Raw genomic sequence first — 55,925 nt, 5'->3', positions numbered from 1 at the left:
CCACACCACCGGGTGGCCCAGCCGTGCCACCGTCTCCACAAGCGGCGGCAGTACGGACCGCACCGCGTCCGCGCCCATCCGGGAGATGAGGACGAGGCGCCCGGGCTGCCGGTCCGGATCGAGCCGGGCGCACAGCTCGGCCAGCCGCTCCGGGCCGGTGGCCGGACCGACCTTCAGACCGACCGGGTTCGCCACGCCGGACAGGAACCGCACATGCGCGCCGTCCGGTTCACAGGTCCGGGCACCGATCCAGGGCAGATGGGTCGAGGTCAGGTACCAGTCGCCGCTCTCGGGATCACGGCGGACCTGCGGCTCCTCGTAGTCGAGCAGCAGGGCCTCGTGGCTGGTCCAGACGGCGGGGGCGCCGGCGGCCGGTGCGCCGGGCATGGCCATCCCCGATCCGGCGAGTTCGCGCAGCAGGCCGAGGACCTTGCGGGCGTGGTCGTGGCCCTGGAGGAGACGCGTCGCGTCGGCCACGCGGGCGGCGGGGTCGGGAGCCGGGTCGTTCACCAAGTGGCCGCGGAAGGAGGGGATCTCGCGGTCGCCGACCCGCTCGGTGTGGGACGAGCGCGGTTTGGCGTACTGCCCGGCGATGCGGCCGATCGGTATCGCGGGCCGCCCCAGCGCGCTCCCCACGGTACGGGCCGTGGTGTGCAGCAGGTCCACGCGCGCCGCGGTGGTGGCGAAGGAGGGCTCGTCGAACGTCTCGGCGCAGTCGCCGATCTGGATGACGAACGCCTCCCCGTGCGCGGCTGTGGCCAGCGTCCGCCGCAGCGCGTGGATCTCCCGGGGCGGCAGGAGCGGCGCGGTGCCCGCCAGGCGGGCGCGGACCCGGCGCAGCAGCTCCGGGTCCGGCCAGTCGGGCTGTTGCGCGGCCGGGTACCGGCGCCAGTCCGACGGCGTCCAGTCCGCCACCCGTGCGGGGGTGAGCAAGGGGCGTGCGTGCATGGCGACATGGCCTCCGTGAAAGTGTGTACGTAAGTGGGCGCGGGCGTCCGGCACGGGCGTGGGCGGCGGGGGTCAGCCCCGCGGAACGGCCCAGCTCAGGACGCCCTGTGGCAGACGGCGCACGGTCACTCGGACGCAGAGCGCGGGCCGTGGTGCGGCGTGGGCGAGGTAGCCGTCGGCGTGCGGTTCGAGCCGGATGTCGCGCAGCGCGCGCAGCTCGGCGCCGAGAAGCGGGCTGAGCGCCTTGAAGGCGGCCTCCTTGGCGGAGTACATGGCAAGCAGCCGTTGCTCCGCCGCCGCGCCGGTCCGTTCGAGCAGCGCCGATTCGGGGCCGCGCAGCACCAGGTGGGCCGCCTGGAGGGGCAGGCCGGTCAGCTCCAGGTCGACCCCGAGCGTGCGGAACCGGTCGGACGGCCCGGCCACGGCGACCGCGACGCCCTCGGAGTGGCTGATCGACGCCGAGATCCCGTCGGGCAGCCGGGGGCGCGGACCTTCGTGGAGCACCGCGCCCGCGGTGAGTCCGGCCGCCCGCAGCGCACGGTGCAGTGCGCTGCGGCCGGTCAGGAAGTCGGCCCTGCGGCGCGGTGACATGGTGCGGGACATCAACCGCTCCGCGGCCCGGACCGCCACGGGCGGCCCCTCGTGGACCGAAGCGGTTCCGAAGCCGAGGCCCGGTATCTGTGGCTGGAAGTGTGTGAGTGCGCGCGGCAGCGTCAACAGAGGCCCCACGGAATGCCGAACCGGATGCCGAACCGAATGCCCGACCGCGTCCCCGGGCGAATGCCCGACCGCGTCCCCGGCCGACTTCCGAGCGGAATACCCGGTCGAATGTCCCGCCGAGGGCGTGGTGTGCTGAATAGGTGACTGCACGGTCTTTCTCTTCCCCGTTCCCTGATGTTCCGCTTCGGTGAGGACGGCGAGCGGGCTTCCGGCCCCGTCTGCCGACCTGCTCCCACAGGGGAAAAGAGGCGGCGTGGTGTCGATGCACTCCCCGCCCCTGCGGGTTTTTCCGGAGCTTGACCGTTCAGGGGGATGGTGCGAATCTCGTCCGCACACGACACAGAGGGAGCGTTGCCTGATGACGTACGGAGCGCGGGGCGACTGGCCCACGGCCGGCCTCGACCCGCTGCGCCGGCTGCGGGTCATCGCTTCCGCCGCGAAGCACCCGACCTATGCCGAGCGGCACTTCGACGTGCCGGTCGAGCACCTGTGGAGCGTCGCGTCCGACCTGGAGGGTGAACTCCCGCACATCGTTTCCGGACTCCGGTCCTTCACGATCCTGGAGCGCGAGGGCGACCGGCTGTCCGGGCGGGCGGTCAGCTCCATCGGGCACCGTGAGCACTTCGACGTGGTGCTGCGTCCCGGCTGGTGCCTGATGCAGAGCAAGGTCCTGGCGAGCGGCATGGCCGCCGTCCCCGAGGGGGACGGATGCAGGTTCGCCTTCTTCAGTACGCTGCGGTTCCCCGGAGGCCAGGTCGTGGGCCGGGTGCGCGCGCTGCGGGCGGCGAGCCGGACCGGCGCCCTCTTCGACCGCCTGCGGGAGCGGGTCGAGGCCCGGTCATTCCCACACACTGCGGAATGACCGGCGGGCGCGGAACAGGCGGGACCTGACCGTCCCGACGGGCACGGCCAGCAGCTCGGCCACCTCCCGCTCGTCCAGTCCGTCGACATGGCGCAGCGTCAGCACGGCGCGGTGTTCGGGCGCGAGTCTTCGCATGACGTCGGCGATGTCCGACGCGAGGTGCAGATCCTCGTCCGAGGGCAGGTCCTCCCACTCTCCGGGGACGAACTTCTGCCGTTGCTTGGCGAACTTCACCGCTTCCCGGACGGCGATCGCCCGTACCCACCCGAAGAGGGCCGCGGGCGACTTGAGGTGACGGATGTTACGGAAAACGGAGATGAGCGTCTCCTGCGCCGCGTCGGCGACGTCCTGGAGGGCCACCGGTCCACAGATGCGCCCCACGTAGGGCGTGAGGATGCCGAGCAGTTCGTCCATCGCCAGCGCGTCCCCGCGCTGCGCCCTCGCCACCAGGCCGGCGAGTACGTCCGGATCCCACCCGGTTCCGCCTTCCGTTGCCACTGCGCCCCCCATCGTCAGCCCCTTCTGTGCGCCGGACGAGGGCGGCGGCAAGTACTGCTCAAGGCATCGCGAATGATTCCGCATATGACATGACGCCAACTCCGCTTGATGCCCGCGCTCCACATTGAACTCCTCAGTAATTGCGAGAGGAATGCGGATTGCGGGCGACCGCCCCCGTCGAGCTGGAATTAACGCCTCTGCGTGACTCTTCCGTCACCATAGCATCACGCGGCGATACCTGGCCGGGCTCGTCGGCTCCATTCCGCGAGGCGAGACGGTTACCCAGCCGTAGGCTACTTGCCGGTCATTTCAGTCCTTCGTTGAATCGGCAACGATGAGTGTTCCGTCCTGATAGGAATTCCTTCGCCGGAATCACCGGCAAGGGAACGGAATGAATAGGCGGGCCGACTTCCGCCCCGCCCCGGCGCCGCCGCCTCCCTGTCACGCCACCTCCCACGCGGTCCAGACCAATGCCCGGCGCACGTCGCCGGACATCAAGGAAGAGGGGACGCGGGGCCCGGGCATTCCCTCCGGCTCCGAAAATTTCCGGGCAGCCGGCACCGCGGAGCGGCCGTACCGGCCCTGGGCAGGGTCCTTTCAGGCCAGATGCGCGGCCCGGGGAGTGTCGTGCCCGGTCACGGCCTCTGTCCCTATGAACCCGCACGCGCACCTGGACCACGGCACGGAGCAGGTGGAGCGCGCCATGCGAGGGACATGAGGAGAACGCGGTATGAACACAGCCGAAGCCGGCGCACTCCGGCACAAGCCGGCCGTCCGGCGACCACCCGACACCGATACGGCCCCGTGGCCCGCCGCGGCCGTGCTCGTCAAGGCCGCCCAGTCCGGGGACGCCATGGCGCTCAACGACCTCCTGAACCTGCTGACGCCCTATGTCAGCCGCCTGTGTCGGCCCATCGCGCTGACCGAAAGCCCGGACGCGGTACAGGAGTCCCTCATCGCCGTCTTCCGGGGCCTGCCCAAACTCAAGGACCCCACGGCACTGTACGCGTGGGTGCGCGCCATCACGGTGCGCGAGGCCGTCCGGGTGTCCCGGCACGCCCAGCGGGAGACGCCGGTGAGCAGATCCGGCGAGTTCGACGACGTGCCGGGGGCACGGAACACGGAGCTGGCCTCCGATGTGCACGACGTGCTGCGCCGGCTGTCCTCCGAACACCGCGCGGTTCTCGTGCTGCGCGAGCTCGAAGGGCTGGACGAGCGGTCGGCGAGCGAAGTTCTGAACATTTCGTGCGGCACGGTGAAGTCACGGCTCCACCGGGCCCGTAACAGCTTCCGGAAGGCGTGGACACGATGACCAGCGACTGGCCGACGGCCGATCTCGACCCCGTACGCCGGCTGCGGGTGATGGCCGCGGGGCTCAACGCCGTGATGTACGCGGACGAGTACATCGACGCCCCCTTCGACGAGGTGTGGGCGGTGGCGAGCGACCTTGAGGGTGAGCTCCCGCACCTGGTGCCGACGTTCCGGTCGTTCCGGATGCGGGCGAGGTCCCAGGAGCGCACGCAGGCATGGGGCCACGGGGTGCTGGGAAACCGTGCCCGGTTCGACGTGCTGCTCCAGCCGGGGTGGTGCCTGATGCAGAGCCGGTACGTGGTCGGCGCCATGGCCGCCGTCCCGGAGGGCGACGGAACGCGGTTCGCCGTCCTCGGCGGAGTACGCGGGTACCGCTCCGGCGCGGTGCTGCGGATGCTGCGGCCGCTCGGCAGGGTCCGCGGCCGACGGATGATCTCCCGCGCCCGGCTCCGGATCACCGCACGCCGCGCCCACTCCACGGACCGGAGCCGCTGATCACGAAGGGCTGGTGAACCGCGTGCGGCGAGGACGAACGCCGAGGGGTGGGCGGGGTCGGTGACCCTGCCCACCCCTCACGTCGTCCGACGTGACGGACGTACTCCTCAGCGGCCGTCGCGGAAGAACTCGTCCATCAGCTTGCCGACCGGTTCACCGCAGTCCAGGGTCAGGCCGTGCCCGCAGCCGTCGAGCACCTCCACCCGCGCGTCCGGCAGCAGCTCGCCGAACCTCCGGGCCTGCCACACGGGCAGCGTCGCGTCCTGCTTGCCCCAGATCACCAGCACGGGCTGGCGGGTCCTCGGGAGCGCGGCCTCGGTCTCCCGCCAGTCGAGCCCGCGTTCGAGACGGTAGACCGAGCGGCGGTTGACGTCCAGGGTGGCCGGGGCCCACGCCGTGTCCACCAACTCGTCGGTGACCAGCGTCTCGTGGTTGACGAGCGTCCTGCGCAGCGACGCCTCGGCGCTGGAGCGGCCCGAACCGAGGTTGACCAGCAACTCGCCGAGCACCGGCAGCTTGAGCGCCTCCCACAGCGCCGGGTCGCGCTCGTCCAGTCCGGACGAGGCGAGCAGCGCCAGCCGGCCGACGCGCTCGGGGTTGCGCTGCGCGTACGCCAGGGCCCAGCCGCCGCTCCAGGAGTTGCCCGCGAGGTCCACCCGGGACAGCTTCAGCGCGTCCAGGAAGCTGTCGAGCGCGGTGGTCATCCCGTCGAGGTCCCAGCTGAAATCGTCGTCACGCACCTCGGTGAAGCCCTGTCCGGGCATATCCACCACATAGACCGTGTGCGAGCGGGACAGCACGTCGAGCTGCGGCTGCCAGGCGAAGGTCCAGGACGCGCCGGGCGACAGCAGGACCACCGGGGAGCCCTTGCCCCGCTGGTTGTAGTGGAACCGGGCGACGGGAGTCTCGACGTACTTCGACTCGACCCTGTCCTGGTACGGCGCGCGGTAGCCACGCTCCTCGGCCGGCGCGTAGCCGTACGCACCGAACAGCACCAGCCCGGTCAGCACCAGCGGCAGCCCGAGCGCCGTGCGGCGTACCCACACGCGGCGTCCCGGTACGCCCCAGATCCCGGCGAGCCGGCCGGCGGCCACGCCGAACGCCAGGCACACGGGTGTATACAGCAGCAGGTTCAGCCAGTAGAACGCCGAGCCCGCGCCGTCCCCGGCCCCGAACACCCACACCACCCCGACCAGCCCCCGCACCAGCAGGCCGACCGCCACCAGGAAGGTGACGATCCCGAACAAGGGCCGGGTCACCCGGCCCCCGCGCCCCAGCCCCCGGGCGAGCACCGCCGCCGCGGCGGCGAACACCGTGGCCGCGATCGGGAGGACCACCGGCGGCGTGAACGGCACCACACCGCCCAGCACGGCCAGCGACAGCGAGCGCACGTCCGCGCTCGGCCATGTCAGCCCGGTCGCCCAATACAGGTGCAACAAGCCGTCCACGGCGAGCAGCCCGGCCACCGCCTGCCCGGTGCGCCGTCTTGCGAGGTTGTCCACGGTTGTTCCTCTCCAGTGCCAGAACCGACACCCCCAGGAGGAACCCCCCGCATCGGACGTTCCTGTGCTCCGCGTCACATCGCCGCGTCACACCGCCGCGTCACACCGCCGCGTCACACCGCCGCGTCCCTCGCCGTGGGCGGGCCGGGAATCGGCGCGATAAGCACCCCTCATCACCGGCTCGTTGTTCGCCGGGAAACGCCCCCCTAGCTTGGGGACACACGTCAGCAATAACCGGACTGACCGAAGGGGGCGAAATGAAGTTCGGCGTTTATCCGGCCTACATTGGTGGCCAGGACGTCACCGGAGAGAATCCGCGTTTCGTTCATACCATTACCGCCCGTGCCCTTATCGAGGAAACCTTCCCCAGTCTGCGTCTCAAGCGTGATCTCGACCTGGGAATCGTCGATCCGGACACGGCTGGGGAACGCGTCGTCGGGGCCTGTGTGGTCGCCGATGAGGAGATGGCGGGGCGGGCGGTGGAGGCGGCCGCGCGGGCGGCGGTGGAGTGGCGGAGGGTGCCCCTCGCGGAGCGCATCGAGGTGGGACGGCGGATCGGGGAGCGGCTGCTGGAGCACCGGGACCGGATCGTCGAGATCCTGGTCGCCGAGGGGACTCCGAAGTCCGCGGCCGAGGGAATGATCACGGGAATTCCGTTCACCAGTTGGAGCCGGGAAACGCTCGAATGGTGCGCCGGGCAGTTGGAGTTCCGGCGGCAGGACGGCGAGCGGGAGATGGTTCTGCGGCGGATCCCCGACGGGGTCGTCTGCATCAATCCGCCGCAGAACGCCGCGACCGTGAACGCGCTGAACGGGCTCGTCGCGCTGCTGGCGGGCAACACCGTGGTGGTGCGGGCCCCGCGCGGGGTGGCGCTCAGTTGCATGTACGTGATGCGGGAGGTCGTGGCGCCCGTGCTGGAGGAGGCGGGCGCGCCCCCGGGGACGGTCAACGCGTACTGCGGGGCGCCCATGCTCGACGCGTGGCTGGCCAGTGAGCACGTCGACGACATCATCTACTTCGGTGGCAGCAAGAAGGGCCTGGAGTTCGAGGCCGACGCGATAGCGGCCGGCAAGAAGCCCATCCTGGAGCTGGCGGGGAACGACTGCTGCGTGGTGTGGCACGACGCCGACCTGGACGCCGCGGTGGAGACCATCACGCAGTTCTTCCTGAACTCCGGCCAGATCTGCAACGTTCCCAACCAGGTCGTCGCCCACCCCGCGATCGCGGACGAGCTCATCGAGCGGCTCGTCGCGGCCACCAAGGAGATCCGGCCCGGGTATCCGGACGAGCCGGGTGTGGTCCTCACGCCGGTCCTCGGCGTGGACTGGTTCTTCGGCTGCCTCGGTGAGGCGCTCGCCAAGGGCGCCAAGCTCGTCCACGGCGGACGGCGGCTGGAGGTGGACGGAACACCGTCGAACACCGGTTTCTTCGTCGAGCCGAGCATCGTCCGCGTCGAGGGGCTCCAGGGCGCCAGGTCGCTGTCGGTGGTCCGTGACGAGACGTTCTTCCCGCTCCTGCCGGTGATCGTGCCGGAGACCGGCACCCCCGACGACGCCCTCCTGGAGCAGGTGCTGGAGTTCGTGAACTCCAACGCCTACGGCCTGCGCAACTCCTTCTGGACCACCGGCGCCGCCACGATCCGGCGCGTCCTGGACGGGGTCACCAACGCCGGCAACCTGAAGATCAACGACTCGCACAGCGGCTTCCTCCCCTTCCTGCCCAACCAGGGCGGCCCCGGCCTCACCGGCGGCGCCTTCGGAGAGGCGAGCCACCCCATGCTGCGCACCACACGCCTCCAGGGCGTCAGCGTCCTCCGCCCGGCCGCCGACAAGGAGCCCGCGTCATGACGACCCGCGTACTGAAGGCCGTGGTCCCGGCCACGGCCGCCGAAGTGATCGAACGCCTCGGTGACGCGGCGGCCTTCCCCGCGTACGCCGACGACATCGTGTCCGTCTCGCGCACCGATGACGGGCACCAGCGGTGGGTGCTGGCCTTCCGTGGCTCCACCGCGAACTGGGTGCAGCGCAGCGGCCGGCTCGCGGGACAGCCGTACCGCATCGAATTCGCCCAGACCAGCGGGGACTTCCAGCGCTTCGAGGGCGCGTGGACGAGCACCGACGTCGACGGCGGCAGCGAGGTGACCTTCGAGGTGCGCTTCAGCACCAGCGTCCCGCACCTCGCCGGCGCGATCGACTCGGCCGTCGGGCGCGTGCTGCTGCGCAGCGCCCACCAGGTCATCCACGCCGTCGGAGGACCGGCCCGGGTCACCGCGGGCGGGCAGTTCCTGGACGACCTGCCGGCGGACGCCCGGCGGCTGTGAACAACGACCGATCGGCCACGCCCACAGGGAGAACACACACCATGGAGAACGTCTGCATCATCGGAGCCGGCTGGTCGGGGCTCGCCGCCTGCCAGGTCCTGCACGAGCGCGGCATCGCCTACGACTGCTACGAAGCCGGCTCCCAGGTCGGCGGCAACTGGCGGTACCAGAACGACAACGGCATGTCCTCGGGCTACCGCTCGCTGCACATCAACACCTCCAAGAAGCTGTCGGAGTACCGCAGTTACCCGATGCCCGACGACTATCCGCACTACCCCGACCATGAGCTGATCGCGCGTTACCTGGACGACTACGTCGACCACTTCGGCTTCCGCGACCGGATCGCCTTCCGCACGGAGGTGATCCACGTGGAGCCGGCCGGGGACGTCGGCTGGACCGTGACCGTGCGCCACCGTGACACGGGCGTCGAGACCACCCGTCACTACGGATCGGTGATCGTGGCCAACGGCCACCACTGGGACCCGCGCGATCCCGAGCCGGCCTTCCCCGGCGCGGACACCTTCACCGGCGTACAGATCCACTCGCACTACTACCGGGTCCCCGACGAGTACGCCGGCAAGCGGGTGCTCGTGGTCGGCTTCGGCAACTCGGCCTCGGACATCGCGGTGGAGACCTCCGCCGTCTCCGAGCGCACCTTCCTGTCGATCAGGACCGGCGGTTACGTCTTCCCCAAGTTCATGTTCGGCAAGCCCGGCGACGACATGATCAGCCCGTTCATCACCCGGGTGATGCCGCGCGAGACGCAGCGGTGGGTGATGGCCGCGCTGCTGCGGCTGTCGATCGGCAAGGTCACCGACTTCGGCCTGCCGGAACCGGGGCACAAGCTGTTCAACTCCCACCCGACCGTCTCGGAGACGCTGCTCCCCGCGCTCGGCCACGGCGGCATCGCCGTCAAGCCGAACATCTCCCGCTTCGACGGCGACACGGTGCACTTCACCGACGGCAGCAGCGAGGTCGTGGACGCGGTCATCCACTGCACCGGCTACAAGGTGAGCTTCCCGTTCCTGGACGAGTCCGTGATCGCCCCCACGGACAATGACGTCTCCCTCTTCCACCGGGTGGTCGACCCCCACCACGCCGGCCTGTACTTCGTGGGCCTCTTCCAGCCCCTGGGCGCCACCACGGTGCTGGCCGAGGCCCAGTCCCACTGGGTGGCCGACCTGCTGGAGGGCAAGGCCGTGCTGCCTCCGGCGGAGGAGATGCACCGGGAGATCACCCGGTACAAGACCAAGCTCGCCAAGCGTTACGTGACGTCCAAGCGCCACACCATGCAGGTGGACCACTATCCCTACCTGGCGGAGCTGCGCGGTGCGCGGCGCAGGGGCGCGCGGCTCGCCAAGTCGGTGTCCCGGCCCGCCGTCGCCGCCGGGCACGCGCGTCCCGAGGAGGTGTCGATACGGATCGACGCCGCGCCCGAGGCGGTGTGGGACCTCATCAGCGACGTGACGCGGATGGGGCAGTGGAGCCCCGAGTGCCGTCGCTGCTACTGGCGCGGCGACAAGCGCGGGGTCGGTGCGCGCTTCATCGGGATCAACCGCCGCGGCTGGGTCGTGTGGGTCACCTCCAACACGGTCGAGCGGGCCGAGCGGGGCCGGTCCTTCGCCTTCCGCACCACGACGAACGGGGTGCGCTGGGGCTACCGGCTGGAGCCCGACGGCTCGGGCGGGACCCTGGTCACCGAGGTGTGGGACGTCTCCGGGCAGAGCACCGGGCAGCGCAAGCGCACCGCGTCCTTCGCGAACATGATGCTCGGCGGCTACGAGAACCACACCCAGGAGCTGCGCGACGGGATGCGCGCGACGCTGGAGCGCGTCAAGGCGGCCGCGGAGGCGCGGGTCCGGCCGCTGGGCGACGCGGCCCGCGCCCCGGAGCGGGCGAAGACGCGGGGCACGGACGTCGAGCGGGTGGACACGGCGGCGTGAGCGCCCCGTACCGGGAACGGCAGAACGGGAACGGGAGAACGGGAACGGTGGGATGACGACGGACGACAATCTGAGATGTTCCTCGGTCGAGGAGTTCGCCGCCTGGATGGAGGCGCATCACGACACCGCCGGCGAGGTCTGGGTCGCCCTGCCGAAGAAGGGCACGCCCGTCCCCTCGATCACCAGGTCGGAGGCGCTGGACGTCGCCCTGTGCTACGGCTGGATCGACGGCAAGGCGTACTCCGGGAACGTTCCGGACGGCTGGTGGGCCCAGCGCTTCTCGCCGCGCAAGCGCCGCAGCCCGTGGTCGAGGATCAACTGCGCCAAGGTGGAGCAACTGATCGCCGAGGGCAGGATGCGGCCGGCCGGGTTCGCGCAGATCGAGCTGGCGAAGGCCGACGGCCGCTGGGCCGCCGCGTACGCTCCGCAGAGCACGGCGGAGGTCCCGGACGACCTGCGGGCGGCGCTCGACGCGTCGCGGGCCGCGTCGGCCGCGTTCGACGCCCTCAGCAGGAGCAATCGGTACCAGATCCTGCTCGACGTCGAGAAGGCCGTGAAGGCGGAGACGCGGGCGCGCAGGATCGCCCGTCACGTCGAACGCCTGGAGACGGCCGCCCCACCGCGCCGGCCGCGGAAGACTCCGTGACCCCCGCTGCTCCCCTGGCACCCGTGGCCGCCGGGACCGCCGTGGCACCCATGACACCCGTAACCCCCGTCCTGCCAGGGCCGCGTGCGTCGGGGACGGCGCTGTGGCTCGCCGAGGTGGAGGCCTTGGCGGGCTGGGCGGAGCGGCTGGCTCCCCGGGTGCTCGGGGCCGGGGAGGTGCCGGGGGCGGGCTCTCGGGGGCGGGCGGCGGACCGGCGGGGCCGGCTGGTCGCCCATGTGGCGCTGCGGGTGCTGCTCGGCGAGAGGCTGGGCCTGGCCCCGGAGGCGGTACGACTCGGCCGGGCGGCCTGTCCGTGCTGCGGCGCCCCGCACGGACGCCCGGTGGTCGAGGGGGGCGGGGCGCACTTCTCCCTGTCGTACAGCGGCTCACTGGTGCTGCTGGGGCTCGGGCCGGCCCCGCTCGGCGTGGACGTGGAGCGGGTGCCCTCCCCCGGCCTCGTCGCGGACACCACCCCCGCCCTGCACCCGGCCGAGCGCGCCGAACTCGCCGCGCTGGACGAGGAGTCGCGGCCGGCGGCCTTCACCCGGGCGTGGGCGCGCAAGGAGGCGTACCTGAAGGGCATCGGAACCGGTCTGGGCCGCTCCGCCGCACGGGACTACGTGGGTACGCGGCCCGTCCCCGCGCCCGGGCCCGACGGCTGGACGATCCGGGACGTGGCGGCCCCGGCCGGCTTCGTCGCGGCGGTCGCGGTGGCACCGGATTCCCGGCCCGGTCGCTGAACCGCGCCGGTCCCGGCACCGGCCAATTCGCGCTACTCCCAGTACCATTCGCGTCAGGACGGGCACCAACGGGGGTGCACGCGTGGGGGGGGCCACAGTGATCAGAGTGCTGCTCGCGGACGACATGCTGATGCTCCGGCGTGCCCTGGTGTCGCTGCTGGAGCTGGAGGACGGCATCGCGGTGGTGGGCGAGGCCGACAACGGCGACCGGGTCCTTCCGGTGGCGCTGGAGACGCGGCCGGACGTCGCGGTCCTGGACATCGACATGCCCGGGATCGACGGCATCAGGGCCGCGGAGCTGCTCAGCCGGGAACTGCCGGAGTGCCGGACGATCATCCTGACGAGCCTGGGCCGGCCGGGGAACCTGCGCAGGGCGCTGGCGGCGAAGGTCTCCGGATTCCTGCTCAAGGACGCCGATCCCACCCGGCTCGCGGCGGCGATCCGCCAGGTCGTGGAGGGCAAGCAGGTGGTGGACCCGAACCTCGCGCTGGCCACGCTCCAGACCGAGGCCTCTCCGCTGAGCGCCCGGGAGAGCGAGGTGCTCCAACTGGCCGCCCAGGGCCTCGACGCGCCCGAGATCGCCCGCAAGCTGTTCCTGTCCCCGGGGACCGTGCGCAATTACCTGACCACGGTGGTCACCAAGCTCGACGCCCGCAACCGCATGGACGCCCTGCGGATCGCCCGGGAATCCGGCTGGCTCTGAGCCGGGGCGCGGCTACGACCCGGTGCTCCCGGAGGACTTCACCTCGGACGCCTCGGGCACGGTCCGCGGGTCGGGCTCGCCCGACGGCCGCGGCGGGATGTCGACGGCGAGTTCGAACCAGCCGTCCGCCCGTACGCGGTGGGACAGCCGTCCGCCCAGCGCCTCGGCGCGCGCCGTCAGGCTGCGCAGCCCCACGCCTCCGGTGACCGCTCCCCCGTCGGAGGAGACGAAGGAGTCCCGGTCGCGCAGGCCGTCGTTGGCGATGCGGAGCCGGACGGTGTCCTCCTCCGCCCACGCCTCGACCACGCAGTGCTGGGCCTTGCTGTGCCGCAGCATGTTGGTGACGCCCTCGCGCAGGACGGTGGCGAACACCGTTTCCACGGAGGGGTGAAGCGGCTCCTTCGTGACCCTGATCTCGGTGTGGATGCCCATCGCGCGCAGCAGCGAGACGGCGGACCTCACCTCGTGGTCCAGGTTCATCTGTACGTAGCTGCTGGCGACGGAGCGGACGTCGGCGAGCGCCTGGCGGGCGGTCTGGACGATCTCGGTGATCTCCATTTCGGCGCGTTCGGGCTGGACGCGCACCAGGCGGTGGGCGAGTTCGCACTTGAGCTTGATGGTGGAGAGGCTGAAGCCGAGCAGGTCATGCAGGTCGCGGGCGAAGCGGAGGCGCTCCTGGGTCAGCGCCATGCGGATCAGCTCCTCGCGGGCCGCCTGCACCTCGCGTATCAGGCCGGACAGCCGGCTCAGGCCGTAGACGACCAGGCCGGTGAGGACGGTGGCCACGCAGTTGTAGGCGAGCTGGCCCACGCCGTAGCCCACGGCGAACTGCACGATCCCGGTCATCACGGTGACCGTCGCGAAGGCCGCCCAGCCCAGCGCCGACTTCAGCACGAGCAGGGCGGAGCCCGCGAGGAAGCCCGGCATGCCGAGCCAGGCGGCACCGAAGAGGGTGAACGGGGCGAAGGTGAGCCCCGCCTGGAGTGCCAGGGTCGCCAGACGGAAGCGGGCGACCCGGGGCGTCCACTCCGGGAAGGAGTGACTGAGCTGGAGGAAGAGCAGCGTCAGCATCAGCACGCCACACAGGGCGAGCTCCCCGGCTCCGAACCCCGCGTCGACGGCGTAGGTCAGTCCCACGGCGAAGAAGCAGAGGATGACGACGACGGTGATGGTGCGGGCGACCCGGGGCGCCAAGTCACCTCCCTCGGGAGCCCGGTGGCTGAAGAAGGCGTCTGAACCGGTGGCGCGAGACCATCGCACAGGAGCTCCCCATTCGGCTGCGATTTCGCATCGAAGTGCAGCATAGGTGGAGCAGATTACGTACCGAGCGGCATTTCCGCTATGCGCTGTCGGGCGATTCAGGCCCGGTCGGCGGCCACCACCGACCCGGTGGGCAGGCCCGCGACGACGAACTCGCCGACGCCCGACTCGGCCCGCCAGTCCAGGCCGAAGGCGCGGGCCGAGGTGGCGGTGTCACCGAACGCCAGCGCGCACGGGCCGATCCCCATGGCCGTGGAGACCAGGTACAGCGTCTGTTGCAGGGCGCCCACCTCCTTGAGGAGCACGCTGTAGCCGGCCCCCGGGTAGACGGCGCCCATCCGCCGGAAGCGTGCCGTCATGCTGATCAGCACCGGCGGCTCCTCGCTCATCCCGGCGTTGGCGCCCGCCTCGTCCAGCAGGGCGTCCACCAGGTCCGGTTCGGTGCCGAGCGCGAGCAGGGTGTGCGCGGCCGGGTCGTAGTAGTAGGTGCCGCGCGGCAGTTCGCCGGAACCGGCGACCGTGACGTACAGCTCCAGCGGGTAGACGGACAGGGCGCTCGGGTAGGGGCGCCCGGCAGCCGGGCGGGCGCGGGCGGAGCGGTAGAGCAGCTCGCCCAACTGCGCGAGCGACAGCGGCCGTCCGTCGTCCACGCGGACCGAGCGGCGCGCCTCCAGCACGGTGGTCAGGCGCGGGTCGGCGGCGACGACGCGGTCGAGGTCGGGCACCGGCAGCATGATGGGTACGCCGCCGGAGGCCGGGGCCTCCTCGGCCGGTGCCCCGGCCGTACCGGGCGTACCGGGCGTACCGGCCGTACCGGCGGCGATCCCGACGGGGCCGACCGGCTCGTCGTGCAGGCCGGGCCTGCTCCGGTTGTGCAGCATCAGCTCGCGCGGCGACCAGTGCTCCAGAACCGGGTCCCGGTCCTCGGCGAAGGTGACCGGCTCAGGCTCCGGACCCGTCGCGCCCGGCACCAGCATGCCGGAGGCCTCCAGGTAGCCGACGGCGGTGCGCACCTCGTCCACCGGCAGGCCGAGGAGCCGGGCCGTCTCGCGGACCGACACGGGGCGTATGTAGCAGCTCACCAGCCACATGGCCTGCGGGGTGTGCAGCAGCACCCGGTGGGCGCTCAGGGGCGATTCGAGGAGGCTGCCCCGGGGGCCGACGCGCAGCGTGGCGAACCGGGACATCCGGTGCACGGTGTCCGCGGCGGGCCTGCGGGGGGTGAAGCGGGCCTCGCGCACGATGGGCACGACCGCCAACTGCTCGGTGCCGTCGGCCAGGGCGAGCGTGCGGACGACGGCGTGCCGCACCGCCTCCAGGGTGGAGTCCAGTGCGGCACGGCGCGGGTCGCCGGGGACGGGGGCCGGGTCGCTGAAGCCGGGCAGGACGTTGTCCAGCGACACCGGGCCGTACGTCATGCGCTCCAGGGCGCGGAAGACCAGGGGGTCGGACGCCGGCAGCCGGATCTCGTCCCAGCGGGTGCTGACGAGAGCGGTCCCAGGTTCGTCCGCCGCGGTCTCGAACGTGGTGTCCTCGCGGAGGGACCAGAGTTCGATCAGTCGGGTTTCCCGCGGGGCGGGCGGGGCGGAAGACTTCATGGCCGGGACCTCACGGTGGCGCGACGGTGTTGACGGTGATGTCGGTGTTGTCGGTGTTACAGGAAGAGCGGGACCGGATTGAGGTCCTCGTACGGGGTGGGCGCGGCGAGGCGGCCCAGGCGTACCGGGACGTCGTAGAGGCGACCGGGGGCGAAGCGGGCCCAGAAGGGGCGCAGGCCGGGCACGATCACCTTCACGACGGGCAGGCCGATGTCCGCCCTGGTCTGGTCGAGCACCAGCAGCTCGCTGCCGATGCTCCGGGCGAGCGCCTCGGCCGCGGCCACGTCGTCGGCCAGGTCGGCGCGCGGCGTGTACGGGAAGTCGGCGGGGGTACGGCCGGGGCAGGACGCGGCGGGCAGCAGGTAGGGCCGGCCGGCGGTGGTGGCGGTCCGCCACCAGTGCAGCGGGACCGGGTCGTCGCAGGTGTAGCCCGTGCCGTCGGCCGTGACGGCGACGACCGGCGGCAGCATCTGGTTGACCTCCGCCACGGCCCGTCTTATCGCCACCCGTGGGTCGAAGTGGGCGCCGAACCCGAGGGTGATGTCCTCGGCGGGCTTGTCGGTGCGCCGGGAGAGGGCGGCGAAGACGGGGACGCCGAGGTCGCTGGTGAGGTCGAGGACCCACAGCTCCCGGGCGAGGGCGGTGTGCGCTCCCCGTACCTCCTCGATCCAGGGGTCGCCGAAGGAGTCGAGGTCCACGCCGGGCTGGCGGGTGCGGTTGTACCACCACAGGGCGACGGCGTCCCGCTCGACGAGTTCCAGGAAGCCCTGGACGATGGCGTCCTCGCGGGAGCTCCCGGCCGCGGTGCCGTTGGAGTGGGCCGAGAAGAAGCCGGAGGGGCAGGGCGCGTCGTAGTAGAGCATCGAGGTGGGCAGCAGTCTGTGGCGCTCGGCGGTCAGCGACCAGACGGGCGTCCAGTCGACCGGGGTGTCCTCGTCGAACGGCTCGCACACCCGGTGCGCCGGGGCGTGCTCCGCGTTCCAGGCCGCCCGGTCGGGGAACTGGCGGGGGTGGAAGAGCTGCACGGTGTCGGGGTGGACGGCGCGGTCGGCGACCTCGCGGTACGTCGCCCGCAGTGCCGGCTCGTCGCCCTGGCGGTAGCCGCAGTGCCGTTCGACGGCCTCGCACAGGGCGCTGACCCGGGCCTGTAACGGGGTGGTGCCCTTGCCGGAGCTGTGGCTGCGCAGCCCGGACCGCACGGCGGCGAGTCCGGTGGGCGAGGTGGCCGGGTTGTGCCCGGAGTGGAAGCAGTTGAGGAAGCCGGGGTCGCGCCGGTCGCGGCGCACCTCCTTGACCACGCCGGTCAGTTCGTCCACCAGGTACCCGTACCGCTCCAGCATCTCCTCGGGGGTCAGTGACCGCTCCCCGGTGCCGGTGGCGGACTTGGGGCGGCTGACCGGCCGGACCGGGGCCCAGATGCGGCGGGCCGTCGCCCCGGGGTCGCCGCAGGACGGGCACTGGGGGCGTCGGCGTACCGGATGGTGGCGGCCGGCCAGGGTGAGGGTGTCCATGGTCCACAGCGCGTTCTGGCCGGAGTGGCGGTGCCCGGCCATCCACTTGACGGCTTCGAGGCAGGCCAGGTGGAGCCCGACGGCCCGCCCGGCGGCGAGGCCGGAGGGGGGCACGCTGACAGGGCGTCCGAGCGCCCGGACCAGGTAGGTCTCGGCGGGCCGGTTGCGGCGCAGCGGTTCGGCCAGGCAGTGCCAGCACGGCCCCTCGTCCGGCTGGAACACGGGCCCGATCCAGGGGCGTTCGCCCGTCAGGCGGACGGGCAGCCAGGGGGTGCCGCCGGCCCGGTACGCGGCGTCCAGCTCCGCCAGCGCGGGGTCGAGGTAGGTGTCGCACAGGACCACGGCCAGGCCGGGGGCGTCCTCGTCCGGCCCGGGGCGGTGGATGCGCAGGCCCGCGGCGGCCAGCGCGGTGAGCAGCTCCTCGGCGCCCGCGCCCGCCTCCGTGCCCCGGGCGACGCCGGCGACGGTGCCGCTGCCGGTGCGGCGGGCGGCGGCGTCGCCGTCCAGTCCGGCCAGCTCCCAGAACGCCTCGCCCGAGGTGGCGGCGGCCGAGTCGGGCGTCCGGTGGGCGAGCAGGCCGGAGCGGAGGAGGCGGGTGACGACCTGGCGCACCTGGTCGGCGGGGAGGGTACCGGCGGCGTCGGCGACCAGCCGGTCGAGGGAGCGGGTGCCGTCCAGCAGGGGCGCCAGTGCGGTGACGCAGGATCCCCGCAGTGCGGTGACACCGCGTTCGGAGATGAGGAACACGCCTTCACCGGGGACGACTTCGGGCTTCAGGTGGGGCTTGAACCCCAGTCCGGTCGTGGTGCCCTGGCGGTGTGCCACCTTGTTTCCCCCTGTTCTGGTGCGCGGACTGCGGACGGTTGAGGTGCGTTGCCTCGCTCTTGGTGCGCGGGGTGCGGTGCGCGGGTGCGGTGCGGGGCTACTCGGCGTGCGTCTCGGGCGTCCAGCAGATGCAGGTGCCGGGCTGGTAGTACTCGGCGGCCGGCGCGCTGAAGTCCTCTATGACCAGGTCTTCGACGACCGGGGTGACGGTGACGGCGGTGACGGCGGCGAGGTTCATGTCGGCCCTTCCTTCGGGGGGTTGACCTGCTGACGGGGAAGAGTCTGCTGCGCGGGAGGAAGGGCCGACAGTGCCTGTGTCACCGGGCGGATGTGAACTTCTCATGGTCGTTCCGCGACGGCCTCACACCCCTTCCGCGGCGGCCGGGGCGTCCGCCATCGCGGCGGTCAGGGTGCTGCCGTCCACGGGGTCGATGAGCAGGAACGACCCGGTGCGGCGGTAGTCCGCGTAACCGTCCAGGGCGAGCGGTTCGGCGGTGCGCAGCACGATGCGGCCGATGTCGTTGACGCCCAGCGCGCCGGTGCCCGGCCGCTCGGAGAGGTCCTCCAGGTCGAGCCGCGAGGAGACCTCGGCGACCACCGCCCGCACCGTACGGGTGGTGTGGCGCAGCAGCACCTGGCGGCCGGCGTGCAGGGGCTGCTCGCTCAGGTGGCAGACCGTGGCGGTCAGCCGCCGGACCGTGCGGGGCGCGGCGGCGGCCGGCGCGAGCAGGTCGCCCCGGGCGATGTCGAGTTCGTCGGTGAGCCGCACGGTCACCGACTGGGGTGCCCAGGCGGTGTCGGTGCCGGTGCCGTCCAGGGTGTCGATGGCCGCGATGGTGCTGGTACGGCCGGACGGCAGGGCGGCGATCCGGTCGCCGACCCGTAGCACCCCGGAGGTGATCTGTCCGGCGTAGCCGCGGTAGTCGCGGTGCGCGGCGGTGCCGGGCCTGATGACGTACTGGACGGGCAGGCGGGCCTCCTGGGTGCGCGGGTCGGTGCCCACCGGGACGGACTCCAGGTGTTCGAGCACCGTGGGCCCGGCGTACCAGTCCATGCGCTCGGAGGGGCGCACCACGTTGTCGCCGGCCAGCGCCGAGATGGGGATGGCGGTCACCCGCTGGACGCCGAGCGCGGCGGCGCACTCGGAGAACGCGGCGACGGTACGGGCGAACACCTCCTCGGAGCAGCCCACCAGGTCCATCTTGTTGACCACGAGGGTCACCCGGGGGATGCGCAGCAGGGCGGCGACGGCGAGGTGGCGGCGGGTCTGCTCCACGACGCCGTTGCGGGCGTCGACCAGGACGAGGGCGAGGTCGGCGGTGGAGGCGCCGGTGACCATGTTCCGGGTGTACTGCACGTGGCCGGGGGTGTCGGCCAGGATGAACCGGCGGCGGGACGTGGCGAAGTAGCGGTAGGCCACGTCGATGGTGATGCCCTGCTCGCGCTCGGCGCGCAGCCCGTCGGTCAGCAGCGCCAGGTCGGGTGTGTCCTGGCCACGCCGCCGGGAGGCGTGCTCCACGGCCTCCAACTGGTCGGCGAGGACCGACTTGGAGTCGTGCAGCAGCCGGCCCACGAGGGTGGACTTGCCGTCGTCGACGGAGCCGGCGGTGGCGAACCGCAGGGTGTCGGCGGCCGCGGGCGGTGCGGCGCGGAACGGCGCCGTGCCGGGCGCCGGGTACGGGGCCGTGGCAGATGCGGTGCCCGTGGCCGTGGCCGGTGCGGTGCCCATGGGCGTGCCCGTGGCCGGTGCTTCGGTGACGTTCATGGCTAGAAGTACCCTTCGCGTTTGCGGTCTTCCATGGCCGCCTCGGACAGTTGGTCGTCGGCGCGGGTCGCTCCGCGTTCGGTGAGCCGGGACGCGGTGATCTCGGCGATCACCGACTCCACGGTCCGGGCGGTGGATTCCACGGCTCCGGTGCAGGACATGTCGCCGACCGTGCGGTAGCGGACCAGCCGGGTCTCCAGCCGTTCGCCGGCGCGCGGGCCGCCCCACTCGCCGGGCGCCAGCCACATGCCGCCACGGGCGAAGACCTCGCGGTGGTGGGCGTAGTAGATGGCGGGCAGGTCGATGCGCTCGCGCTGGATGTACTGCCAGACGTCGAGTTCGGTCCAGTTGGACAGCGGGAAGACCCGGACGTGTTCGCCGGGGGCGTGCCTGCCGTTGTAGAGCGACCACAGTTCGGGGCGCTGGCGGCGCGGGTCCCAGGCGCCGAACTCGTCGCGCAGCGAGAACACCCGCTCCTTGGCGCGGGCCTTCTCCTCGTCGCGCCGGCCGCCGCCGAACACCGCGTCGTACCGGCCGGTGGAGATGGCGTCGAGCAGCGGCACGGTCTGGAGCGGGTTGCGGGTGCCGTCGGCGCGTTCGCGCAGCCGGCCGTCGTCGATGAAGTCCTGCACCCGGGCGACGTGCAGCCTGAGGCCGTGCTCGGCGACCACGCGGTCGCGGTAGGCGAGGACCTCGGGGAAGTTGTGCCCGGTGTCCACGTGGAGCAGGGAGAAGGGCAGTGGCGCGGGCGCGAACGCCTTGAGCGCCAGGTGCAGCATGACGATGGAGTCCTTGCCGCCGGAGAAGAGGATCACCGGCCGTTCGAACTCGCCCGCCACCTCGCGGAAGATGTGGACCGCCTCGGACTCGGCGGCGTCGAGGTGGGACAGCCCGAAGGCGTCGCCGGTACGGATGTCGGGCAGGGACGGAGCGGCGGGCGCGGCGGGGACGGCGGGCGCGGCGGCCCGGGTGACGGTCGGGGCGGTCACAGCAGACCCCTCTCGGTGAGCAGGGCGAGCAGCGCGCCCGCGGACTCGGACACGGTCTGGGTGTGCGAGGCGATCCTGAGGTCGGGCGCGGCCGGCTCCTCGTAGGGGTCGTCCACGCCGGTCAGGCCGCTGATCTCGCCGGCCGCCCGGCGGGCGTACAGGCCCTTGACGTCGCGCCGGGAGCAGACGGACAGCGGGGCGGCGACATGGACCTCCAGGAAGTCGGTGCCGCTGTCCCGGTGCCAGGAGCGCACCAGCTCGCGGGCCTCGGCGTACGGGGCGATGACGGGTACGAGGACGGTGATGCCGTTGCGGGCCAGGACCTGCGCGACCCGGCCGATGCGGGCGACGTTGTCGTTACGGTCGGCGCGGGAGAAACCGAGGCCGGCCGAGAAGGTGCGCCGCAGCTCGTCGCCGTCGAGCACCTCGACCCGGCGGCCGCGCGAGCGCAGCAGTTCGGCGGTGGCGTACGCGAGGGTGGTCTTGCCCGAGCTGGGCAGTCCGGTCAGCCAGACGGTCGAGCCGGGGTAGCAGGTGCAGTGGACGGCGGGGGCCGCGAGGTCGTTGCCGGGGGCGGCCGTCAGGACGGTCACATCGAGCTCCATTCTCGGACCGCGGCGGTCAGCAGGCGCTGGGCCCGCCGGAACTCATCCGCGTGCAGGTGTTCGTCGGGGGTGTGGTCGAGCCGGGCGTCACCGGGGCCGTAGGCGACCATGGGGATGCCCTGCCAGGTGGTGGCGAGGGTGTTCATGTCGCTGCTGCCCTTCTTCATCAGGTACCGGGGCGTCACGCCCTCGGTTCTGAACGCCCGCTGGAACGCCTTGACCAGCGGGCTGGTGCGCCCGGTGGCCACGCCGGGGGTGGCCCGCAGGACGTCGATCCGTACCGGCTCGGCGGCGAGCGCCCGCAGCGCGGCCACCGTCTCGTCCACGTCGAGGCCGGGCGGTACGCGGACGTCCACCACGGCCTCGCCCGCCTGGGTGTCGCCCTGGTTGAGCGCGGTGACGCCGAGGACGGCGGTGAGCGCGTCCGGGTGGAGCCGGGCCACCGCCCCGGGGACCCGGGCGAGCAGCTCGACCATCCGGTCGCCCGCGGTGCGGACGCCCTCCCCTGCGGTGTGCCCGGTGGCCTCCCGGACGCTGTAGCGGACCTTGACCAGCCCGTAGTAGCCGAGCGTGAGCGCCTCGGCGCCGCTGGGTTCGCCGACGATCACGGCGTCGGCCCGGTAGGCGTCCCGGACGTGGAAGGCGCCCGCTCCGGTGATCTCCTCCTCCACCGCGCCGACCACCCGCAGCTCGACGCCCTCGGGCGGGTCGAGGGCGGCCAGCGTCTGGAGGTACGTCACCAGGCTGCCCTTGGCGTCCACCGAGCCGCGCCCGGAGAGCACCTCGCCGTCCCAGCGGACCGGCCAGCGGTGCGGCACGGTGTCCAGGTGACCCAGCATCAGCAGCCGCCGCTCACCGGCCCCCTTGGTGGCCACCAGGTTGGAGGCGGCGTCGATCTCCGCCTTGATGCCGTGGTCGGTGCACCACTCGGCGAGGAAGGCGGCGATCTCGCGTTCGTCGCGGGAGACGGAGGACAGCTCCACCGCCCGGGAGAGCAGGGCGAGGTCGGGGGCGGGCGCGGGGGCCCGCCAGAACCACGTGGCGCCCGCCGCCGACACGGTGTGCGGGCCGGTGATGGCGGTGTCGGAGGTGCCCTTCAGGGCGATCTCGGCCGCCCTGACCTTCTGGCGCATCCGGCCCTTGGCGTACCGGCCGCCTTCCCCCTCGGTGAGGTGGCGCAGGGTACTGGCGGGATCGTCCGGGTCGGTGAGCAGCCCGGCGGTGCCGGTGACCAGGCGGAGGTGGTCGGCGTCGAGGGCCAGGGCGGCCTCGGCGGCGAGCACGTCGGCGTCCACGTTGAGGGCCGTGCCGCCTTCGGCGTCGGCGACCGGCGGGGAGAGGCAGACGACGTCGAAGGTGGCGAGCAGGCCGGTGAGCCGGGGCACGTCCACGGAGCTGACGGTGCCGGCGCGGTGGTCGCGCACCAGCCGGGTCCTGCCGTCCTCCCGGACGCGCAGCGGGCCGTTGGCGGTGGCCTTGACGAGGGCGCCGGTGCGGGCGACGGAGGCGTAGACGGACAGCCCGCGCCGGGTCAGCTCCTCCTCCACCAGGGGCAGGGTGACCTCCTCGTAGGCGGCGACGATGTGCCGCATCTCCTCCGGGGGGCAGTAGCGGATCTCGTCGCCGGTGCGGGAGACCAGGGTGCGGACCTCTCGGCCGGTGCGCCGGTAGTACTCGCGGATGCCGGCCGCTCCGCCGGCGATGACGAGCAACCGGGCGCCGCGCGAGCTGAGTTCGAGCAGTTCGTCGAAGACCTGACTGTGGAGCAGGGTGGCGCTGCCAAGTTTGACCACGTAGAGCGCGGCCTCACGTGAGCTGGCGACTTCCCCGAGGGCTGACATGTACGGGACTCCTTCGGCTGGTGGTGGGTGGCGGGGGCCGAACGGGGATCAGCCGATGCCGCGGGTGTTGCCGCCGTCCGCGACCAGGACGGCGCCGGTGACGAAGCCGGCCTGTTCACTGGCGAGGAAGGCGACCAGGGCGCCCAGGTCCTCGGCGCGTCCGATCCGGCCCAGCGGGATTCCGGCGGCGACCTCGGCGAGCCGCTCCTCGACCTCGTCCCCGTACTGCACGTCGAGGATCGGGGTGCGGTGGAAGCCGGGCGCCAGGACGTTCACGGTCACCCCGGCCGGTCCGAAGGCGTGGACCAGGCCCTTGGCGAACCCGAGGACGCCGAGCCTGGCCACCGAGGACAGGCCGCTGCCCGGGTGCGGCTGGCGCACCGACTCGGAGGTGATCATGACGATCCGGCCCCAGCCCGCCTCCCGCAGATGGGGCGCGGCGGCGAGCGACAGCGACACGTGCGGCAGCAGGTTGCCGTTGACCGCCTCGCGGTACTGGGCGACCTCGAAGTCCTCCACGGGCCCGAAGGGCACCCCGCCCGAGTTGGTGACCACCACGTGGAGCCCGCCGAACCCGTCGGCGGTGCGGCGTACCCACCCGGCGGCGGCGTCCTCGTCGCACAGGTCCACGACGGTGCTCAGCACCCGGCCCGGGCCGCAGGCGTCGACCTCCTTGTGCGCGCGGGCGAGGCGCTCGGGGTCACGGCCGCAGATCGACACGTCCGCGCCCTCGGACGCCAGGACGCGGGCGACCGCGAGGCCGATTCCGCTGCTGGACGCCGCGACCAGGGCGGCCCGCCCGGCGAGACCGAGGTTCACCGGGACTCACCCCGCGAGGCCGGTACGGGTGGGGCGGGCGTACCGGCCGGCCGGCGGGCAGCGCCGGCCGGGCGGGTGCCCGTGGCCCGGACGGGGCGGGCGGGGCGGACGGGGGCCAGCGGGTAGCCGTAGCGGGCCAGCAGGGGCGCGGCCGGTGCCGTGGCCGCCGCGATGTCCGTGGCGGGCAGCGCGGTGCGCCACCGCTCGTCGGGGCGGATGTGGGTGACGCCCCGGCGCAGCCGGTCGGGGTTGCCGGTGACGGTGTGGTTCGCGCCGAGCGTGATGCGGCCGGAGCCGTCCACCGGGGAGTCGTCGTCGAGGCCCGCGAAGCGCAGCACCCGGGCCGTCACCTCGCGGGGGCTGCGGGACAGGTCCTCGTGACGGATTCTCAGGTAGCGGTCGCCGGCCGTGCGCCCGACCAGTTCGGAGGCGAGGTTGAAGGCGGTCCAGTACCCGCTGCTGCGGGCCGGGGACATGGGGTCGATGTAGTCCTTCGCGCTGCGGTACGACAGGGCGGTGGCGCGCGGGTCCCGCACGATGTGCAGCACCCGTACGTCCAGGTCGGTGCGGCCGAGCAGGGCGGCGGCCTCGGCCGGGTACTTCGAGCCGTCCACGACCAGGCGCCCGCCGCCGAGTGCGGCCACCCGCCGGTAGACGGAGGCGGAGTGGTCGAGGAGTTCGTCCACGCCGGCGGCGGTGGGCCTCTCACCGCGCGCCTCGGCGAGGCGGGCGGGGGTGTGGCGGGTGCGCAGCAGGGTCTGCTGGAGGGCGGCCATCCGCCGGGCGGTGGTCTCGGCGGAACCCTCCGGCAGCGCCGCGAGGACCTCCGACCACAGCGGGCATGCGCGCAGCGGCCGGCCGCAGCCGCAGGAGGAGTTGGTGCCGGTGGCGAGGACGCCGTTGCGCCACAGGTAGTACAGCTCCCCCACGTGCCGGACGCCGGGGATCTCGTTGAGGACGTTGCCGAGCAGGGTGCTGCCGCTGCGCATCCATCCGGTGATGTAGAGGACGCGGGGCCTGGAGCCGGGCGTACCGGGGCCGGGCGTGCTGGGGCCGGTCATGGCGGTGGGAGTCCCTTCGGCCGGTCAGTCGCGGGCCAGCAGCAGGAAGTGCTGCGGCAGGTGGACGGCGAGGCCGACGCGGCTGCTCGCCTCGATGGCGTCGGAGCCGTCCGGACCGGCGCCCCGGCGCAGCGCCAGCGAGGCCACGCCCGGGACGAGCAGGGTGACGGCGGCGCGGAAGTCGCCGAGCAGGACGCGGCCGCGGGGGATCATGCGGGTGCGCGAGACGGTGATGCCCGCCGCGCCGAGCTGTCCGAGCACTCCGGCCCGGACCAGCTCCCAGTAGGTGAAGGGGTGGACGACGATCCCGTCGCAGGAGCCGCCCGTCTCCTCGACCTCGGCGGCGGCCTCGGTGATGGAGGCGTACACGTCCTCGCCGAGCCGGCCCCGGCGCATCCCGGGGAGGTTGAGCAGGCCGCTGATCACCTTGTCGGCGCTGCCGTGCAGCAGCGTCTCGTTCTCCACCACGGACAGCCGGACGAGCACCCGGTAGTCGACGAAGGAGGCGAGCAGCGCCGGCTGGTCCAGCAGTCCGGTGGGCAGTGGCACGCGGACGGTGAGGTCGGTGAGCCCGGCCCGCTCCAGGCGGGGCGCGAACGCGCCTTCGGGCGTGGCGCGGTACGAGGTGCCGGCGGCGGCGAGAGGGGCGGCCGGGGGTTCGTGCACGAACGGCACCGGCGCGTCGGCGACCGACGCCGTCTTCAGCAGGTGGCGGACGGCGTACCGGGGCCGGGTCGCGAACAGCGGGAAGACGGCCGGGAGATGGGCCTGGAAGGGCACCACGTGGTCCTGGTCCGGCGCCGCCGCGCGCACCGACCAGGCGAACTCCTCGCCCGGGCTGCGGCTGGCCAGGGCGGGGTCGGCAAGCTGTATCCGTACTCCCTGCTGCACGGCGGAATCGGCGGTGGCTGCCAGCATGACGTCTCCTGAAGTTTTCGGTGAAATGTTCGGCGGGTCATTAACATTAGGCACCTCCAGCCCTATGGGGAGAGAAATTCGATGGCTCGCGTTTATGGCCCGAATAAGACCTGATGATTCCCCCTTCTTGAGCGGTGCACAGCGGCCGTATGAAGATCTCACATCGGTTCCGTGACCCTGTCCATGGCGGCTGCGGAACGGCCGGTCCTAGGCTGAGCCGCAGACTTCACGGAACGTCCTTCGACGATGTGGGTGGGAGAATGCATCACGACTTGCAAATAAACAGGCTGAGGACGCTGGTGGCCGTGGTCGAACTCGGCGGCTTCCGGAGGGCGGCCGAGTCCCTGCACATCACCCAGCCCGCGGTCAGCCAGCAGATACGCCAGCTCAGCGGGTTCATCAGAAGCCCGGTGTTCGCCTCCACCGGGCGCAACCTGCGGCTGAGCCCCCGGGGCGAGGAGCTCCTCAGATACGCCCGCCGCATGGTGGCGCTCAACGACGAGGCAGTCGACCGTTTCATCCCGCGGGCCGGCCACGTCATGCTCTCGATCGGGGTGGCCGGCCAGCTCGCCGAGGCGCTGCCGGAGTTCCTCCGGCTGGTGAACCGGGGCATGCCCCAGGCCCAGCTCGGCGTCAGGACCGGGGCGAGCGAGGAGCTGGCGGCCCAGCTCACCAGCGGCCAGCTCGACGCGGCCCTGCTGCTCCAGGCCGAGCCGCCCGGGGCCGGCGCGGACTGCCGGGAGCTGGGGCGGATGCGGATGGCCTGGTTCGGACGGCCGGCCCACGGCGAGCGGGACGCCCTGCCGCTGGCGCTCTTCCCCGAACCGTGCACGCTGCGCGGCCGGGTGCGCGAGGTGCTCGACGCCTCGGGCATCGAGTGGCGGGTCGCGTACGAGAGCAGCGAGCTGATCGGGCTGCGCTCGGCCGCCAAGGCGGGGCTCGGCATGACCTGCCTGGTGGCCAACGGGGACGAGCTGTGGGGCCTGACCGCGTCGGCACGCCCGGGACTCCCGCCCCCGCCCGGGCCGCTGCCGGTGACCCTGGCCCTGGCGCCCGGGGCCGTACCGGACGGCTTCGCGGGGATCGCGGAGAAGGCCTTCCGCCGGGCCCTGCGCGGCTACCCGCTCACCCCGCCCGCCGCCTCCCCCGACGACGCCGGCGCCCCCGTGCTGGCCACGGCCGCCGCCTGACGTTCCCCCACACCCCCGGCCACCCCCCACCCCCTCCGTCGCCCGGGCCCCATAAGGAATCGCCGCCCTTCCGATCCAGATCATTCATTGGCGGCGGCCGGAACGCAGGAAAATGCAGGGCTACAGTAATTTCCGATTCACCACCTCGCCGGAATACCGTCGGAAGAATTGAGGAAATCGCCATGCAGGAAACACTGGTCTCCCCCGAGTGCCCCGAGTGCGATGCCGAGGTTTCGCTCGGAACGGATGCCCGGGTCAGCGAAATAGTCGAGTGCCCGGAGTGCCGGCTGGAGCTGGAAATCGAGTCCATCGCGCCACCGCGTCTCCTCCTCGCCCCGGAGATCGAGGAGGACTGGGGCGAGTAGCGCGCGGCCACCGCAGCAGATCCGGCCGCCGCAACAGACAAGGAGATCCCTGATGAGCCCTGCGGCAGCGCGACTCGGTGTCCTCGCCTCCCGGGTCCGGTTCGAGGAGAAGAACATCCTGACCGCGCTGGAGAGGCGCGGCGTCGCATGCGAACAGATCGACCCCCGCGCCCTGTCGGTCCGGGCCGGGACGCCCTGGAACGGCCCGCGGACCGTGCTCAACCGCGAGGTCGCCCACTACCGGGCGCTGTACGCGGCCGGCGCCCTGGAGTCGGCGGGCGTGACGGTGCTCAACACCTGTGCCGCCACGGCCGTCTGCGGGGACAAGTGGCAGACCTCGGCGGCCCTGGTCGCCCGGGGCCTGCCCACCCCGGACACCACGCTCGCCCTGACCCCGGACGCGGCCCTCAAGGCCCTGGACGAGCTGGGCTACCCCGCGGTCGTCAAGCCGCTCGTCGGGTCCTGGGGGCGCCTGGTGACCCGGGTCACCGGCCGGGAGATGGCCGAAGCCGTGCTGGAACACCTCGCCGCCCTGCCCTCGCCGCAGTCGCACATCGTCTACGTACAGCGCGAAGTGGCCAAGGCCGACCGGGACATCAGGGTCCTGGTGGTCGACGGCCGCGCGGTCGGGGCGACGTACCGCCGGAGCGAGGACTGGCGCACCAACGTGGCCCGGGGTGCCGTCAGCGAGCGCTGCCCCCTCACCGCGGACCTCACCGCGCTCGCGGTCGCGGCGGCGGACGCCGTCGGCGCCTGTGTCGCGGGGGTGGACCTCCTGGAGGAGCCGGACGGCCGGCTCACCGTCCTGGAGGTCAACGACCGGGTCGAGTTCCGGGGCCTTCAGTCGACATACGGAACGGACATCGATGTGGCGGACACCATCGCCGCCCTCCTGACAGCGAAGGCAGAGTCATGATCCGCGCGGCAGTGCTGGGAGCGGCCGGCTACATCGGCGGCGAACTGCTCCGGCTGCTCGTCAACCACCCCCAGGTCGACCTGGTGGCCGCCACCTCCCGCACCCTGCGGGGACGCCAGGTCGACGGCGTTCACCCCAATCTGCGCCACCGCACGAAGCTGACGTTCTCCGCGGAGGAGCAACTCCCCCGCTGCGACGTGCTCTTCCTGGCCACCCCGCACCGCGAGACGATGCGCCGGATGCCGGAGTTCCTGGACAAGGCGGGCGTGGTCATCGACCTGTCCGGCGACTTCAGGCTGCGGGACACCGACGTCTACGAGGACTACTACGGCACCCCGCACGAGGCGCCCGAGCTCATCGGCACCTTCGTCCAGGGGCTGCCCGAGCACCACCGTGAGCGGCTGCGCACCGCCGACCGGATCTCGGTGCCCGGGTGCATGGCCACCGCCGGCATCCTCTCCCTGGTCCCGCTGGCCGAGGCCGGGCTGATCCGGGACGAGGTCACCGTGGACGCCAGGACCGGCTCCAGCGGCTCCGGCGCCAAGGCGGGCGCGGAGAACCTGCACGCCGAACGCAGCGGCGCGCTGCGGGTGTTCGCCCCCACCCGGCACCGGCACGAGGCGGAGATCGCCCAGGCCACCGGGCACACCGTGCGGATGTCGGCGACCGGGGTGGAGGCGGTGCGCGGGGTCCAGTTGCTCAGCCGGGCCAACCTCGCCGACGGCGTCGACGAGCGGGCCATCCGGTCCGCCTACCGCACCCGCTACGCCGGCGAGCCGTTCGTCCGGATCGTCGCCGCCCGGCGCGGGCTGCACCGATTCCCCGACGCGAAGATCCTCTCCGGCTCCAACTTCTGCGACATCGGCTTCGCCCTGGACCGGGGCGCCTCCACGGTCACCGTGATCGCGGCGCTGGACAACCTCGTCAAGGGCGGCGCGGGCAACGCGGTCCAGTGCATGAACGTGCGCTTCGGCGAGCCCGAGGAGCGCGGTCTCGAATTCACCGGCCTGCACCCCAACTGACCGTCGTCCACGTACCAGCCGAAAGGACCAGGCATGAGCAGCCCGCCTCTGCTGCGGGGCGCCCCCGCCCGCACCGACATCACCGGCCTCGCCACGCGCGGCCCCGAAGCGACGCACGGCCCCGACACGGCCCAGCCCGCCGGGCTCACCGGGATCACCGGCCGGATCAGGGAGCACATCGTGTCCATGTGCGCCGGCCCCGAGGGCGGCCACCTGGGCGGGTCGATGTCGCTCGTCGAGATCCTGACCGTCCTCTACTTCCGGGTGATGCGCCACGACCCCCGCTTCCCCGGCCTGCCGGAGCGTGACGTACTGCTGCTGAGCAAGGGGCACGGCGGCATCGCCCTGTTCGCGACGCTCTGCGAGGCCGGGTACTTCCCGGCCGGGGCGCTCGACGAGTACGCCCGCCCCGGCAGCCACTTCATGGCCCACCCGCACCCCGAGATCCCCGGTGTGGAGATCGCCTCCGGCTCGCTCGGGCACGGTCTCGCCCTCGGCGTCGGCTACGCGCTGGCCAACCGCCTCGACGGCTCGGACCGCCGCTGCTTCGTGGTGATGGGCGACGGCGAGCTCCAGGAGGGCTCGGTCTGGGAGGCCGCCTCGGTCGCCTCCGCGCACAAGCTGAACGGCATCACCGCGATCGTGGACCGCAACGGCCTCCAGATCACCGGCGGGACCGAGACGGTCAACTCCCTGGAACCGCTGGCCGACCGCTGGAGGGCCTTCGGGTGGCGGGTCCTGGAGGCCGACGGCCACGACACCGAGGCGCTGACCGGCGCGCTGACCCTGCCCGCCGACCCGCAGGCCCCGACCGTGGTCATCGCCCACACCGTCAAGGGCAAGGGCGTGCCGTTCGTCGAGGGCCAGGCCCGCAGCCACTACGCGCGGCTCAGCGGCCGGCAGCACCTGCGGGCGCTCAACGCGGTACGCGCCACGGCCGGGGGTGACCGACGGTGACCACCGCCCTCGCCCCCGCCCCGGCCCGCTCCGCCCGCGAGGTCTACCGCGACACGGTCGCCGAACTGCTCCCCGGCGAGCAGCGCCTCGTCGTCCTGGACAGCGACACCGGACTGTTCGGCGGGGTGGACTTCGGCGCCGCCGCCGACCGTTACCTCAACCTGGGCATCGCCGAGCACACCCTGATGGGCACGGCCGCCGGGCTGGCCCGGGAGGGCCGTATCCCGCTGGTCAACACCATGGCGGCGTTCGCCTCCTCCCGCGCGGTGGAGGCCGTGAAGATCGACATCGCGATGGGCAACCTGCCGGTGCTGATCGCGGCCACCCACTCCGGTGTCTCGGCCGGGCACCTCGGCCCGACCCACCACGCCCTGGAGGACCTCGCGGTGATGCGGGCCCTGCCCCACATGACCGTGGTGGTCCCCGGCGACGGCGCGGGCACCGCCGAACTGCTGCGCCAGGCCCTCGCCCTGGGCGGGCCCGTCTACTTCCGGCTCGGCCGGGGCGCCACGCCCGACCTGCCCGCGGGCCCGCCGCTGCGGCTCGGCAAGGCCCAGCAGCTCCGCCACGGCACGGACATCACGCTGGCCGCGTGCGGACCGTACCCGGTGCTGGCCGCCCTGGAGGCGGCCGATCTCCTGGAGCGCGACGGCATCACGGCGAACGTGCTGCACCTGCACACCGTCAAGCCGCTGGACACCCGCGCGCTGCTGGGCGCGCTGGGGGTGCGCGACACGGTGATCACCGTGGAGGAGCACTGGGCGGCGGGCGGGTTCGGCTCGGCGGTCGCCGAGGCGCTCAGCGCCGTACGCCCGGTGCGGGTGCACCGGATGGCGCTGCCGGACGAGTTCGTGCCGGTCGCCGGAAGCCAGCGCCACCTGCTCGAACGGGGCGGGGTCAGCGCGCGGGCCATCGCCGACCGCGCCAGGGCCTCGCTCGACCCGCACCCCGGGGGCGTCCGGTGAGCGCCGCCGGCACCTACCGCGCCGCCGGCTGGTGGCGGGACGAGACGGTGCTGCACGACCTGCGCCGCTGGGCCCGTGAGCGGCCGGACAAGCCGGCCCTCGTCTGCTACCGGGGCGCCTCCTACGAGACCGTGGGCTACGCCGAGCTGGCCCGCCGGGTCGACCGGCTCGCCGTCGGCCTGCTGCGCCTCGGGGTGCGCCGGGGCGACGTGGTGACCCTGCAACTGCCCAACTGCTGGGAGCTGGTCGCGCTCTGCCTGGCCGCCGCACGGGTCGGCGCGGTCGCCGGGCCGGTGGTCCCGGTGATGCGCCGCCGCGAGGTGGAGTTCATGACCCGGCTCACCGAGAGCCCGGTCTACATCGGCGCCGCCGAGCTGCGCGGCTTCTCGTACGCGGAGATGAGCGCCGAGATCGCCGGGGCCGTCCCCACCCTGCGCCACCGGGTGCTGCTGGGCGCCGGTGACCGCGACGACGGCGCGCTGGACTTCGTACGCGACCTGTACGGGCCGGAGCCCGACCCGGAGCTGCTCGCCTCCCTGGACGCGATCGAGGCCGGGCCGGACGACGCCGCCCAGGTCATGTTCACCTCCGGGACCACCGGTGAGCCCAAGGGCGTGGTGCACAGCCACAACACCCTGTACTCGATGAACCGGGCGCAGGCCGACGTGCTGGGGCTGACCGGCGACGAGGTCACCGCGATGGGCTCGCCCACCACCCACCAGGCCGGGTTCACCTGGAACTTCGTGATGCCGCTGCTGCTCGGCGCCACCGCCGTGCAGGTCGACCGCTGGGACCCCCGGCAGATGCTGCGCACGCTCCAGGAGCAGCGGGTGACCTTCTTCATGGGCGCGCCCACCTTCCTGTCGGACCTGATCGACGCCCAGCGCGAGACGCCCCACGACCTGTCGGCGCTGCGCAGCTTCGCCACCGGCAGCGCGCCGATAGCGCCGCTGCTCGTGGAGGACGCGGACCAGGTGCTCGGCTGCCGGGTGTACGCCCTGTGGGGCATGACGGAGAACGGGTGCGTCACGGTCACCCGGCCCGAGCAGCCGCCGCTGCGGGCCACGGAGTCCGACGGCACGACGGTGCCGGGCATGGAGGTCCGCGTCGTCGGCGAGGACGGCCGGGCGGTGGAGCCGGGCACCACCGGGCTGCTCCAGGTGCGCGGCTCGGCCCAGTGCCTGGGCTACTTCCGGCGGCAGGAGGTGTACGACGCCTCGGTCACCGCCGACGGCTGGTTCGACACCGGTGACCTGGCCCGCGACGACGGCCACGGCGGGATACGGATCACGGGCCGGGTCAAGGACGTGATCATGCGCGGCGCCGAGAACATCCCGGTGGTGGAGGTGGAGGCGGCGCTGCTGCGCCACCGCGCGGTCAAGGACGTCGCGGTGGTCGGCTACCCGGACCGGCGGCTCGGCGAGCGCGCGTGCGCGTTCCTGGTGACCAGCGGCCCGGCCCCCGGCCTGGAGGACGTGCGCGGCCACCTGGCGGCGCTCGGCATGGCGCGGACGTACTGGCCCGAGCGGCTGGAAGTGGTGCCCGCCCTGCCGAGGACACCGTCCGGAAAGATCCAGAAATTCGCCCTGCGGGACCGGCTCCGGGCCCAGGAAGGACCCACAGCGTCATGAACCTCGCCTTCACGGCCCGGCACGACGAACTGGCCAAGCGGATCGAGGAGTTCGCCACGGAGAGGATCGCCCCGCACCGGCAGGACAACGACCGGCGCGGCGCCTACCGGTCGGGGACGGTCGAGGACCTGGCTGCGGCCGGCCTGTTCGCGCTGCGCGTGCCGGAGCGGTACGGCGGCCTCGGCCTGGACGCGGTCAGCGCGGGCCTCGCGCTGGAGAAGCTCGCGGCGGCCGACCTGTCGGTGTGCTTCCCGGTGCTGAACGCCGCGCTCATCGGCGGCGTCCTCGCCTCCAGCGGCACGCCGGAGCAGTTGGAGCGCTGGCTGGGGCCGATCGCCCGGGGCGAGGCGGTGGTGGCGCTCGCGCTGACCGAGCCCGGCCACGGCACGGACGCGGCGGGCATCGGGATGCGCGCCGAGCCGGACGGCGACGGCTGGCTGCTCACCGGCGAGAAGACCTCGATCATGGTGACCGCCTACGCCACCCACGCGCTGGTCTTCGCGCGTACCGGCGGCGAGGGCGCGCACGGCATCAGCGCCTTCTACACGCGGCTCGACGGCGACCGGGTCCGCAAGGAGCGGCTGACCGACCTCGGCTGCCGTGCGGGCGGCCGGGGCCGGCTGGTCTTCGACGGGCTGCGGGTCGGGCCCGAGGACCTGGTCGGCCCCCCCGGCGGCGGCTTCACCGCCGTGATGCGCGGGTTCGGGGTCTCGCGGGCGCTGATCGCGCTGATGGCGATCGCCGTCGGGGACGCCGCCCTGGCGGAGGCGTACTCCCACGCGTCCGGGCGCACCGCCTTCGGGCAGCCCATCAGCCGGTTCCAGTCCGTGGTGTTCCCGCTGGTGGAGCACACCACGTTGCTGCACGCGGCGCGGCTGGTCTGCTACGAGGCGCTCACCAAGGCGGACCGGGGCGAGGACCCCCGTATCCCGTCGAACATGGCCAAGTGGTGGGCGCCGAAGGCGGCGGTGGAGGCAGTGCACCAGGCCCTGCTGACGATGGGTCACCGGGGCTGGAGCGAGGACGGCCCGGTCGCCCAGCGGCTGCGGGACGTGATCGGCCTCCAGCTCGCGGACGGCACCGCGGCGGCCACCAAGCTGACGGTGGCCCGGCTGCTGCTCGGCAAGGAGTACGCGCCGTGACCGCCCCGGTGGCCGAGGGGCCGGCGGGCGCGTTACGGACGGCGGACGCCGTACGGTCCGTGGCCGCCCTGCTGTCAGCGGGCGCCGGCCGGTGCCCGCAGCCCCTGGCGGTAGGTGCGCATCTTGGCGCGCGTCCCGCACACGGCCATGGAGCACCAGCGGCCGCTGCGGTTGCGGGCGCGGTCGTAGAAGGCCCACTCGCAGCGGTGCTCGTGACAGGCCTTCAGGCGCTGCCAGGTGCCGTCGGTGGCCGCCTCGACGACGATCGCCAGGACCTCGCCGATCATGGCCCGGGTCCCGGTGGCGCCGGGGCGGAGGCGGGGCGTGCCGGTCTCGTCGAAGGCCAGGACCAGTGGGCAGTCGGCGGCGACGCGGGCGACGACGGCGCGGGCCGCCGGGTCGGCTCCGGCGCCGTTGTTCTCCCGCAGCAGGGCGCGCAGCGCCTCGCGCACCTCGACCGCTTCCCGCCGGTCGGCCTCGGTGGGGGCCGGGGCCCCCGTGGCGAATCCCTCCCGCTCCATCCAGCGCGTCAGCCCCCCGACGGACGCGAACTCGTCCGGTCCGAACTCGACGTTGACGCTGTTGACGAAGGACTGCACCAGCGCGAGGCGCCCGGGTGCCACCTCCCGGTCGCCCGGCTGCCGTACCGGCTTGGGTTCCGTCATCCCCCAGACCTTACCGGCCAACCGGTTTCGCCGGTATCCCCCGCTCCTGTCCCTCCCCCCGTGAAAGGAACGTCATGACCAGCTCCAACAGCGCGACCGGAACACGGCCGCCGCTCCTCCTGCTGTGCGCCGCGCAGTTCATGCTCGTACTCGACTTCGCCATCGTGAACGTGGCCCTGGTCCACATGCAGCGCGACCTGGGCTTCACCGCCAGCGGGCTCCAGTGGGTCGTGGGCGCCTACGCGCTCTTCTACGGTGGTTTCCTGCTGCTGGGCGGCCGGGCCGGTGACGTCTTCGGACGCAAGCGCATGTTCGTGGGCGGCCTCGCGGTGTTCACCCTCGCCTCCCTCGTGGGCGGGATCGCCACCGAGCCGTGGATCCTCGTGCTGGCCCGCGCGGTCCAGGGCCTGTCGGCGGCCGCCGTCTCCCCGGCGGTCCTGGCGATGATCGGCAGCGGGTTCCCGGAGGGCCCGGAGCGGGTGAAGGCCATGGGCATCTTCGGCGCCGTCTCCTCGGCCGGGTTCACCGGCGGTGTGGTCGCCGGCGGTCTGCTCACCGAGTACCTCACCTGGCGTGCGGTGATGCTGGTCAACGTCCCCGTGGGCATCGTGCTGGTGGCGCTGGCCGCCCGCAGGCTGACCGCCGACCACCACGCCACCGGTTCGGCCCGCCTGGACCTGCCCGGCGCGGTGCTGGTCACCTCGGCGATGTGCGCCCTCACCTACGGCCTGACCATGGCCTCCGACCGCGGCTGGGACTCGGCCGTCGTGACGGTGTCGCTGGCGGCGGGCGCCGCCCTGCTGGTCGCCTTCCTGGTGGTGCAGACCCGGGTCGCCGGGCCGCTGGTGCCGCTGTCCATCTTCCGCAACCGCGCGCTGTCCTCGGGCAACGTGGTCGCGTTCCTGTCCGGTGGCGTGATGTCGGTGTCGACCTTCTTCATCACCATGTACATGCAGCAGGTGCTCGGGTACTCCGCGCTCAAGGCGAGCATGGGCTTCTTCCCGCAGGCCTTCGTGGTCTTCCTGGCCAGCCTCCCGGTCGTCAAGCTCACCCACAAGCTCGGCGCCCGCACCGTGCTGATCATCGGCGGTCTGCTGCTGGCCGTCGGGTCGGCGATGCTGGCCCAGGTGACGGCGGACAGCTCCTACTGGCTCGGGGTGCTGCCCGGCGGCGTGCTGCTGGGCCTGGGCGTGACGGTCATGATGATCGCGACCGCCATCGCCGGCACCAGTGGCGTCAGCGGCCCGCAGATGGGCCTCGCCTCCGGTCTGTTCAACTCCAGCCGCCAGCTCGGTGTCGGGCTCTGCCTCGCGGTGGGCGTGGCCCTGGCCGGTGTGGTGCACGGGACCGTGGCGAAGATCCCGGTCGGCGGCTTCCAGACGGCGTTCTGGTTCACCACCGCCCTGTCCGTGGGCATCACCGCGGTCTCGGTCCTCGGTCTGCGGCGCACCGCCGTGGCCTCGGCCGCGCCCGCCGCCCCCACCGCCTCGGCGGCCGCTCCCGGCACGCCGGCCGGGGCCGCCGCCAAGTAGGCCCCACCGATGACCGACGGCGGCCGGCCCCGTGGCGACGGGGCCGGCCGCCGCGCCGCTTCATGGCCGCGCGGCCGACCGACTTGAGGAGAAGAGGAACAAGCGATGACACACGTACTCGTCGCGGGCGGCGGCATCGGCGGGCTCGCCGCCGCGCTGGGCCAGGCCCGGGGCGGACACCGGGTGACGGTCCTGGAGGGCCGGCCGGAGTTCTCGGAGATCGGCGCGGGCATCCAGCTCGCCGCCAACGCCTTCCACGCGCTGGGCGCCCTGGGGGTCCGCGACCGGGTGACCGGGCGGGCCGACTTCATCGACGAACTGCGCTTCATGGACGGTACATCGGGTCACCGGGTCGCCGCCATGGAGCTGACGGGCGCCTACCGGACCAGATTCGGCGGCCCGTACGCCGTGGTCCACCGCGGCGATCTGCACCGGGCCCTGCTGGACGGCTGCCGCGCGGCGGGTGTGGAGCTGCTGGCCGGTCACCGGGTGACGGGCTACCGGCAGGACGGCGCACGGGTCACGGCCGTCACCGCCGCCGGGGAGCGGTTCTCGGCGGACGTGCTGGTGGGCGCCGACGGGCTGCGCTCGGCGGTGCGGGCCCAACTCGTCGGCGACGGCGGCCCGCGCATCTCCGGGCACACCATCTTCCGCTCCGTGATCCCGATGGACGAGGTCCCGCCGGAGCTGCGGTCCAGGAGCGTCACCCTGTGGGCGGGCCCGGGCTGGCACTTCGTCCACTACCCCATCGGCGGCGGGGCGTTCCTCAATCTCGCGGCCACCCTCGACGACGGTGCGCGCGAGGAGATCACGGGAGCGCCCGCGAGCCGGTCCCACGTCCTGACCCGGTTCCCCGGCCTGTGCGACGAGGCGCGGGAGCTGCTGGAACTCGGCCGGGACTGGCGGATCTGGGTGCTGTGCGACCGCGACCCGGTCGACGGCTGGGTGGACGGCCGGGTGGCACTGCTCGGCGACGCCGCGCACCCGATGCTCCAGTACGCCGCCCAGGGCGCCTGCATGGCGCTGGAGGACGCGGTGGTGCTGGGCCGGCTGCTGCGCTGCGAGCCGTGCGAGATCCCGGGGCGGTTGGCGCGGTACAACGCCCTGCGGCGCGACCGCACCGCTCGGACGACCCTGACGGCGCGCCGGATGGGCGACGAGCTCTACCACGCGGCCGGTGCCGACGCGCCGGTGCGCAACGCGATGCTCGCGGGGCTCTCACCCGAGGAGCTGCGCGAGGCCGTGGCATGGCTGCACGGCTCCACCTCGTTCACCGGGGCCCGTCAGGCCGTTCTCGTACGGGCCGAGGGGGCATGAGCGGTCCCCCGCCCGTACGGTCCGCCGACCGCCGCCCCTCGCCGGCCCATCCCCCCGGCGAGGGGCGGCGGCCGTGCGCGTCACGTCCCGCCACCGCACCGGCCCCGGTAGCGGTCGGCGAGCTCGGCGCCGATGCGGCCCAACTCGGCCCGTACCGTGTCCGGTTCCACCACCTCCACCAGCGCGCCCCAGCCTGCCAGGTTGCGGGCGAGGTCCAGCGGTGTGGGCGCCGCGAGGCGGACCCGGGCCCGCCCGTCGGCGGCCTCGCCGTCGGGGTGGCAGTGCCGTCCGAACCGGTCGCGCAGGACCGGCACGAACCGCGCCTCGATGAGCACGGTCGCCCAGGTGCGCGACCGCCGCTGCTCCACGTCGCCGACGACCTCCTGCCACGCCGCGGCGAGCGTGAAGTCGTCCGGGCGCTCGGCCGGTTCACCGGTCTCGTCGGCCGCGCCGATCCGGTCCACCCGGAAGGTGCGCCGCCCGCGTGCGGTGCCGGCGATCAGGTACCAGGTGTCGTCCTTGTCGACCAGGCCCCAGGGGTCGACGACCCGCTCGGTCCGCTCCCGGGCGCTGTCGGTGTACACCAGCCGGACCTTGCGCCGGCGGATCACGGCACCCTGGAGCAGCTCGACCATCGCGGGCCTGCGCCGGTCCCGCTCGCCCCACGGGGTGGGGTCGACCATGGTGGAGTCGGCGGCGGCCACCGCGTCGGCCCGGAAGGTCTTCGGCAGCGCCCGGATCAGTTTGCGCAGCGCCGCCCTGGCGTCGCCCGAGACGGCCGCGGCCGGGCCGACCAGCAGGAAGAGCGCCTGTGCCTCGGTGGCCGACAGACCGCTGAGGTCGGTGCGGGCGCCACCGACGAGCGACCAGCCCCCGCCCCGGCCGGGCTGCGGGTACACCGGGATGCCCGCGGCGGACATCGCCTCCAGGTCGCGGCGGGCGGTGGCGACGGACACCTCCAGCTCTCCGGCGAGCTCGGCGGCGGTCACCCGGCCACGGGCCTGCATGAGCAGGAGGGCCGCCACCAGACGGTCAGCGCGCATGCCCCCCCACTTTCTCTCGAAAAGTGCTCAGTTGGTGAGCACTTTGGGTCAGAGGATGGTTACGGACACGGAACGAAGGAAGGAACCACCCATGCTGCGAGGACTCGCCACCGTCAACTTCTTCGCCGACGATGTGGAAGCAGCCAAGAAGTGGTACGCCGAACTGCTGGGCGTCGAGCCGTACTTCGAGAGCCCGGGCGACGGCCAGCCGGCCGCCTACTACGAGTTCAGGATCGGTGACCACCAGACCGAACTGGGCATCATCGACCGGCGCTTCGCCCCGCCGGGCCTGCCCGGCGCCCCCGGGGGCGCGATCGGCCACTGGCACGTCGACGACGTGCGGGGCGCCCTCGACCGGCTGCTCGCCATGGGGGCCACGCCGTACACGCCGCTGACCGAGTACGGTCCCGGGTTCGTCACCGCGTCCGTGACCGACCCCTTCGGCAACGTCCTGGGCGTCATGTACAACGAGCACTACCTGGAGATGCTCGGCCGATGAGCCACGGCCGCGGCCCCCACGGGTGCGGTGGGGGACGCGGCGGCTGCGGTGGTGGTCAGGCAGCGGCGGCGGTACGGGCGACCAGTTCGGCCATCTTCGCCACCGTCGGCTCGTCGAAGAGGTCGACCAGCTCCAGGTCCACCCCGTGCAGTTCGCGGACCAGCTCCGTCAGCCGGGCCGCCCGCAGCGAGTCGCCGCCCAGGTCGAAGAAGTTGTCGAGCACCCCGACCCCGTCCAGTTCGAGGACCTTGGTCCACAGCCCGTGCAGCGACTCCTCCAGGGCCCCGGACGGAGCCTGGTAGGGGGTGTCGACCTCCGGGCGGGAGCGCGGCGGCTCGGGCAGCGCGGCCCGGTCGATCTTGCCGTTGGTGCTGGTGGGCAGCCCGCCGACGACGTAGGCCGCGGGCACCATGAAGGACGGCAGCCGCTGGGCGAGGCCGCGCCGGATGTCCCGCACGGAGGGTGCCGCCCCGGCGCCGGGCTCGATGTAGGCGGTGAGCTGTACGTCGCCCTGCCCGTCCTGCCGGGCGAGCACGGCGGCCTGCTGGACGCCGGGCAGCGTGGTCAGCACGACCTCGATCTCCCCGAGGTGGACGCGGTTGCCGCGCACCTTGACCTGGTTGTCGGTGCGTCCGACGATCTCGATGCTGCCGTCCGGCCAGTACCGGGCGAGGTCGCCGGTGCGGTACATGACCGGATGCCGGGCCGGGTCGATCGGGTTGGCGATCCACTTCTCGGCGGTGGCCTCCGGGCGGCCCAGGTAGCCGGCCGACAGGCTGACCCCGGCGATGCACAGCTCGCCGACCAGCCCCGGCGGCAGCGGGCGGAGGTCCTCGTCCAGGACGTAGCTGGTGACGTTGGTGGTGGGCCGGCCGATCGGCGGCAGGCGCCGGGCCCGCCCCTCCTCGCCGAGCTCCTCCCCCAGTTCGGTGATGTCACAGGCGGCGACGACGGTCGCCTCGGCGGAGCCGTACAGGTTGATCAGCTTGAACGGCAGCCCGGCCGGCGGCCAGGACTGGATGCGCTCACCACAGACCCGGATGTTCTCCAGCGGGGTGTCCTCGGGCCACTCCAGCCGCCACAGCCGCTCGGCCATCGGCTTCATCAGCAGGGTGGTGGTGATGCCCTCGCGCAGGAACCACTCCTGGAGGCGGTACTCGGAGGCGACCACGGACACGTCCGGGATGTGCACGGTGCCGCCGACGGCGAGCACCGGGAAGCACTCGACCTCGATCATGCCGTAGCCGGGGGCGGCCAGCCAGGTGCCCTGGGAGGCGCTGGTCATGCCGCACAGCTCGCTCATGCTGTGGATCAGGTTGCGGGCGGCCCCGAAGCGGACCATGACGGCCTTGGGCGCGCCGGTGGAGCCGGACGTGTAGCAGATGTGGATGGTGTCGTCCGCGCCGACGGGCTCGCTGACCTCGGTGACCGGCTCGGAGCGCCAGTCCTCGGTGTCCAGGGCGATGACCTGCGCGGAACCGGCCACCTTCGCCTCGTGGGCGGCCAGGGTCAGGACGGCGGCGGCCGAGGCGTCCTCGATCATGAAGCGGATGCGGTCGGCCGGGAAGTCGCTGTCCAGCAGGATCGCCGCACAGGCCAGCTTGAAGCAGGCGAGCTGGGCGATCAGGCTCTCCGCGCCGCGCGGGAAGCAGACGCCGACCCGGTCTCCGGGCCGCACACCACGGGCGGTCAGCCGGTGGGCGAGCTGGTTGGCCCGCTCATCCAGCTCACGGTAGGTCAGCCGGGCGCCCGGCAGGATCACGGCCAGCGCGTCGGGGGTGCGCCGGGCGTGCTCCGCGACCCGCTCGTGGAAGAACGGCTCGGGGACCGGTCCGGCGGTGTCGTTCCACTCGACCAGGATGCGGTGGGTCTCCTCCTCGGTGAGGAGCGCGATGTCGCGCACGGTGCCCTCGGGCGCGGCGGCCAGCGCGTCGAGCACCCGCTCCAGGTGGCGGGCGTACTGCTGGGCGGCGTGCGCGTCGAACTCGGCGCCGTCCATGGACAGTTCCATCGTCCCGTCGTCCGGCGAGACGGCCAGGGTGAGGGCGGCGAGCGCCTCGCCGGCGGGCCGGCCGGTGGTGGTCACCGCCGCGTGCGCGGGACGCCCGGCGGGCGCCCCGGCGTCGGCGGCCCCGGCCCGCGCGGCGGCGTCGAGGAGCTGCGCGGCGGTGGTGTCGCCGGCCACGCGTATCGCGGCGGACTCGAAGGAGTCGGGGCGTCGTCGCCGCCCGATGAGCAGTTCCGTCTCGCCCGTGTAGCGGTGCACGAGTGCGGCCAGCGCGGCCGTCGCGTACTCCTCGGGGCGGGCGGCGGCGGGCGCGGGGACGGCGAGGGCGTGCCGGTGCGGTGCGGCGGTCCGCGCACCGTCGAGGACGCGGGCCAGGGGCAGGGTCGAACTCGTGTTGACTGCCACGGTCTTGTTTCCTTTCGGGTCGTGCACGAAGTCGTCGGGACGGCGCGGGGCCGGGGGTCAGATCCGGGGCGCCGGGCGGGCGGCCGTACGGCGGGCGGCCACGGCGGAGGCGAGTTCCTCGGCCATCCGGGCCGTCTCGGGCCAGCCGACGCACGCGTCCGTGACGCTCTGCCCGTAGGTGAGCCGGTCGGTGCGGCCGATCTGGAGGTCCTGGCGGCCCGGGGACAGGAAGCTCTCGATCATGACCCCGGCGACTCCCTGCTCCCCGGCGGCGATCCGCCGCGCGATGTCACCGATCACCAGGGGCTGCCGCTCGTGGTCCTTGTTGCTGTTGCCGTGACTGGCGTCGACGATCAGGCGCTGCGGCAGCCCCGCCGCGGCGAGCTGCGCCAGGACCTCCGCGACCGGCTCGGCGCCGTAGTTGGGGCCCGTGCTGCCGCCGCGCAGCACCACGTGGCCGTCGGGGTTGCCCTCGGTGCTGACCACGGCCGCCCGGCCGTCGTCGCCGATGCCGGGGTACACGTGGGGGTGCGAGGCGGCGACGATGGCGTCCAGCGCGTCCTCGACGCTGCCGCCGGTGGCGTTCTTGAAGCCGATCGGCATCGCGAGCCCGCTGGTGAACTGGCGGTGCACCTGGCTCTGTACGGTCCGGGCGCCGATGCAGCCCCAGGAGACCGCGTCGGCGAGGTAGTGCGGGACCAGCGGGTCGAGGAACTCGCAGGCGACCGGCAGCCCGCTGCCCGCGATCTGGGCCATCAGCCCCCGGGCGAGCCGCAGCCCGCTGGGCAGGTCCTGGGAGCCGTCCAGCCGGGGGTCGCTGAGCAGGCCCTTCCAGCCGACCCGGGTACGGGGCTTCTCGACGTACACCCGCATGACCACCAGCAGGCGGTCCTGGAACTCGGCGGCGAGCGCGGAGAGCCGCTCGGCGTAGGTGAGGGCGGCGTCCGGGTCGTGGACGGAGCAGGGGCCCGCGATGACGACCAGGCGGTCGTCCTGGCCGGCGAGCACGCGGGCGATCTCCCGCCGGGCTCTCTGGGTGGTCTTGCGGGCGAGTGGCGGTAGCGGGATCTCCTCGCGCAGCTCGGCGGGGGCGGGCAGCCGGGTGGCGGCCGGGGCGCCGGGGAAGGTGGTGGCGGTGAGGGCGGCCGGGGTGTGGAAGAGGCTCATGTGAATACGTCCCTTTCCGGGCGGGAGTGGGCAGGAGCGGGCAGCAGGGCGGGCGGAGGGATCAGATGCCGTCGGCGGTGAGGACGGCGGCGGAGAAGGTGAAGCCCATGCCGGTGCCGAGCACGAGGACGCGGTCCCCGGGGCTCGGCAGGTCGTTGCGGAGCAGGTGGTCCAGGCCGTAGAGCTGGTCGCAGGGGCCGAGGTGGCCGATGGTCAGGCCCAGCTCGTGCAGGGAGTGGCGCGGTGCGATGTCCAGGTGGCGCACGAAGCTCTCGCGGTGCAGGGTCCGGCCGACGAAGGGGGTCACGAACCAGTCGATGCCGTCCGGGGCCACGTCGGCGTCGGCCAGGGCGCGGCCGACGACGCTGCGGGTGCGCTCGACCGACCTGGTCTGCACGTCCCGGAGCGACACCTCGCCGGTGGCGAGGAACTCGCGGGTCCGGCGCCGCATGTCCGGCTGCTCGCCGGGCGCGGTACGGAAGGGCTCGGCGCCCCGGGACAGGCCCTCCAGGACCGTGTCGGTCTCGCTGACCAGCGAGCGGAGCCGCAGCCGCCCGGTGTCACGGGTGACCACGGCGGCGGCGGCGCCGTCCCCGAAGACCATGCCGGGCGAGGTGTACCAGCGGTCACTGGGCGGGGCGAAGCGGTCGGCGAGGGTGATCAGGGCGGAGGGCACCTCGGGGCGGGCGATCAGGGTGGAGGCGGCGACGTCGAGCGAGGCGAGGGAGCCGTTGGACCAGGCGGCGACGGTCATCGGCATGCTGTTGAGGCGGGGGCCGAGCAGTTCGCGGGCGATCCAGCAGGCGGCGGGCCACATGTCGATGCCCTGGAAGTGGCCGTGGCTGTGCAGCACCAGGGAGTCGGGGTCGACCCGGGCGCCCTTCTCGCCGGCCTCCTTCACGGCCTGCCGGCCGGCGGTGACCGCCATCTCCGGAGGAGCCTCGGCCGAGCGGGAGTAACTGATCATGCCGGTGCTCGCGGCGGCCTCGGCCGAGTACGAGCCGTCGGCCACCGCCTCGGACACCGGCACGGTTTCACCGAGGACGCCTCCGGTGCCGGCGATCCAGATGTTGTCGAAGCGCATCGGACATGTCCTTTCCTGGGGAGCGGGGCGGTGGGAGGGGTGGCGGGTGGGCGGTCCGGACCGAACTGCCGTTACCGGTAACGACGTTATGCAGGTATCCCGGCGGGGACAACGGCCCGCTCATAAGGGCCCCTTACCTCTCCGAGCAGCTCGCCGATGAGGTCCGCGAGCAGCTCCCCGCCGCGCCGGGTGAGCACCGAGGCGGGGTGGAACTGCACCGAGGCGAACCCCGGGCCCCGCAGGGCGTGCACCTCACCGCTCTCCTCGCGGAACACCCGCACCCGCCCGGGGCGGGCCGGGCAGTCGATCAGGTCGTCCGGGCAGTGGGCGGCGAAGGTGTTGTAGAAGCCGACCGGTTCCCTCCTGCCGAAGCAGTCGATGTGGCGCTGGAGACCCTGGGTGGGCATCGGGTGCCGCACGAGCGGGAGCCCGAGCAGGGTGCTGAGCACCTGGTGGCCCAGGCAGACGGAGAGGAACGGCACGCCCCGGTCGAGGAGTTCGCCGGTCAGCCGCCGCAGCCGGGCGATCTTGGGGTCGGCCACGTCCCTCGGGTCGCCGGGCCCGGGGCCGACGATGACCAGGTCGTACGCGGCCGGTTGGACGTCCTCGTCGAATCGCCGCACCACGACCCGCAGCCCCTGGGCCTCCAGCAGGTGGCGGGCCATCGCGGTGAAGGTGTCCTCCGCGTCGATCACCAGCACCCGGCGGCCGGCCAGTTCGGGCACCGGACGGGCCCGGTCCCCGGGCGGCCGGAACCAGAAGTTGGCCAGCGGCCGGTTGCGCGCGGCCAGCGTCCGCAGCACCTCCGGGTGCGTCGCCAGCTCGGCCGCCGACCCGGGTCCCGCCGTGGCCCCCGCCGGGGAACGCAGCGCCTCGATGAGCCCGGCCGCCTTGGCCCGGGTCTCCGCCGCCTCGCCGGCCGGGTCGGAGTCGCGCACCAGGGTCGCGCCCACCGGGATGCGGAGCCGCCCCGCCGCGTCGATCTCCGCCGTACGGATGAGGATCGCCGAGTCCATGCTGCGGGCGCCGTCCTCGTCCCGGCCGATCAGCGCCGCCACTCCGGCGTAGTAGCCACGGCCCTCCGGCTCGTGACGGCTGATCACCTCGCAGGCGCTCTCCAGCGGGCCGCCGGTGACGGTCGGCGCGAACAGGGTCTCCCGGAGGATGTCGCGTACGTCCAGGGAGCTGTGGCCCTCGATGAGGTACTCGGTGTGGGCGAGCCGGGCCATCTGCTTGAGGGCGGGCCCGGTGACCCGGCCGCCCAGGTCGCAGACGCGGCCCATCATCTTGAGCTCCTCGTCGAGCACCATGTACAGCTCGTTGGCCTCCTTGGGGTCGGCGAGGAAGTCGAGCACACCCGCCAGTTCGGGACCGTCCGCCGGGTAGCGGTAGGTGCCGCTGATCGGGTTCATCACCACCTGCCCGGCGTCCAGGCTGATGTGGCGCTCCGGGGACGCCCCGACGAAGGTGCGGTCCCCGGTGTGGATGACGAACGTCCAGTAGCCGCCGGGGTCGCGGCCCGCCAGGCGGCGGAAGAACGACAGCGCGGTGCGGGCCGACCAGTCGTCGATGCGCGCGGTGAAGGAGCGCTTGATGACGAAGTTCGCCCCGGCGCCCCGGCCGATCTCCTCGGTGAGCACCCGGCGCACCCGGTCCGCGTACTCGGCGTCGTCGGCGTCGAAGCGGCCCTCCTCCATGGCGATCGGTACGTCGGGCAGCGCGGCCAGCACCTCGTCGAGCTCCAGCACCGCCTGGTCCTCGACCGCCATCGTCAGCAGCGGCGCCCCGTCGTCGGGGCAGGCGAAGCCCCGCTCGCGGATCTGCCGGTACGGCAGCAGGGCGAGGACCTCGTGCCGGGCGCCACCGCCCACCGGCTGCGGCGCGGGCGCGGACGGCAGCGGGATGTCGGCGATCAGCTCACGCTCGGTGGTCCGGCCGGTGATCAGGTCGATCCGGTCGTGCCCGGTGGCCCCGGGGCGGTGCAGCAGCGCGAACGGTGGCGGATCGGCGCCCAGCACCCGGTCCAGGAGCGGATGGACACGCGTCCCGGCGCTCATCGCGACGCACCTCCGTCCAGCGCGGCGAGGACCGCCCGGGTGGACAGGGTGACCGAGCAGCGGGAGGAGACGTACTCCAGCGTCTCCCGGTGCCGGTCGGCGGAGAAGTCGGCGACCGCGTCGCCCACCACGAAGGTCTGGATGTCGTGCGAGAAGCCCTCGTGGGCGGTCATCAGGATGCCGACGTGGGCGTACACCCCACAGATGACGAGCTGGTCCCGGCCGGTGCGGCGCAGCAGGGCGAGCAGTTCGGTACGGCAGAAGGCGCTGGGCCGCCACTTGGTGAACACCCGGTCGCCGGGGGCCGGAGCGATGCGCTCCGGGATGGCGCGGTGGTCGGGGTCAGCGCTCATGCCGGCGCCCCAGAAGTCCTTGAGCAGCCCGCGCTGTTCGTCCGTCATGCCGCCGGGCTGGGCGGTGTAGACGACCGGCGCCCCGGCGGCGGCGAAGGCGCGGCGCAGCGCCTCGGTGTTGTCCAGCAGGTCGGTCAGCGGCTGGCGGCCGTCGTCCGGGCCGCCGTGTCCGAAAGGGCTCAGGAAGTACTGCTGAAGGTCATGCACGAGCAGTACGGCGCGGTCGGGGTCGACCGCCCAGGGCGCGGTGTTGCGCGGCAGCTCGTGCTCGGCCGGCATGGGATACGAGTCGATCAGCGGGATCGCCATGGTGGCTCCAGGAAAATGAGAACGTGAAGTAAGGGGTTCGGACGAAGGGTTCAGACGCCGAGCGCGGCGCCGCCGTCCACCGTCAGGCCGTGCAGGGTGATGTGGGCGGCCCGGTCGGAGAGCAGGAAGAGCACCGCGTGCGCGATGTCCTCGGGCTGGGCGAGGCGGCGGAGCGGGATCCCGACGCGGTACGTGGCCGGCGAGCCCTCGACGGAGGGCCGGGTGGCGTCGCCGTCCGCGTACATCGAGGTGAGCATCGGCGTCTCGGTGGAGCCGGGGGCGACCACGTTGCAGCGGATGCCGTAGCGGGCGAGTTCGAGCCCGAGGGTCTTGGTGAAGCTGGTGGCCGCCGCCTTCGAGGCCGCGTAGGCCGCCATGTTCCAGCGCGGGATGCCGGCCGCGTTCGAGGCGACCGTGACGATCGCCCCGGACCGGCGCGGCACCATCCGGTTGGCGACCGCCCGGCTGACGTGGAAGACACCGGTGGCGTTGACCGCGAAGGTGGTGTCCCAGTCCTCGTCGCTGAAGTCGGCGACCTCGCCGGTACGCAGCACACCGGCGGCGTTCACCAGGTGGTCCAGCGGCCCCAGTTCGCTCTCCGTGCGGTCGACGGCGGCGTCCACCTCGGCGCTGGAGCGCACGTCCACGCCCAGCGCCAGGACGGCCGCGCCCGCCGTCCGCAGCTCCTTGGTCAGCGGTTCCAGGGCGGCCGGGTCGGCGTCGAGCAGCGCCAAGCGGGCGCCCTCCGCGGCCAGGGCGCGGGCGACCGCCGCGCCGATCCCGCCCGCCGCCCCGGTGACCAGGGCCGTCTTGGTGTTCATCGCCGTTCCTTCCGGTCGTTGGGGAGGGGGGCCAGGCCCGCCCTGGCCAGACGGCGCGCCGCGAGCGTCTCGGTGCGCTGCCGCAGCCGGGCGGCGACCGCGTCGGCGTCCACCCCGAGGCAGCGCACCGTAAAGGAGCCGAGCGCCTCCAGGTAGTCGGCCTCCAGGGCGTCCTCGTCCAGGCCGGTGGACCGGCCGTCCTCGATCAGGACGCGGCCCGCGACGACCACGGTCTCCACGTCCATGGAGCCGCCCAGGGACAGGAAGCCCTCCAGCGGGCGGGGGTTGAGCAGGTAGCGCCAGTCGTCGGTGCTGACCAGCAGCAGGTCGGCCTGCTTGCCGGGTTCGAGGCTGCCGATCCGGTCGCCCAGGCCGAGCCCGCGGGCGGGCAGCCGGGTCGCCATCGCGAGCGCGTCGGAGGGGAGCACCTCGGTGGGGTCGGCGTACATCTCGTTGTAGATCTGCCACGCCGTCCGCATCGCCTCGGCCATCCCGCCCAGCGGCATGGCCGCGCCGTCGGTGGACAGCGAGACGTCCAGCCCGGCCCGCCGGAACTCCGGGAACGCCCGGGTCTCGGTGAGCGACGCCTCCCCGGCCTGGCCGTACTTGGCCGGCGAGTGGCTGATGTGGGCGCCCGCGCCGATCAGCAGCGCGCGCTCGCCCGCGTCGGCGAACGCGCAGTGCACCGCCATGAACCGGTCGGACAGCAGCCCGAGGTCGGCGAACCGGCGCACCGGGGTGGACCCGTGGTAGGCGAGCATCACCTCGGCCTCGTTGCGCAGCGCACCGACGTGGGCGGCGAAGGGCACGTCGAAGCGGGCGACCAGCTCGGCGAAGCCCGCGCCCAGTTCGTCGGTCATGTTGGTGCCGTAGACGGCGGTCGGCCAGGCCCGGACGAGCCCGGAGGGGTCGGTCTCGCAGTCGGTCAGGAGCTTTTCGATGCGCTGGAGCTCGCCGTCGGCGTCGCGGGTGCGGCGGAAGCGGGTGTCCCCGGGGGCGCACACCGCGTCGGACGCCCAGGTGCTCACGGTGATCCGCATCCCGAGGTCGCGGGCGGCGCGGGCGAGCGCCTCCGGCTTGTTGAGCGAGCCGACGTCGCCCAGGGCGGTGACGCCGGAGCGGAGCTGGGTCCACATCGAGTAGCGGGCGATGGCGAGCGCCTCGTCGGGGGTGAGCCGGTCGACCTGGTCGTGGAAGGAGTCGAAGATGACGGAGATCTGCGGGACGTCGCCGCCGAGCGCCATGAACACCGGCTTGTCCTCGCGGTCGGAGGCGTCGCGCAGCGCGCCCTTGAAGGGGAAGCGCATGGCGAACATCTCGTGCCAGTGCGGGTTGACGAAGCCGGGCAGGACCATCCGGCCCCGGGCGTCGATCGTCCGCAGCCCGGCGCGGTGTTCGGGCCGGATGGCGGCCTCCACCTCCGCGACCCTGCCGACGGCGACCACCACGCCGTCCTCGGCGAGGACGGCGCCGTCGGGCAGGACCCGGTCGGTGTGGTCCGCCGGGTAGAGGCAGCCGCCCTTGACCAGCAGGGCGCCCATCACGCCACCTCCGTGGTCCGGGCGCGCCAGGCGGCGGTGAGGTGGCGGTGCCAGTCGTCGAGGGTGGGCGCGGCGGCGAGCTCGGCGAACTCGGCGGGCAGGCCCTGCCTCCGCCAGCGGGTCACCAGGCGCATCATCTCCAGCGAGCCGAGTCCGAGGTGGACGAGGTGGGCGTCCCCGGGTATCGCGCCGGGCGGCGTGCCCAGCACGGTGGCCACTTCCTGCCGGAGTTCCTCGGCGGACAGCGGCGTCGTACGCGGTGCGTTACGGGAACCGGATGTACCGGCCATGACGGATCACCCCTTCTGTGGGTACGGGACGGGTGCGGACGGGACGGGTGCGGACGGGACGGAGAGGGGCGGGACGGAGACGGCCGGTGTGAGCCAGTCGCGTGGCCGCGCCGGGTCGGCGGCCGCCGCTGTCAGGGCCTTCTTGTCGACCTTTCCGAGCGGGGTGAGCGGCAGGGCGGCGACGTATTCGGCGCGGTCCGGGAGTTTGTAGTCGGCGAGCCCGCGCGCGTGGAGCGCGGCCTTGAGTTCGGCGAGTGCCGGGGGTGCCTCGTCGCGGGCGACGAGGAAGGCGTAGATCCGCTCGCCGAGGAACTCGTCGGGCACCGGCACCACGGCCGCCGCGGCGACACCCGGGCAGGTGACGAGGTGGGCCTCCACCTCGCCGGCCGCGATCTTGTCGCCGCCCCGGATGACGACGTCCTTGAGCCGCCCCCGGACGATCAGGCGGCCCTCCGGGGTGAGGCTGGCGAGGTCGCCCGTGCGGTAGAAGCCGTCGTCGGTGAACGCCCTGGCGTTGTGCTCGGGGGCGCGGTAGTAGCCGCGCAGGGTGTACGGGCCCCGGGTGAGCAGCTCTCCGGTGACCCCGGCCGGCAGCTCCGCCCCGCGCTCGTCGACGATCTTCACCTCGTCGGCCGGTGACACGGGCCGCCCCTGGGTGTGCAGGAGGGAGTGCGGGTCGTCGTCCGGCCGGGACATCGTCAGCAGCCCCTCCGCCATGCCGAACACCTGCTGGAGCCGGCAGCCCAGCTCGGGGGTGATGCGGGCGGCGAGCTCCGGTTCGAGCCGGGCGCCGCCGATCTGGAGCACCTCCAGGCTGGACAGGTCCGCGTCGGACCACTCGCGCTCGTCCAGCCAGAGCCTGGCCACGGTCGGCACCACGGACGTCAGCGTGACCCGCTCCCGCTCGATCAGCCGGAAGCAGTCGTCGGCCGTGGGGTCCGGGGCGAGCACCACGGTGCCGCCGGCCGACAGCGTGCCGATCACACCGGGGCAGCCCCAGGTGAAGTTGAACTCCACCGGCAGCGCGGCCAGGTAGACGTCGTCGGGGGTCAGGCCGGCGAGGGCGGCCACCGTACGGGTCTGGTACGCGTAGTCGTCATGGGTGCGCGGGATGAGCTTCGGCAGCGCGGTCGTCCCCCCGGAGAGCAGGAAGAACGCCACGTCAAAGGGGTCGTTGGCGGGCAGCTCCACCGGATCGGCGTCGCCGAGCGAGTCCAGCCCCACGACTCCGGGACCGCCGCTCGCGCCCTGCACGAAGATGCGCCGCAGCGCGGGCAGTTCGGCCGCCATCTCCAGGGCGAGCGCGGTGTGGTCGAAGCCCCGGAAGACGCCGGGGACGACGTAGCCGGAGGCTCCGGACAGCTCGATCAGGTGCCGGATCTCGTTCCTCCGGTGCGAGGCGAGCGAGAACACCGGCTTGGCCCCGGCCCGGAACAGGGCGAACGCCACCTCCACGAACTCGGGCACGTTGGGGAGCTGGAGGACGATCCGGTCACCCCGCTCGACGCCCTGGCGGACGAACCCGGCGGCCAGCCGGTCCACCCGGGCGGCCAGTTCGGTGAAGCCGATCCGGCGCTCACCGGCGACCAGCGCGGTGGCGTCGCCGTACCGGTCGGCCCAGGCGCGGGGCAGCGACCCGAGGTCGGTGCCGTTCCACAGCCCCTCCCGCCGGTAGCGCTCGGCCGTGGCGGCCGGCCAGGGGGTGCGTCCTTCGAGCATCACAGGTCTTCCTCCTGTCGTGCGGTGCCGGGCAGATAGGGCGCGGTGATCTCCACGACCGCGCAGGCGACCTCCATGCCGGGGCCGGCGGCGAGCAGCAGCACGCGGTCCCCGGGGGCGACCTCGCCCCTGGTCCACAGGCGTTCGAGTCCGATGAACGGGTCGGCGGCGCCGACGTGCCCGATGTGCCGGGTGAACTCCCAGGTCCCGTCGGCGGCTTCGACGTCCAGCGGATCGAGGTAGATGGTGTGCAGGGCGCCGTCGGCGTACCCGGTGTGGCAGATCCTGGCCACCTTCTCCAGGCCGGTGTCCGCCTCGTCGAGGGCGCGGCCGACGGCCCGGGCGACCACGTCGCCGAGGTGCGTCTTCGGTGGCGCCGCCCCCCGGGCCCACTGGCGGCGCCAGTACTCGCTGCGCTCCTCGAAGTTGAGGGAGCGGCCGACGGTGATGCCGGGCGGGAAGAGCTCCTCCCCGCCCCGGTGCAGCTCCTCCATCGCGGGGGCGGAGACCGCGCCCACCGACAGCAGCCGGGCGAAGCCCTCGCGGCGTGACAGCACGGCGGCCGCACCGCCGTCGCCGAGGAGGAAGAGCCGGGAGGAGCGCCAGCGGTCCACCAGGGGGGCGGAGAAGTTGTCGGCCGCGGTGATCAGTACGGCGTCCTCGTCGCCGTCGGAGGAGAGCCGGTGTGCGGCCATCTCCAGGGCGGTGAGCATGCCGAGGCAGCCGGGGCCGACCTGGGCGGCGCCGATGGGCCGGTCCAGGGTGCGGTGGAGGACGTAGTGCGGTGCGGACCAGCCATCGGGGCCCTGGTGGTAGGTGGCGCAGTGCAGCAGGGCGCCGTAGTCGTCCCGGGTGAGCCCGGTGCGGCCGGCCCGGCGGAGGGCGGTGCCGGCGGCGCGTACCGCCATGTCGGGGGCCGGGAGCTGCCCGGCGACCCGCACGGCCAGCATCCCGGACGCCGTGCGGTCGGCCTCCTCGTACCAGCCGCGGGCCACCGCGTCGGCGGTGGTGACCTCCTCGGGCAGCCAGCTCCCGATGCCCGCGAGGTGGAGAGCGGCGGTCACCCTCATCGGGCACCGCCCGCCCCGGCCGGGACGAGGAACCGGGCGACGCTGTCGAGCTTCTCGCAGGTCTCCTCGAACTCGCGCTCCGGCGTGGAGTGCCCGACGATCCCGGCACCGGCCCGCAGCCAGGTGCGCCCGTCCCGGCGGTAGGCGCTGCGCAGCACCAGGGCCGCGTCCATGGCGCCGGTGTGGTCGACGGTCAGGACGGCGCCGCTGTACAGGCCGCGGGGCTCCGGCTCGTGGCGGCGTATGGAGTCGTACGCGGCCGCCTTGGGCACCCCGGACGCGGTGACGGCGGGGAAGACCGCGCCGAAGGCGTCCCACGCCTCCCGGCCGGGGGCGAGCCGGCCGGCGACCTGGGAGGCGAGGTGCTGGACGCTGCCGCGCTCGCGGATCGCCATGAACTCCGGGACCTCGACCGAGCCTTCGACGCAGACGTCGTGCAGCTCGTCGGCGCCGACCTTGACGGAGATGGCGTGCTCGTAGACCTCCTTGGGGGAGCCGAACAGGTCGGCCCGCAGGTTCTCGTCGACGACGGCGTCCCCGGTGAGGGCGCGGGTGCCGGCCAGCGGCTGGCTGACGACCCTGCCGTCGGCGGTGACCTGGACGACGATCTCGGGGCTGAAGCCGATGGCCTCGGTGCCGCCCAGGTTGAGCATGAAGGAGCGGGCCGGGTTGTTGCCCCGGCGCCCGGCCACGTAGGTGCGGGTCAGGTCGACCTCGCCGTCGACCTCGACGACCCGGGACAGGATGACCTTGTGCAGTTCGCCGGCGTTGATCTCGTCGACGGCGAGCCGTACCGCCTCCCGGTAGCGGTCGCCGCCGGTGGCGTGCACGTCCAGCGGCCGGGGCTGCCCGTCGACGGCCGGGGAGGCGCTGGCGACGGTGGCGAGCAGGGCGTCAAGGGCGGCCTGGTCGGCGGCGCGCAGCAGGGCGTGCCCGGCCTCGAAGCGGACCTCGGCGCGGGGCACGACGAGGTGCATCAGGCGGCCGGGGCCGATGCCGTCCAGGTTGCCGTCCTTGGCGTACGACAGCTCGAAGGCGGCCCAGCCGTAGGCCCGCCAGTACGGCACGGCGACGGTGTCGAGCAGCTCGGACACCAGGTGCAGCGGCCGGTCGTTCCAGGGGCGGAAGGCGTCGGGGACGTCCTCCTGCGTCAGCCGGGCGCCGGTGCGGTCCAGCGTCAGCTCGGCGCGCACGCCACCCGCGTAGGACCAGCTCCCGCCGTTCTCGTAGATGACGTACGACTCGTGCAGACCGGAGTCCGCGAGGCGGGCGGCGACCGCCAGCGGGTCCTCGGTGAGCTGGAGCTGGGTCTCGAAGTAGTGGCGCGAGGCGAGGGGGCTCATCGGAAGGTTCCTCCTTCGTAGCGGTTACCTTCAAAAACGATACGGAGGTAACAGCCGCTGCCCCAGCGCCCGTTGATTAGCCCGTGTGATGGGAACGCGAACCTGGAGCACCCCCGGCGGGGCCCGCCCGCGCGCCACGGCGGTGACGTGAACGCGCCTCATATGCCGGGCGGCGGATATCGATTGCCTGTACGGAAAGGATGTCGGCAGGCAGCGGTACTCGCGCGTTCGGAGGGGGACGGGTGCGGGAGAGCGAGCGGAGCGACCACAACGACCTGAGCGGTACTGTGCACGGCCCCGCCGTGCAGGCCGGAGCCGTGTACGGGGGGATACACATCCGCTCCGGCGACGGGGACGCGGCGGCGCGGGGGCCCTGGCAGTTGCCGCCGTCCGTGCGGATCACCGACCGGGCGGCCGAGCAGGAGGCCCTGGAGCGGCACCGGGCGCGGACCGAGCGGGAGGGGCACCCGACGCTGGTGGCGGTCAGCGGGCTGGGCGGGGTGGGCAAGACCGCCGTCGCGCTGGCCTGGCTGCACTCCTTACGGACCCGCTTCCCCGGCGGCCAGTTGTACGCCGACCTGGGCGCCCAGTCCCCCGGCGGGCCGGCGAGCCCGGGCGAGGTGCTGAGCCGGTTCCTGCGGGCGCTCGGGGTGCCCGCCGCGCAGGTACCGGCGGCGGTGGCCGAACGCGCGGCGCTGTACCGGTCGCTGACCGCCGGCCGGCGGCTGGTGGTCCTCCTCGACGACGCCGCCACCGCCGCCCAGGTGCGGCCCCTGCTGCCCGGCGGGCGGAGCGTGACGGCGGTGACCAGCCGCTGGCGGATGCCGGGGCTGACCGTCGACGGCTGCTACGCGCTGCATCTGGAGCCGCTCACCCCGGACGCGGCCGTCGAGCTGCTGGCGGCCGTGCTCGCCGACGACCGGGTGGCCGCCCAGCCCGAGGAGGCCCGGGTCCTGGTCGAGCTGTGCGCCGGGCTGCCGCTGGCGGTACGGGTCGCCGGGGCGCGGCTGGCGTCCCGGCCCCGGCGCCGGCTCACCACGATGGTGCGCGCGCTGAGCGAGGAACACGACCGGCTGGAGGCGTTGGCCATCGAGGGCGACCACAACGTGGGGGCGGCGCTGGACCTGTCGTACCAGGGCCTCCCGGCCGGGGCCGCCCGGCTGTACCGGCTGTTGGGCCTGCACCCGGGGCGGGAGTTCGGCGCCGCCGCGGCCTCGGCGGCGCTCGGGGCGGACGCCACGGAGCTGCTGGAGACGCTGCACGACGCGAACCTCCTGGTGGACGCCGGCAACGGCACGGGCGAGGAGCGGTACCGCTTCCACGACCTGGTACGGCTGCACGCCGCCGCCAAGGCGGAGGAGGACGAGCCCGCGCCGGAGCGGGCCGCGGCGCTGCGCCGCGTCGCCGACCACTACCTGGCCTCCGCCACCCGCGCCGAGGAGCTGGTCGACCCCGCGCACCGGACGCTGCGCCGGGACCACGACCCCCAAGTGGTGACGGCCGACTTCCAGCGGGCCCCGGAGGCGGCGCTGGACTGGCTGGAGCGGGAGCTGCCCAATCTGATGGCGGTGATCCACCGCGCCCGCCCGGACGGCTTCCCGGAGGTGGCCTGGCAGCTCGCCGACGCCCTGTGGCCGCTGTTCCTGCGGCGCAAGTTCTACGAGCAGTGGCGGGCGGCCCACCGTGAAGGGCTCGCGGCCGCCGAGGAGTTGGGCGACACGGAGGCCGCGTGCCGGATGCTGACCTCGGGCGGGATGGGCGAACTGGGCCTGGGCGCCCACGGCCGGGCCCTGGAGATGTTCGAGCGGGCGGCGGAGCTGTTCCGGGCCGGCGGCGACGCGCTCGGTCACGCCCGCACGCTCAACTACCGGGGCCTCGCCCACCAGAGGCTCGGCCGGCCCGACCTGGCGGCGGAGCTGTACGCGCGGGCGGCCGAGGAGCTGCCCGCGTGCGGCGACCACCGGGCGGGCGCGCTGGCCAGGCTGAACCTCGCCGACGTCGCCCTCGCCCGTGGTATGCCCGGCGAGGCGGCCGCCGACGCCGAGGCGGCGCACCGGGCGCTGTCGGAGGCGGGCGACCCGTACAACGCCGCCCGCGCGGCCACACTGCTGGGCCGGGCGCTCCTGGGCCAGGGGCGGCTCGACGAGGCCGAGCGCCGGCTGTCCTCGGCGCTGACCACCCTGCGCGGCATGGCCGCCGGTTACGAGACCGCCCGCGCCCTGGAGGGCCTGGCCCGGCTCGCCGAGCGGCGCGGGCGGCCGGACCGGGCCCTGGAGCACTACCGGGAGGCCCTCGGTCTGTACGCGGCGGCGGGCCGCGCGGATTGCGACGGCGCGCGGGCGGTACGGGACCGGATCGACACGCTCGTCCCCCCGGCGAACCGTCCACCGGAGTGATCGCCCAGCGTCTCGACGGGCAGCCCGGCCACCAGCCAGGCATGGGCGAGCGACGCCCATGACTCCCCCGCGCGCAGCCGCAGTACGCACCCGCCGGGGCCACCGAGCAGCACCCAGCAGCACGGCCCCCGGCGCACGGCGACCACCAGGGCGCCGGGATGCCGGCCGGCCAGTTCACCGGCCGCCCCCGGCCCGTCGCCGGCCGCGTAGAGGCCGCCGGCCGCGTACAGCACGTCCG

General features: G+C 73.5%; 50 protein-coding genes (2 of these 50 running past the window's edge). 21 read left to right on the top strand and 29 right to left on the bottom strand.

The window, feature by feature from the left end; all coding sequences use genetic code 11:
* A protein-coding gene (locus ACZ46W_RS28220) for a 3-deoxy-7-phosphoheptulonate synthase (protein ID WP_468343153.1) crosses the window boundary here: on the bottom strand, window positions 1-948 show its 5' portion. 309 nt of this gene lie to the left of the window's left edge; the window shows 948 of its 1,257 coding nt (coding positions 1-948); the start codon lies at window positions 946-948; its stop codon lies off the left edge, out of view.
* Between the two features lie 72 nt (window positions 949-1,020).
* Window positions 1,021-1,551, bottom strand: coding sequence for a 4'-phosphopantetheinyl transferase family protein (locus ACZ46W_RS28215; RefSeq protein ID WP_468343150.1), 531 nt, complete (start codon window positions 1,549-1,551; stop codon window positions 1,021-1,023).
* Between the two features lie 475 nt (window positions 1,552-2,026).
* Here ACZ46W_RS28215 and ACZ46W_RS28210 point away from each other — a divergent pair, with 475 nt between their 5' ends.
* Window positions 2,027-2,530, top strand: a complete 504-nt coding sequence (locus ACZ46W_RS28210) for a hypothetical protein (protein WP_468343147.1) — start codon at window positions 2,027-2,029, stop codon at window positions 2,528-2,530.
* On the opposite strand, the gene ACZ46W_RS28205 is transcribed toward ACZ46W_RS28210, so the two are convergent.
* Complete coding sequence (locus ACZ46W_RS28205) at window positions 2,507-3,028, bottom strand: RNA polymerase sigma factor (protein WP_468343145.1); 522 nt, start codon at window positions 3,026-3,028, stop codon at window positions 2,507-2,509. The genes ACZ46W_RS28210 and ACZ46W_RS28205 overlap by 24 nt on opposite strands.
* 730 nt (window positions 3,029-3,758) lie before the next feature.
* Between ACZ46W_RS28205 and ACZ46W_RS28200 the strand changes: the two genes are divergently transcribed.
* Both ACZ46W_RS28200 and ACZ46W_RS28195 read left to right on the top strand, forming a co-directional pair.
* Window positions 3,759-4,340, top strand: a complete 582-nt coding sequence (locus ACZ46W_RS28200; protein WP_468343142.1) for an RNA polymerase sigma factor — start codon at window positions 3,759-3,761, stop codon at window positions 4,338-4,340.
* Window positions 4,337-4,834 carry a hypothetical protein gene (locus ACZ46W_RS28195; RefSeq protein WP_468343139.1) on the top strand — a complete coding sequence of 166 codons (498 nt, stop codon included), beginning with the start codon at window positions 4,337-4,339 and terminating at the stop codon, window positions 4,832-4,834. Before ACZ46W_RS28200 ends, ACZ46W_RS28195 begins: the two co-directional genes overlap by 4 nt.
* Window positions 4,835-4,941: 107 nt before the next feature.
* Here the strand turns inward: ACZ46W_RS28195 and ACZ46W_RS28190 are convergent, their stop codons facing one another.
* A complete protein-coding gene (locus ACZ46W_RS28190) occupies window positions 4,942-6,336 on the bottom strand; it encodes an alpha/beta fold hydrolase (protein WP_468343136.1) in 1,395 nt (464 codons plus the stop codon).
* A 257-nt stretch (window positions 6,337-6,593) separates the two neighbouring features.
* Here ACZ46W_RS28190 and ACZ46W_RS28185 point away from each other — a divergent pair, with 257 nt between their 5' ends.
* The 6 genes from ACZ46W_RS28185 (at window position 6,594) to ACZ46W_RS28160 (ending at window position 12,688) form a co-directional block, all read left to right on the top strand.
* Window positions 6,594-8,183, top strand: a complete 1,590-nt coding sequence (locus ACZ46W_RS28185) for an aldehyde dehydrogenase family protein (RefSeq protein ID WP_468343133.1) — start codon at window positions 6,594-6,596, stop codon at window positions 8,181-8,183.
* Entirely contained in the window at window positions 8,180-8,656 is a 477-nt protein-coding gene (locus ACZ46W_RS28180; protein WP_468343130.1) for a type II toxin-antitoxin system RatA family toxin, read from the top strand. Before ACZ46W_RS28185 ends, ACZ46W_RS28180 begins: the two co-directional genes overlap by 4 nt.
* A gap of 41 nt (window positions 8,657-8,697) precedes the next feature.
* Window positions 8,698-10,599, top strand: coding sequence for an NAD(P)-binding domain-containing protein (locus ACZ46W_RS28175; RefSeq protein ID WP_468343127.1), 1,902 nt, complete (start codon window positions 8,698-8,700; stop codon window positions 10,597-10,599).
* Between the two features lie 52 nt (window positions 10,600-10,651).
* Window positions 10,652-11,245, top strand: a complete 594-nt coding sequence (locus ACZ46W_RS28170; protein WP_468343124.1) for a YdeI/OmpD-associated family protein — start codon at window positions 10,652-10,654, stop codon at window positions 11,243-11,245.
* A 50-nt stretch (window positions 11,246-11,295) separates the two neighbouring features.
* Entirely contained in the window at window positions 11,296-11,985 is a 690-nt protein-coding gene (locus tag ACZ46W_RS28165; RefSeq protein WP_468343121.1) for a 4'-phosphopantetheinyl transferase family protein, read from the top strand.
* A gap of 97 nt (window positions 11,986-12,082) precedes the next feature.
* Window positions 12,083-12,688, top strand: coding sequence for a response regulator transcription factor (locus ACZ46W_RS28160; RefSeq protein WP_366131360.1), 606 nt, complete (start codon window positions 12,083-12,085; stop codon window positions 12,686-12,688).
* Between the two features lie 12 nt (window positions 12,689-12,700).
* Here the strand turns inward: ACZ46W_RS28160 and ACZ46W_RS28155 are convergent, their stop codons facing one another.
* The 11 genes from ACZ46W_RS28155 to ACZ46W_RS28105 all read right to left on the bottom strand — a co-directional run bounded on the left by ACZ46W_RS28155 (window position 12,701) and on the right by ACZ46W_RS28105 (window position 25,880).
* The gene (locus ACZ46W_RS28155; RefSeq protein ID WP_468343116.1) at window positions 12,701-13,882 is read right to left on the bottom strand and encodes a sensor histidine kinase; all 1,182 of its coding nucleotides are present in this window, start codon (window positions 13,880-13,882) and stop codon (window positions 12,701-12,703) included.
* A gap of 164 nt (window positions 13,883-14,046) precedes the next feature.
* On the bottom strand, window positions 14,047-15,546 hold the full coding sequence (locus ACZ46W_RS28150; protein ID WP_468343113.1) for a SagB/ThcOx family dehydrogenase: 1,500 nt from the start codon (window positions 15,544-15,546) through the stop codon (window positions 14,047-14,049).
* 56 nt (window positions 15,547-15,602) lie between these two features.
* On the bottom strand, window positions 15,603-17,882 hold the full coding sequence (locus tag ACZ46W_RS28145; RefSeq protein WP_468343110.1) for a TOMM precursor leader peptide-binding protein: 2,280 nt from the start codon (window positions 17,880-17,882) through the stop codon (window positions 15,603-15,605).
* Window positions 17,883-17,979: 97 nt separating this feature from the next.
* On the bottom strand, window positions 17,980-18,120 hold the full coding sequence (locus ACZ46W_RS28140; protein WP_366131365.1) for a hypothetical protein: 141 nt from the start codon (window positions 18,118-18,120) through the stop codon (window positions 17,980-17,982).
* A 123-nt stretch (window positions 18,121-18,243) separates the two neighbouring features.
* Window positions 18,244-19,647, bottom strand: coding sequence for a sulfate adenylyltransferase subunit 1 (locus ACZ46W_RS28135; RefSeq protein ID WP_468343106.1), 1,404 nt, complete (start codon window positions 19,645-19,647; stop codon window positions 18,244-18,246).
* 2 nt (window positions 19,648-19,649) lie between these two features.
* Complete coding sequence (cysD, locus tag ACZ46W_RS28130) at window positions 19,650-20,570, bottom strand: sulfate adenylyltransferase subunit CysD (RefSeq protein WP_468343430.1); 921 nt, start codon at window positions 20,568-20,570, stop codon at window positions 19,650-19,652.
* Between the two features lie 62 nt (window positions 20,571-20,632).
* On the bottom strand, window positions 20,633-21,229 hold the full coding sequence (gene cysC, locus ACZ46W_RS28125; protein WP_468343103.1) for an adenylyl-sulfate kinase: 597 nt from the start codon (window positions 21,227-21,229) through the stop codon (window positions 20,633-20,635).
* Entirely contained in the window at window positions 21,226-23,082 is a 1,857-nt protein-coding gene (locus ACZ46W_RS28120; RefSeq protein WP_468343100.1) for a M20/M25/M40 family metallo-hydrolase, read from the bottom strand. Before ACZ46W_RS28120 ends, cysC begins: the two co-directional genes overlap by 4 nt.
* Window positions 23,083-23,130: 48 nt before the next feature.
* Window positions 23,131-23,901 carry an SDR family NAD(P)-dependent oxidoreductase gene (locus ACZ46W_RS28115; RefSeq protein WP_468343097.1) on the bottom strand — a complete coding sequence of 257 codons (771 nt, stop codon included), beginning with the start codon at window positions 23,899-23,901 and terminating at the stop codon, window positions 23,131-23,133.
* Window positions 23,898-24,962, bottom strand: a complete 1,065-nt coding sequence (locus ACZ46W_RS28110) for a sulfotransferase (protein WP_468343095.1) — start codon at window positions 24,960-24,962, stop codon at window positions 23,898-23,900. The genes ACZ46W_RS28115 and ACZ46W_RS28110 overlap by 4 nt, the downstream gene beginning before the upstream one ends.
* A 24-nt stretch (window positions 24,963-24,986) precedes the next feature.
* The gene (locus ACZ46W_RS28105; protein ID WP_468343092.1) at window positions 24,987-25,880 is read right to left on the bottom strand and encodes a family 3 encapsulin nanocompartment shell protein; all 894 of its coding nucleotides are present in this window, start codon (window positions 25,878-25,880) and stop codon (window positions 24,987-24,989) included.
* Window positions 25,881-26,140: 260 nt separating this feature from the next.
* Here ACZ46W_RS28105 and ACZ46W_RS28100 point away from each other — a divergent pair, with 260 nt between their 5' ends.
* The 8 genes from ACZ46W_RS28100 to ACZ46W_RS28065 all read left to right on the top strand — a co-directional run bounded on the left by ACZ46W_RS28100 (window position 26,141) and on the right by ACZ46W_RS28065 (window position 34,068).
* The gene (locus ACZ46W_RS28100) at window positions 26,141-27,070 is read left to right on the top strand and encodes a LysR substrate-binding domain-containing protein (RefSeq protein WP_468343089.1); all 930 of its coding nucleotides are present in this window, start codon (window positions 26,141-26,143) and stop codon (window positions 27,068-27,070) included.
* A gap of 182 nt (window positions 27,071-27,252) precedes the next feature.
* Window positions 27,253-27,435, top strand: coding sequence for a lysine biosynthesis protein LysW (gene lysW / locus ACZ46W_RS28095; RefSeq protein ID WP_468343086.1), 183 nt, complete (start codon window positions 27,253-27,255; stop codon window positions 27,433-27,435).
* 52 nt (window positions 27,436-27,487) lie between these two features.
* On the top strand, window positions 27,488-28,351 hold the full coding sequence (locus ACZ46W_RS28090; protein ID WP_468343083.1) for a RimK family alpha-L-glutamate ligase: 864 nt from the start codon (window positions 27,488-27,490) through the stop codon (window positions 28,349-28,351).
* Window positions 28,348-29,373 carry an N-acetyl-gamma-glutamyl-phosphate reductase gene (gene argC / locus ACZ46W_RS28085; protein ID WP_366131375.1) on the top strand — a complete coding sequence of 342 codons (1,026 nt, stop codon included), beginning with the start codon at window positions 28,348-28,350 and terminating at the stop codon, window positions 29,371-29,373. The genes ACZ46W_RS28090 and argC overlap by 4 nt, the downstream gene beginning before the upstream one ends.
* A 186-nt stretch (window positions 29,374-29,559) precedes the next feature.
* Window positions 29,560-30,330, top strand: a complete 771-nt coding sequence (locus ACZ46W_RS28080) for a transketolase (protein ID WP_468343427.1) — start codon at window positions 29,560-29,562, stop codon at window positions 30,328-30,330.
* On the top strand, window positions 30,327-31,295 hold the full coding sequence (locus ACZ46W_RS28075) for a transketolase family protein (protein ID WP_468343080.1): 969 nt from the start codon (window positions 30,327-30,329) through the stop codon (window positions 31,293-31,295). The genes ACZ46W_RS28080 and ACZ46W_RS28075 overlap by 4 nt, the downstream gene beginning before the upstream one ends.
* Complete coding sequence (locus ACZ46W_RS28070) at window positions 31,292-32,926, top strand: AMP-binding protein (RefSeq protein WP_468343077.1); 1,635 nt, start codon at window positions 31,292-31,294, stop codon at window positions 32,924-32,926. Before ACZ46W_RS28075 ends, ACZ46W_RS28070 begins: the two co-directional genes overlap by 4 nt.
* Window positions 32,923-34,068, top strand: coding sequence for an acyl-CoA dehydrogenase family protein (locus tag ACZ46W_RS28065; protein WP_468343074.1), 1,146 nt, complete (start codon window positions 32,923-32,925; stop codon window positions 34,066-34,068). The genes ACZ46W_RS28070 and ACZ46W_RS28065 overlap by 4 nt, the downstream gene beginning before the upstream one ends.
* A gap of 74 nt (window positions 34,069-34,142) precedes the next feature.
* Here the strand turns inward: ACZ46W_RS28065 and ACZ46W_RS28060 are convergent, their stop codons facing one another.
* The gene (locus tag ACZ46W_RS28060; protein ID WP_468343071.1) at window positions 34,143-34,733 is read right to left on the bottom strand and encodes a CGNR zinc finger domain-containing protein; all 591 of its coding nucleotides are present in this window, start codon (window positions 34,731-34,733) and stop codon (window positions 34,143-34,145) included.
* A 74-nt stretch (window positions 34,734-34,807) separates the two neighbouring features.
* On the opposite strand from ACZ46W_RS28060, the gene ACZ46W_RS28055 reads away from it, so the two are divergent.
* Both ACZ46W_RS28055 and ACZ46W_RS28050 read left to right on the top strand, forming a co-directional pair.
* Window positions 34,808-36,265 carry an MFS transporter gene (locus ACZ46W_RS28055; RefSeq protein ID WP_468343068.1) on the top strand — a complete coding sequence of 486 codons (1,458 nt, stop codon included), beginning with the start codon at window positions 34,808-34,810 and terminating at the stop codon, window positions 36,263-36,265.
* A gap of 105 nt (window positions 36,266-36,370) precedes the next feature.
* The gene (locus ACZ46W_RS28050; protein WP_468343066.1) at window positions 36,371-37,582 is read left to right on the top strand and encodes an FAD-dependent oxidoreductase; all 1,212 of its coding nucleotides are present in this window, start codon (window positions 36,371-36,373) and stop codon (window positions 37,580-37,582) included.
* Between the two features lie 80 nt (window positions 37,583-37,662).
* Here ACZ46W_RS28050 and ACZ46W_RS28045 read toward each other — a convergent pair whose 3' ends face one another.
* A complete protein-coding gene (locus ACZ46W_RS28045) occupies window positions 37,663-38,625 on the bottom strand; it encodes a helix-turn-helix transcriptional regulator (RefSeq protein WP_468343063.1) in 963 nt (320 codons plus the stop codon).
* A 91-nt stretch (window positions 38,626-38,716) separates the two neighbouring features.
* On the opposite strand from ACZ46W_RS28045, the gene ACZ46W_RS28040 reads away from it, so the two are divergent.
* On the top strand, window positions 38,717-39,124 hold the full coding sequence (locus tag ACZ46W_RS28040) for a VOC family protein (RefSeq protein ID WP_468343060.1): 408 nt from the start codon (window positions 38,717-38,719) through the stop codon (window positions 39,122-39,124).
* Window positions 39,125-39,179: 55 nt separating this feature from the next.
* Here the strand turns inward: ACZ46W_RS28040 and ACZ46W_RS28035 are convergent, their stop codons facing one another.
* The 11 genes from ACZ46W_RS28035 to ACZ46W_RS27985 all read right to left on the bottom strand — a co-directional run bounded on the left by ACZ46W_RS28035 (window position 39,180) and on the right by ACZ46W_RS27985 (window position 53,291).
* Window positions 39,180-41,537, bottom strand: coding sequence for a non-ribosomal peptide synthetase (locus ACZ46W_RS28035; RefSeq protein WP_468343057.1), 2,358 nt, complete (start codon window positions 41,535-41,537; stop codon window positions 39,180-39,182).
* A gap of 57 nt (window positions 41,538-41,594) precedes the next feature.
* Window positions 41,595-42,704 (bottom strand): 3-deoxy-7-phosphoheptulonate synthase, encoded by a 1,110-nt coding sequence (locus ACZ46W_RS28030; protein WP_468343054.1) that lies wholly within the window; start codon window positions 42,702-42,704, stop codon window positions 41,595-41,597.
* Window positions 42,705-42,765: 61 nt separating this feature from the next.
* Window positions 42,766-43,788: a ketoacyl-ACP synthase III family protein gene (locus tag ACZ46W_RS28025; protein ID WP_468343051.1), complete on the bottom strand. Its 1,023-nt coding sequence runs from the start codon at window positions 43,786-43,788 to the stop codon at window positions 42,766-42,768.
* Between the two features lie 86 nt (window positions 43,789-43,874).
* Complete coding sequence (locus tag ACZ46W_RS28020) at window positions 43,875-45,845, bottom strand: anthranilate synthase family protein (protein WP_468343048.1); 1,971 nt, start codon at window positions 45,843-45,845, stop codon at window positions 43,875-43,877.
* Complete coding sequence (locus ACZ46W_RS28015; protein WP_468343045.1) at window positions 45,842-46,507, bottom strand: isochorismatase family protein; 666 nt, start codon at window positions 46,505-46,507, stop codon at window positions 45,842-45,844. The genes ACZ46W_RS28020 and ACZ46W_RS28015 overlap by 4 nt, the downstream gene beginning before the upstream one ends.
* Window positions 46,508-46,557: 50 nt before the next feature.
* Window positions 46,558-47,328 (bottom strand): 2,3-dihydro-2,3-dihydroxybenzoate dehydrogenase, encoded by a 771-nt coding sequence (locus ACZ46W_RS28010; protein WP_468343042.1) that lies wholly within the window; start codon window positions 47,326-47,328, stop codon window positions 46,558-46,560.
* A complete protein-coding gene (locus ACZ46W_RS28005) occupies window positions 47,325-48,869 on the bottom strand; it encodes an amidohydrolase family protein (protein WP_468343039.1) in 1,545 nt (514 codons plus the stop codon). The genes ACZ46W_RS28010 and ACZ46W_RS28005 overlap by 4 nt, the downstream gene beginning before the upstream one ends.
* A complete protein-coding gene (locus ACZ46W_RS28000) occupies window positions 48,869-49,159 on the bottom strand; it encodes a phosphopantetheine-binding protein (RefSeq protein WP_468343036.1) in 291 nt (96 codons plus the stop codon). Before ACZ46W_RS28000 ends, ACZ46W_RS28005 begins: the two co-directional genes overlap by 1 nt.
* A gap of 6 nt (window positions 49,160-49,165) precedes the next feature.
* Window positions 49,166-50,878, bottom strand: coding sequence for a (2,3-dihydroxybenzoyl)adenylate synthase (locus ACZ46W_RS27995; protein WP_468343034.1), 1,713 nt, complete (start codon window positions 50,876-50,878; stop codon window positions 49,166-49,168).
* On the bottom strand, window positions 50,878-51,942 hold the full coding sequence (locus ACZ46W_RS27990) for a ketoacyl-ACP synthase III family protein (RefSeq protein ID WP_468343031.1): 1,065 nt from the start codon (window positions 51,940-51,942) through the stop codon (window positions 50,878-50,880). Before ACZ46W_RS27990 ends, ACZ46W_RS27995 begins: the two co-directional genes overlap by 1 nt.
* Window positions 51,943-51,944: 2 nt before the next feature.
* Complete coding sequence (locus ACZ46W_RS27985; RefSeq protein WP_468343028.1) at window positions 51,945-53,291, bottom strand: salicylate synthase; 1,347 nt, start codon at window positions 53,289-53,291, stop codon at window positions 51,945-51,947.
* Between the two features lie 242 nt (window positions 53,292-53,533).
* On the opposite strand from ACZ46W_RS27985, the gene ACZ46W_RS27980 reads away from it, so the two are divergent.
* Complete coding sequence (locus ACZ46W_RS27980; protein ID WP_468343025.1) at window positions 53,534-55,687, top strand: ATP-binding protein; 2,154 nt, start codon at window positions 53,534-53,536, stop codon at window positions 55,685-55,687.
* Here the strand turns inward: ACZ46W_RS27980 and ACZ46W_RS27975 are convergent.
* Window positions 55,570-55,925, bottom strand: partial view of a transcriptional regulator gene (locus tag ACZ46W_RS27975; RefSeq protein WP_468343022.1) — the 3' portion only. 118 nt of this gene lie beyond the right edge of the window; 356 of the gene's 474 nt are visible here — the last part of the coding sequence; the start codon falls outside the window, past its right edge — the gene reads right to left on this strand; the stop codon is at window positions 55,570-55,572. The two genes, ACZ46W_RS27980 and ACZ46W_RS27975, sit on opposite strands and share 118 nt — an antisense overlap.

The sequence above is a fragment of the Streptomyces sp. NPDC031064 genome (genome assembly GCF_055570965.1).
Note: the sequence above shows the minus strand (reverse complement) of the source record. Positions and strands in the feature narration are given on the sequence as shown.

What these genes read in the sequence shown, in the direction of transcription:
- ACZ46W_RS28045 (WP_468343063.1), bottom strand. Translation starts at nt 38,625, where the DNA reads ATGCGCGCTGACCGTCTGGTGGCGGCCCTCCTGCTCATGCAGGCCCGT.
- ACZ46W_RS27995 (WP_468343034.1), bottom strand. Translation starts at nt 50,878, where the DNA reads ATGCTCGAAGGACGCACCCCCTGGCCGGCCGCCACGGCCGAGCGCTAC.
- ACZ46W_RS28175 (WP_468343127.1), top strand. Translation starts at nt 8,698, where the DNA reads ATGGAGAACGTCTGCATCATCGGAGCCGGCTGGTCGGGGCTCGCCGCC.
- ACZ46W_RS27985 (WP_468343028.1), bottom strand. Translation starts at nt 53,291, where the DNA reads ATGAGCCCCCTCGCCTCGCGCCACTACTTCGAGACCCAGCTCCAGCTC.
- ACZ46W_RS28185 (WP_468343133.1), top strand. Translation starts at nt 6,594, where the DNA reads ATGAAGTTCGGCGTTTATCCGGCCTACATTGGTGGCCAGGACGTCACC.
- ACZ46W_RS28215 (WP_468343150.1), bottom strand. Translation starts at nt 1,551, where the DNA reads ATGTCCCGCACCATGTCACCGCGCCGCAGGGCCGACTTCCTGACCGGC.
- ACZ46W_RS28015 (WP_468343045.1), bottom strand. Translation starts at nt 46,507, where the DNA reads ATGGCGATCCCGCTGATCGACTCGTATCCCATGCCGGCCGAGCACGAG.
- ACZ46W_RS28005 (WP_468343039.1), bottom strand. Translation starts at nt 48,869, where the DNA reads ATGGGCGCCCTGCTGGTCAAGGGCGGCTGCCTCTACCCGGCGGACCAC.
- ACZ46W_RS28195 (WP_468343139.1), top strand. Translation starts at nt 4,337, where the DNA reads ATGACCAGCGACTGGCCGACGGCCGATCTCGACCCCGTACGCCGGCTG.
- ACZ46W_RS28010 (WP_468343042.1), bottom strand. Translation starts at nt 47,328, where the DNA reads ATGAACACCAAGACGGCCCTGGTCACCGGGGCGGCGGGCGGGATCGGC.
- ACZ46W_RS28110 (WP_468343095.1), bottom strand. Translation starts at nt 24,962, where the DNA reads ATGACCGGCCCCAGCACGCCCGGCCCCGGTACGCCCGGCTCCAGGCCC.
- ACZ46W_RS28120 (WP_468343100.1), bottom strand. Translation starts at nt 23,082, where the DNA reads ATGTCAGCCCTCGGGGAAGTCGCCAGCTCACGTGAGGCCGCGCTCTAC.
- ACZ46W_RS28030 (WP_468343054.1), bottom strand. Translation starts at nt 42,704, where the DNA reads ATGAGCCTCTTCCACACCCCGGCCGCCCTCACCGCCACCACCTTCCCC.
- ACZ46W_RS28100 (WP_468343089.1), top strand. Translation starts at nt 26,141, where the DNA reads ATGCATCACGACTTGCAAATAAACAGGCTGAGGACGCTGGTGGCCGTG.
- ACZ46W_RS28150 (WP_468343113.1), bottom strand. Translation starts at nt 15,546, where the DNA reads ATGAAGTCTTCCGCCCCGCCCGCCCCGCGGGAAACCCGACTGATCGAA.
- ACZ46W_RS28200 (WP_468343142.1), top strand. Translation starts at nt 3,759, where the DNA reads ATGAACACAGCCGAAGCCGGCGCACTCCGGCACAAGCCGGCCGTCCGG.
- ACZ46W_RS28020 (WP_468343048.1), bottom strand. Translation starts at nt 45,845, where the DNA reads ATGAGCGCCGGGACGCGTGTCCATCCGCTCCTGGACCGGGTGCTGGGC.
- ACZ46W_RS28025 (WP_468343051.1), bottom strand. Translation starts at nt 43,788, where the DNA reads ATGCGCTTCGACAACATCTGGATCGCCGGCACCGGAGGCGTCCTCGGT.
- ACZ46W_RS28055 (WP_468343068.1), top strand. Translation starts at nt 34,808, where the DNA reads ATGACCAGCTCCAACAGCGCGACCGGAACACGGCCGCCGCTCCTCCTG.
- ACZ46W_RS28050 (WP_468343066.1), top strand. Translation starts at nt 36,371, where the DNA reads ATGACACACGTACTCGTCGCGGGCGGCGGCATCGGCGGGCTCGCCGCC.
- ACZ46W_RS28080 (WP_468343427.1), top strand. Translation starts at nt 29,560, where the DNA reads ATGTGCGCCGGCCCCGAGGGCGGCCACCTGGGCGGGTCGATGTCGCTC.
- ACZ46W_RS28210 (WP_468343147.1), top strand. Translation starts at nt 2,027, where the DNA reads ATGACGTACGGAGCGCGGGGCGACTGGCCCACGGCCGGCCTCGACCCG.
- ACZ46W_RS28180 (WP_468343130.1), top strand. Translation starts at nt 8,180, where the DNA reads ATGACGACCCGCGTACTGAAGGCCGTGGTCCCGGCCACGGCCGCCGAA.
- ACZ46W_RS28165 (WP_468343121.1), top strand. Translation starts at nt 11,296, where the DNA reads ATGACACCCGTAACCCCCGTCCTGCCAGGGCCGCGTGCGTCGGGGACG.
- ACZ46W_RS28040 (WP_468343060.1), top strand. Translation starts at nt 38,717, where the DNA reads ATGCTGCGAGGACTCGCCACCGTCAACTTCTTCGCCGACGATGTGGAA.
- ACZ46W_RS28135 (WP_468343106.1), bottom strand. Translation starts at nt 19,647, where the DNA reads ATGAACGTCACCGAAGCACCGGCCACGGGCACGCCCATGGGCACCGCA.
- ACZ46W_RS28105 (WP_468343092.1), bottom strand. Translation starts at nt 25,880, where the DNA reads ATGCTGGCAGCCACCGCCGATTCCGCCGTGCAGCAGGGAGTACGGATA.
- ACZ46W_RS28140 (WP_366131365.1), bottom strand. Translation starts at nt 18,120, where the DNA reads ATGAACCTCGCCGCCGTCACCGCCGTCACCGTCACCCCGGTCGTCGAA.
- lysW (WP_468343086.1), top strand. Translation starts at nt 27,253, where the DNA reads ATGCAGGAAACACTGGTCTCCCCCGAGTGCCCCGAGTGCGATGCCGAG.
- ACZ46W_RS28170 (WP_468343124.1), top strand. Translation starts at nt 10,652, where the DNA reads ATGACGACGGACGACAATCTGAGATGTTCCTCGGTCGAGGAGTTCGCC.
- argC (WP_366131375.1), top strand. Translation starts at nt 28,348, where the DNA reads ATGATCCGCGCGGCAGTGCTGGGAGCGGCCGGCTACATCGGCGGCGAA.
- ACZ46W_RS28065 (WP_468343074.1), top strand. Translation starts at nt 32,923, where the DNA reads ATGAACCTCGCCTTCACGGCCCGGCACGACGAACTGGCCAAGCGGATC.
- ACZ46W_RS28060 (WP_468343071.1), bottom strand. Translation starts at nt 34,733, where the DNA reads ATGACGGAACCCAAGCCGGTACGGCAGCCGGGCGACCGGGAGGTGGCA.
- ACZ46W_RS28090 (WP_468343083.1), top strand. Translation starts at nt 27,488, where the DNA reads ATGAGCCCTGCGGCAGCGCGACTCGGTGTCCTCGCCTCCCGGGTCCGG.
- ACZ46W_RS28000 (WP_468343036.1), bottom strand. Translation starts at nt 49,159, where the DNA reads ATGGCCGGTACATCCGGTTCCCGTAACGCACCGCGTACGACGCCGCTG.